This is a genomic window from Ensifer sp. ENS09 (assembly GCF_014852425.1).
Lineage (GTDB): Bacteria > Pseudomonadota > Alphaproteobacteria > Rhizobiales > Rhizobiaceae > Ensifer.
The window spans coordinates 284,165-341,835 of record NZ_JACVBP010000003.1 but is presented as its reverse complement, the minus strand read 5'-3'; the positions used below and the strand labels follow the sequence as shown (position 1 = coordinate 341,835).

Sequence of the window (57,671 nt, the reverse complement as noted above, 5' to 3'; positions counted from 1 at the left end):
GATCGCTACGGCGGCTACAGATGTGATCGCGCCATCTAGGTTCGACGACGACAGGTTAGCGACACTCTACCGAAAGTCGGATGGAAGCTTAACTGCATCCCCAGGGGATCTTGCTCAACCTGCCACGAAACGCAGATGACGGAAAATTCCGCACGGCTGGAGAACGGTAGACCGGACGCCGGCATCACCAAGGCTGGCTGCGGTGCTGGCTTGGGTTGGAATGAACTTCAGTGCCGCCTAATCTCGACAAGAGGGGAGGGGACTTGGGTCCGTCGGCAACTCGCCAGCAAGACACCATCCGAGAACGAAACCTGTGAACGACAGGGCCCTTGGGTAATTTCGGCGAGCGCCGCTTCCTGCTCAAGTAGAGCCGGCATCATCCCGCGGGTTTGGCGATGCTCCTCGCAGCACCCATCGCGAAACCGTTATACGGCAGCGGATCATCGCCGCTTCAGATGCGTCACCGCTTTGACAGCTTTCCCGCCTGGTCGCCTATTGATGTCACCCACCCGATGCTTGCGACGTCGCTTTCGTCGCAAGGCGGCGACCGCGCGTTGGAACTCTACCCTGCATTCCGCATCCCGCCGGCCCCGCGCAAGAGCGCCATCAACATCGGACCGAGCGAGAACTCACCGCGCCGCGCCTTCGAGGTCAGATCGCGGAGATAACCGCCCGCAGAATTGATGTGCCCAGCTCTTTCCAGCATGCAGGCAAGCGCCACCGCTGCATTTTCGGGTCCCATCACATCACAGGCATCCTGATAGGCACTCGGGCTGATGCCCAGCATCGAGCGAACGACCACGGCGGCCGCCATGAAGTCGCGCCAGTTCGATATCTCGCCGCTCTGCCCGTAAAGCCCGATCTCAGGGCAGGCCCGCAAAACCATCGCCAATGGGAACGCCTTAAGCGGCTCTGCGGTCAGTCGCTTTTCTCGCTCTGGCTTCGCCCCCAGCTCATTTCGAGAGCTAGGTTCAAGTTCACTAAGGGATTCGGTATTTGAATTCTGTATATGACGCTCAGAACGAGCATCATTGCTGCTCATATTTTGAGAATTTTGCTGATCTTCCAATTGATTGAGGATCTCAGCGCACAGCAGTTCCATTTCTTCGAGCAGCGCCTTGAGGTCATGGATGGATGGAGAGCGCGGCATACGCGCAACGAGGGCCAGGTAAACAGCCTCGATCTTCCCCCAATCGCCGCTCGCCCCCTCCTCTATAGCGGCAGAAATGAGCTTACGTGCGTCTCGGCGCCTGATCGTGAGGGCCTCCTTGGTGCGCCGAAAGAGCGTCCGTTCTGCTGCGACCTGTTGGGCCATTTGAGCAAGTTCCTCCGATCGCGCGAGCAGAGGCGCGAGATCGAAACCGAACGCGTCTTCGACTTCCCCCGACCTGTCCTTGCGAACGTAACGCTTGCCATTCGCGCTGTCCTTGCGAACGATAAGCCCGGCATCAACGAGTGCTGCCAGGTGGCGACGCAAAGTCGCGCCGGCGATGCCATGCGCACGAATTGAAAGCTGAGTATTCGACGGAAAGACGATCAGGGATTGACCCTGGCGAAGGTCGGTCTCGGGATAGAAGCTCAACAGCGCATCAAGGACGGCCAGTGCCCTGTCCTGCAGGCCGAGAAGCGGCCGCGCCTCACAGGCGTCACGAAAGACCTTCCACTTATCCGCCGACTTGTCCGGCGTGATCTCGACGGATGCTACTTGTCGCCTCACCAGCGCAAGCGTCATCGGCCGCCGCCCAAAGGGCGTCGTCACATTTCCACTCTGCATTTTCCCTCACCCTTCAGAAGGCAAAAGAAATCCGCTCACCAAATTAGGTGCCAAAGTCTCTTGACGGGGATTCGTGGAAATGCGATTCTCAGATTGTCCAGATATGAGAGAGGCTTCCACGACGGCAACGTTTGGGGGCCTTTTTCTTTTGCAGCAGTCCTTTCGTGTTCACGTATCCGATTGCATCTCCGACCGTTGTCAGAGGCCTTGATCCTTGCGGTCGCGAGAGAACCGCGCGACGAGCGCTGGCAGTTCCTCCCCGACGAATTTGACGAATTCCACACCGAGAGGCCCGTCGGCCGATATCCGCACCTCCTTGGCCGAAAGCTTCCAGGAACCCAGCTTGTTGCCGGAAGCATCGGACAAGTCCGTGCCGTCCTGGCGTATCGCGTTCGCGGGTTTTATGGTTTCGAAAGCACGCTGGAAGCGTTGATCGGACAACGGCGAAGCGTCGCGCACCTCAGACAGGATCTGTCGAGCGGCCGCAACGGATTCCGGATTGTCGGCGATTGTCTTGGCGAATTCGAGCCAGCGCGGCCGGCCAATCTTTGGCGCGCGACCGATGGCCTCGATCACGTCGGTCGGGACCACGCGGTAAACGCTGCGCATCTTGGCGAGCTCCGGGTCGTCGATCGACAGTGCCGCCTTTATGTCGCGCGGCTTGATACCGGCGTCGTCCATGCGCGAGGCGAACAAGGCGCGTTCGATCCAGGTGAGATCTTGCCGGCTCGCATTCTCAACGCCCTGAGCAACGACCAGGTCCAGATCCGATATTTCGACTTCGATCGCGCGAACGGGCTTGCCAAGCTGTTTTGCGGCAAGCCACCGCCGGTGGCCGTAAATGATCTGGTAGCGTCCCGCCGACGAGGGGTGTTTGCGAACCTGGACCGGAACCTTCTGTCCTTCTGCATCGATCGAGCGCTTGAACGCTTCGAAGTCGGCCCCGTCATCGTCCGGCAGCCTGTCCGGATAGGGGGAGGGATCGACCAGTGAAGGATCAAGCTCTCGGATCGCGCCGCCACCCGACTCGACCAGTGCTTTCAGCCGATCGCGCTCGGCCCGTATGTCGTCGATCGCTCGATGCGCGGCACCGACCACGCCGGCGCCGACCCGATTGGGAGCGGCAGGAGGAACGGGCGTCGTCGATTGCTCTTTCGCAGCAAGGTTGCTTTCCAGTTCGGCCGAAAGCAGGCCGAAGCTGGCGACGATCGATTTGCGGGCGTTCTTGCTCATTCACGTCCCCAGCTCGAGTTGATCAAACGAATGATGGCCTCGTTCACGCCATCGACAGCTTCACGGGCCCGCTTGTGCGTGTCGCGGCCGATCTGGCCCATTTCGAGCTCATAGATCGACCGTTTGGCCAGGCCCGCCGCCTCGACTGCCGTGCTTTCGATCGCGGTCGGCAGGAGCACGTCCGAGCCGAAGAGATGACGCAACATTGCCACGACCTGCGACTGAGGTGCGTCGTTCGGATCGTGCCGCGTCACGAGGTAACGAATGAAATCCTGGTCGAGCTGAGCACCGTTATCGTTCAACACGCCGATCAGGTCGCCCATCATCAAGAGGAACTGGCTCATCGATGCAACGTCGAGCATCGCCGGGTGAACGGTGATGATCATGCTCGTGGCGGCGTAAATCGCGCTCAGCGTCAGGAAGCCGAGGGAAGGAGGCGTATCCAGGAGGACGACGTCGTAGTCGTCTTCCACCTCGGAAAGTGCGAGTTTCAAGCGCTCGAAGAAGATGGCGCCGGAGCTCGATTTGCTTGCGAGCACACGCGGCGTCTCGTGCTCGTATTCCATGACTTCGAGGTTACCCGGTACGAGATCGACGCCTTCGAAGTAGGTCTTGCGGATGATGTCGCGGATCGGCCGGCGCTCGGCATCGTCGTAGCGAAGTGCCGCGTAAATCGTTTCGTTGGCGCCGACATCGAGTTCCGGCTGCGCGCCAAACAGTGCCGAGAGCGATGCCTGAGGATCGAGATCGAGCGCGAGTACGCGATAGCCATTGAGCGCCAGATAATGCGCAAGATGGACACATGTGGTCGTCTTGGCGCTACCGCCTTTGAAGTTGGCGATCGCAAGGACCTGAAGATGTTCGCCCGGGCGGCGGCGAGGCAGGAAGCGGAGCGCCTCGGAAGGCTTCTGCTTTGCAAACAGCTCCCGAAGCTCGTTGATCTGCGCGAGCGTGTAGACCCGGTGATTGTTCTCCAGGCGGCTTGGCTTGGGCCCGCGCCCCTCGGACGACATCAGCTTCAGCGTCGAATCCGGTATGGATGTCAGCTTCGAAACTTCGTTCGTCAGAAACGACCTCAAGGTCTTCTCGGACTTCGGCGGATACATGCGCGTTCGCAGTTGCTGCAACTGGCTCGACAAAAGACCGGCGTGCCGCAATATCTTGGCGGCAGCGTCTTCCTTGAGTTGAACGTCAGTTTCTGCAGGTCTAGCTATCGCCATTTTTCCCTCTTGGCGGCCGAAAGTCGGTTTACCGGCCATTGCCCGCCAAAGATAAAACACGATTCTCCCGGACCGTCCAGAACAATAGGGTTAACAAAGCCTCAAGGCTGATTGTGACGCTTACCCGACGAAACCCCATCAACCTATTGGATTCGTTCATCTTTCCTGGACGAGATGGGCTACCAGGCGATGAGTTTGCGCACACCTTTGTTCGCCCAGACCCACAACCGAGAGGCGATTGCGCGAGCATTGGGCCTAGACTCGTGAATCGGCACCGACCCGCCAGCCGCGAATCATCTGCTAACGTTCGGTTTACGCGCTAATGCCGATAGTCCGCCCAGTCAGTGCTTCATCATCCTTGGTTGACCCTGCATGTCCCCCTGCTGCGCGAAGGGTCGCCTTGAGCCAGGACAAAACTGCGCAGGCGATATGCGCCTGCACAGCCGACATCCGTTGGATTGTCGAGGCACTACGCCGGCTGGGCGACCATCTTTGATCGCTGCTTCCACATGGACAGCATCAGGACAACGACCAGGGAGGCCAAGCGTGACCAGCGAAGCGTTGTCGCGCGGCAGGTTCAATCCGCCCTTTTCGATGGGCTTGGTCAGAAAATCACCGAAGGCCGTGCCAAGGCTGTTTGAGAAGACGACCGCAATCCAGAATAGGGTCTCGGTATCCCGGCGGTTGACGTGCACGACATCAAGCTTGGCGTCCCGCAAATACCAAACACCGAGCGATATTGCGAGCCCGAGCGTCAGGATGATCGACCCCGAGAGGTAACCGAGGCCGAAGGACCGATCGATCATATCGGATATTTCCGTTCCGGCCGTGGTGGTCGCGACGATCGCCAGCCAGAACAGCGGCGAATAGAATTTCCGTGCGGAGATCGGCGCGACGAGGATGACCAGCAACGCTGCAAATGTGATGCCGAACCCAACATAATAGCCGAGATTGAGTGTCATGGAGATGAAGTCGCCTGCGGTCTCACCAAGGGTGGTGGCGAGGATCTTCATGATCCAAAAGGCCAGCGTCACTGCGGCGACCTTGGTAAGTGGCGCGGCCGTGGGCGTTTGCCGGAAAGCTCAGATGCGGTTTTTGAAACCATGATGCTTCCTATCGGGAAAAATGGTTGACCGTCTCGAAGTGGGGTGATCGGCGAGAGAGGTGATCGCCGGGACGCCGAGGTCTTCGCACCTGGATTGGATGCGACTGAACCCTCAGGCCCCGCGGTTCTCGGGCCGAGCCGGGCGGATGGCCTGCCGCGCCGGATATTGAGGACCGATTCTCACGGTGGCTTTACGCAGAACTTATGGATTCGTAAGGGAACGACGCCTGAGAAGCCCCATCACATTCAGCCGCCCGACAGGTGCCTCGCAACGCCCTGATGGCCTGTGCCATGGCGAGTGTGCAAACACGTCTTGGGGTGGCAGCGCATGTATTGAGAGGGAAGGGCGTACCGCAGCAGCGATGGCTGGCCAGACCGAGAAAGCCACTCGGGCGCGCGACGAGATAAATTGCGGCTCGGCAGCGCCCACCTGTGGCACCCGCGCCGCATCACAAGGGAGATCACGCGATCCCTTACTTCGACCGAGGTACCGCCCTGAAAACGCCAGCACTCGGCGACTAAGCGCATACCGATAACTATTAGACACCTGATGGAGGCTGGATGGATGTCTGGTCCCAGGCCACGGCCATGCGCTAGCCACTTGCGGCCCAACAGAGAGGGCGGACCTTTCGGCTGCAGCGAACGAGGGGAGCGCCGTCCCGGCGCGACCCCTCAGGCTCGACCAATGCCGAGGGCGTCTAGCTATGGACCGCGGCGACCAGGCGGCGGCAAGCGTCCACGAGGTTCGGCTCTTGAAGCAGGGCGCCGCCGATGAGGTACATGACGTCGTTGCCGTAGGCTTCGCGCATCTCGGGGACCCGCTCGAAGGTCATGCCGCCACCGGGAGCGGCGACGATCGCCTTCGGCCCGCCCATGTCGACCGCGCAGGCCCGGGCGATAGACAGGCATTCCTCTCGCGTGAAACCGAAGCGGCCTCCGAAGTTCGGATAGATCACCGCGTCCGCCCCCATCAGCCGATGCAGCGTGCCGAAGAAGGAGCGGTGCGAGAAGCCGCAATCGGAAGAGACCACATTTGCGCCCGAGAAGGCCGGGTGCGAAACGATCGGCAAGGTGAAATCGGGGTCGGCTGCAAGCGTGCGGACGACATCATAACCGGTCAAAGCCGGGGCCAGCATTACCGCACCGGCACCGGCTGCCTGCGCATCCTTCGCCCGGTCAAGCACGGCTGAAGCCGGCCCGGTGACATTCGGCACGAAGCTCGTGTTGCCACCGGTTTTGGCATTGGCCTCGCCGACGGCCGCGATGCAGGCCCTCAGGCGTTCGGAAAAAGGCGACGTCACCTGATCGACGAGACCATGGTCGTCCTTGACGAAGTGCATGCCGCCAAGCGCGAAATCGTGGGCACGGCGCGCAAGTTCGGATGTCGAAAGCCCGACGGGCTTGATCGCTGACATCAAAAGAGGGCTTTCGCCCACGCCTGCGCGGGCACGAAGCCCGGCAATACCGTGCTTCGGTCCTGCGCAAAGCGCAAGGATACCCGGCGAAAGACCGATATCCTCGACATTCAGGCCGGGCTTGATGGAGCTGTTGCCGAAGATGACGTTCAAGAGCTGCAAAAAGTCGCCGCCGACATCGTCGTCGGAATAGGAGATCGTGGCGAGAAAGCCCGGCCGGCCGGCCGGATCCGGCTTCAGGTCCTCCAGCTTGCCGAGGATCTCATCCTCGACATAGCCTTTGGGAACAGCGCTGCGCGGAATTTCGACGGTCTGCTCCAGCGCGATGTCGAGCGCGCGCGCCTTAGCCTCCTCGGCCTCAGCGGCGCGCACGTAGTAGGTGACGGTGAAACGCGGAGCCACTAGAGCGCCTCCGCCTTCTGGGCCGAATGAACGTGATCGATGCGGACCTCCGTCAGTTCGTCCTCGCCAATCTCGAGCGGCTTACCGACGAGATCTCCGATCGCGCCAACGAGCGCGCTCGCATCGAGCCCATACTTCTTCATGAGGTAGGGCTTGGACGCGCCATGGGCGAAGGTGTCGTTGAGGCCGAGCCGCTTCAGGCGGACGCCGAGGCCTTCTTCGGCCAGAATTTCCGCAACGAGCGAGCCGAGGCCACCGACGATGGTGTGGTTTTCCAGCGTGACGACCCCCTTCTTGCCACGCGCGGCCTTCAAGAGGCCGTCGCGATCGAAGGGTTTCAGGGTCGAGGCGTGCAGGTGGGTGATGCCGATGCCGCGTGCCTGAAGCGGTTGGGTGGCGCGCAGCGCTTCCTCGGTGCAGACGCCCGAGGAAACGACGAGTATGTCGTCGCCCTCGGACAGGACCCGCAGCTTGTTGAACGCGAAAGGCGTGGAGAAGAGACGCGGGACCTCGCCGCGAAGCACGCGCACATAGACGGGCCCGTCGATGCTGTCGGCCACGTCAAGCACGGTCTCCACCTCGGTCGCGTCACCGGTCTCGAGGATCGTCATGTTCGGCACGGCGCGCAAGACCGCAATGTCTTCGATCGCCTGATGGGTGATGCCGCCGGGCGTGGTGATACCGGGCAGGAAGCCCATCAGCCGCACCTTGCGATTGGAATAGGCAATCGAGTTGATCAGCTGGTCGTAGGGGCGGCGATAAAGGAAGACTGAGAAGGTGTGAATGAACGGCCGGTAGCCTTCCATCGCCAGCCCGCCGGCAAAGGACAGCATGTTCTGCTCGGCCATGCCGAGCGAGAGGAATTTCTGCGGATGCCGGTCGCGGAAACCATCGACCTCGCAGGACGAGGTCAGGTCGGCGGAAAGGCAGAGGACCTCGGGTCGCGCCGTGGCGAAGGTTTCGAATGCCTTGGCGTAGGGACGATTGACGATCTCGACCATGTTCAGGCCCCTTTCATTGCGTCGGCGTCGACGCCGAGTTCGGCCGCAAGTGCCGCCTGCATTTCAAGCCGCTCTTCCGCGCTCTTGAAACGCACGTAGTGAAGCCGCGGGAAACGTTTCTTGAGGAAGTCCATGCCCTGATAGGGTGAGGTGTTGGCGAGTATTACCAGCGGCTTGCCGGGTTCCGCGCTTCCGGCCGCGGCCCTCAGCGCGTCGAGATCATGACCGTCCACCGACCGGCAGGTGACGCCGAAGGCGCTGACGCGGGCTGCAAGATCACCAAGGTCGAGCACCGACGACATGGCGCCGTCGCATTGCTGGCGGTTCACGTCGACGACGACGCGGATGTTGTCGATGCCATGATAGCTCATCGCCGCAAGGCACTCCCAGGTCTGGCCTTCCTGGAATTCGCCATCCGACATGTAGACCCAGACCTTGCCCGGCTCCTTCTTCTGCAACCGCGCCCAGCCGACGCCCGAGGCCATGGAGAGACCCTGCGCCAGCGAGCCCGTGGTCACTTCCATGCCGGGGCTGTGCTCGGCGCCGATCATCTCGACCGAACCGCCATCCTTGTTGAAATGGTCGAGCGCGTGCTCGTCCATCCGGCCCATCTCGATCAGCGCCGAATAGATGACGAGCGCATAGTGGGCGGGCGAGATGAAGAAGCGGTCGAACGCCGGCCCGACCGGTCCGTGGTAGCCGGCGCCGGTGAAAGCGTCCGGATTGTGCGCCGAAGGAACACCGCGAAACGGCAGCGGCACCTTCGGCAAGGTCGGCTCGCCGAGCGTCAGAAGCTCGTTATAGAGCAGCGCCAGGCTCTCAGCGGCCGAGCAGGCCTGGCTGAGATAACCGCCATTGTTCTTCATCGTGTGGAAGAACACGCGCCGGCGGATGCCGAGCGCGATCTCTTCCGTTGAAACCCGGTTCGTGAGTGTCATCGTCTCAGCTCCGTTCTGGGAAAAGCGCCTTGAGGCCCTCGGGCGACGGCGTCGCGATGCCGCGCTCGGTGATCAGGCCGGTGATGAGGCGGGCGGGCGTGACGTCGAAGGCCGGATTGGCTGCGGGGCTGCCCTCCGGCGAGATGCGCACGCTGGCAATCGAGCCGTCGCTGGCGCGCCCCTGGACAAAGCTTACCTCGTCGGCGGTGCGCTCCTCGATCGGGATTTCCTTGATCCCGTCGCGCACCGTCCAGTCGATCGTCGGCGAGGGGAGGGCGACATAGAAGGGGACGCCGTTGTCGCGCGCGGCAAGCGCCTTCAGGTAGGTGCCGATCTTGTTGCAGACATCGCCGTTGGCGGTCGTCCGGTCCGTACCGACTATGACCATATCGACATCGCCGTGCTGCATCAGGTGCCCGCCGGCATTGTCGACGATCAGCGTGTGCGGCACGCCATGACCGTTCATTTCCCAGGCGGTGAGATAGGCGCCTTGATTGCGCGGGCGCGTTTCGTCGACATAGACATGCACCGGAATGCCTTCCTCGACAGCCATGTAGATGGGGGCGGTCGCCGTGCCGTAGTCGACGGTCGCAAGCCAACCGGCGTTGCAATGAGTGAGAATGCGCACGGGTTCACCCGGCACCTTCTTTGCAGCAATCTCGCGGATGACCTTCAGGCCGTTTGCGCCGATGGCGCGATTGAGTTCGACATCTTCGGCCGCGATCTCGGCGGCGCGATCATAGGCCGCCTTGGCCCGTTCGCCTTCCGGCAAGGGGCGCAGATGGTCGCGCATGGCGTTCAGAGCCCAGCGCAAGTTGATCGCGGTCGGGCGTGTTTCGTTGAGCTCCTCCCAGACGGCGTCGAGATGGGCGTTCGACGGATCCTTGGCCATCGCAATCGCAACACCGTAGGCGGCGGTGACGCCGATCAGTGGTGCGCCGCGCACCCACATGTCGCGGATGGCGACGGCGACATCGGCGACCGTCTTCAGTGTCACGACACGGAACTCATGCGGCAGCCAGCGTTGGTCGATGATGTCAACGGAACGGCCGTCCTCGTTGAGCCAGATCGTATGGTAGTGGCGTTCTCCGACTTTCACGCTGATGTCTCCTTCTGAAGGCGTTCCGCAAGCGCGCGGATGTCCTTGAGGCTGTGGATATGATGCCGGTTGACGGCAAGGTGACGCCCGAGCTTCAGCGCCCTGGTTTCACAGGCAGCGCGGCGATCGGGGTCGATAATGGTTTCGAAGTCGGCGTTGTGGGCGAGCCCCAGGATACGGCGGTGCATCTCGACGCCGGCAAAGCCCAGCATCTCGCGCCAAATCTCGTCGATGACGATGTCTAGCGCCTGCTCGGCACCGAACGGGTCGTTGCGCGCTTCAAAGAGGCTTGCCTGATAGAGAATACCGTTACGCTCGGTGCGCCAGAGATGGGCGAATTCGGTGCGGAAGGTTTCCCAGATGACTTCGACCGTATCGAGCAGATAGCTACGCATGCCATCGCGGGCACCGGTCCCGTTTTCGTGGCCGCTCTGCGAAAAATAGCTCATCCAGAAATTGGCAAGCAGCATGCCGACGTCGAAGCTGATCGGTCCGTAGAACGCGAACTCCGGGTCGATGACACGGGTCTCGTCGTCCGTCACCATCACTGAGCCGGTGTGCAGGTCGCCATGGCAAAGCGTCTCCGCCTTGGCGGAGAAAAGATGCTTCAGCCGTTGCGCTTCGACCTTGAGGTCGCGGTCGGCGCGAAGCTCGGCCACAATAGGATCGAGCTGCGGCGTGGTGTGCCGATTGAGCTCTGCCTCGAAATAGGGATCGGAGAACACCAGGTTTTCGGTGATGTCGCAAAGCTCGATATTGTCGGCGAAAAGCGCAAGGTCCGCCTTCTTCTCGCGCGTGGCCATGGAGAGGTCGGAGCCGCGAAAGAGCGTACGTGCGACGAAGAGGCCAAGGTCACACCCGATTTTCGGGAGCTGCCGCCCGTCGATCAGCGCGCGCCTCAAAATCACGTGCGGCGTCAGGAACTCCATGACGATGAGCGCCTGGGATTCGTCGAAGAAATAGATTTCGGGCACGAGTCCGGGATCGCGCGCTGCCTGACGCTTGAGGGCATGATATTCGAAATAGGAGCGCTTCAGCGGCAGCGGCCAGCTTTCGCCGACAAGGCGCACATAGGGCAGCGCCTGCTTGACGATGGCAGCACCCTTGTCTCCGGTGACGATGAAGACCAGGTTCAGGTTGCCGTCGCCGACTTCCTTGACGCTCCAGCGCGAAAAGTCCGGCCCGATCTTTTCTCTCAGGACGGCGTTGCCACCGAGTTTTTCCGGTAACGTCGCAGCGCTCAGCGCCTCGAAGACCTGCTTGTCCATATCGTTCTCCTCCAACGCATGGCGCGGGCCTCCACCGCTCGCAGCCATGCCGTGTGTGGTCACAACTAAGGCGACATTCTAGCAAATGTCAATGGCCTTGACATTTGACGGACGGCTATCCTAACCTGCCTTCATCGGGAGGAGAGAATGAGCGAACAGGCAGTGTTTCGCATTGAGGGCGTGCGCAAATCCTTTGGGCCGGTACCGGTTCTTCGAGGGGTGGATCTCGATCTCAAGGCTGGGGCGGTTACCGTTCTGATGGGCGCCAACGGCGCCGGCAAATCCACGCTCGTGCGGATCTTGAGCGGCGTCTACACGCGCGACGCCGGCACGATCACGCTCGCCGGCATGGCCTTCGAGCCGACGACCCCGGCCGAAGCGATCCGCGCCGGCGTCGTCACCGTGCATCAGAACATCAATGACGGGGTGGTCGCCGATCTCGACGTGGCCACCAATCTGACGCTCGATCGTTTGAACGGACGCGGTGCGCGGCTGTTCTTCAACCCGCGCAGGGTGCGGCGCGAGGCTGCCGCGGTCGCGTCGCGCATGGGGCTTGCGATCGATCTTGCCGCCAATATCAACGACTTGACGCTTGCCGACCGGCAGATGGTGGCGATCGCCCGTGCCATGGCGCACGAACCGAAGGTGCTGATCCTCGACGAGCCGACCTCGTCGCTGTCGAGCGCCGAGGCTGACCGCCTATTTGATCTCGTCGATCGGTTGAAGGCGCGCGGGGTCGCCATTCTCTATATTTCGCATCGCATGTCGGATATCCGTCGGCTGGCCGACAGCATCGTCGCCCTGCGTGACGGCCGCATCAGTGGCCGCTTCGAAGGGCCGGAACTGGACTATGAGGGCGCCGTCAACGCCATGCTCGGTCGCAAGGTCTCGGCAGGGGCCGTCGATCTTCGCGACGGCGGCGCTCCGGTCTTTGCCGTCCGCGGCCTGAAGCTATCGGAACAGGCGCGCCCTTTCGATTTCACCCTCCGCGACGGAGAAATCGTCGCCGTTACCGGGCTTGTGGGCGTCGGCAAGACGGCGCTCGCCGAGACCCTGTTTGGCGCGCGCACGCCGTTCGCCGGTGAGATGAAGCTCGACGGCGCGCGCTATGCGCCGGGAAGCACGGGCCGGGCGATCGCCCGCGGCGTATTTCTTGTCGCCAAGGACCGCGCCGAAAGCGGCATCGTGCCCGACTTCAACATCTACGAAAACATCAGCCTGCCGTTCCTTAGCCGGCTCTCGCGCTTCGGCATATCGAGCCGGCGGGCGGAAAAGACCAAGGCCCGCCAGCAGATCGCGGCGCTTGGCGTCGTCTGCCGCAGCGAGCGCGACGAGTTGCAGACACTTTCGGGCGGGAACCAGCAGAAGGTGATGGTCGGGCGCTGGCTTTCCGAGCCGTCGCGCCTGCTCATCCTGGACGAACCCTTCCAAGGCGTCGACATCGCCGCACGCCGCGACATCGGCGAAAAGCTGCGGGCCTCGGCCGCGGGCCGCGCCACGATCCTCTTCCTGACCGAACTCGACGAAGCCTTCGAAGTCGCCGACCGCATCCTCGTGATGTCGGAACAGACCATCGTCGGCGAGCACCGCAATGCCAACATCGATGTCGAGCGGCTCCTGTCGGAAATCGCCGGTCAATTCTATCAACAGGTCCATGCGTCATGAGCAGTGAACAGAGCAATTCCGCAGCACCGGTCGCGGTCCCTTCAAGCGCATCGGGAATTCGCGAGGCGGCGATCAAATACGGCTTCCTCGTGCTTCTCGCCGGGATGGTCCTCTATTTCTCGCTCGTGACCGGCGGCTTCGCCTCGCCGCAGAGCGCTGTCTTCATCCTGCAATCGGTGTCGATCACCGGCATCCTGGCGCTGGGCGTGACGGCCACGCTGGTCGTCGGCGGCTTCGATCTTTCGATCGGCTCAGTCGCGACCACGGCGATGATGGCCTCATCCTATGTGATGGTGGTGATGGGCGGCGACGCACTGACCGCAACACTCGTGTGCCTTGCCATCGGCGTGCTGGTCGGTTTCGTCAATGGCGTCATCATCGTCTATATGCGCGTGCCGGATCTGCTGGCGACGCTCGGCATGATGTTCCTTTTGCTCGGCCTCCAGCGCATCCCGACAGAGGGCCGGTCGATTGCAACCGGCATGACGCTTCCCGACGGTTCGGTCGCCGAAGGCACCTTCAGCCCGGCCTTCCTGGCGCTCGGCCGCCATCGCTTCGATTTCATCCTGCCCAATCTCGTGCCGGTTTCGGTCGTGGTGCTGATCGTGCTTGCGATCCTGATCTGGTTCTTCCTCGAATACACCCGCTTCGGCCGCATGATGTATGCCGTCGGCTCCAATGAGCGGGCAGCCGGCCTCGCCGGTGCGCCGGTCAATGCCTACAAGATTTCCGCCTACATCATCTCCGGCGTCTTCGCTTCGATCGGCGGCATCCTGCTTGCCGCCCGCCTTGGCCGCGGCGACATCGCTTCGGGCAACAACCTGCTGCTCGATGCGGTTGCCGCCGCGCTGATCGGTTTCGCCGTGCTCGGCGCCGCCAAACCGAACGCGTTCGGCACGGCGATCGGCGCGCTCTTCGTCGGCATCCTGCTCCAGGGCCTGACGATGATGAACGCACCCTATTACACCCAGGATTTCATCAAGGGCGCCGTACTTGTCGCTGCCCTGATCTTCACCTTTGCGCTCTCGAAAAGAGGCAAACGCTGACGGGGCTCCCTTCAGCGGAAAACAAAAAGTTCACCAGTGGAGGAGACTGACATGAACATGACTCGCAGAAGCCTGGGCCGTTTGACGCTCGGGTTGATGGGGGCCGCCGCCTTCGGCGTGCCGTCCTTTGCCGCCGACATGCCGAAGCCGTTCGACAAGGCCGGCGACGTCAAGATCGCGCTCGTGCGCTACCTTTCGACCGGCGACTTCTTCCAGTCCTATCTCGCCGGCGTCGAGGCGCAGTCCAAGGCGCTCGGCGTGCAGCTTCAGGTCTTCGATAGCCGCCAGGATGCAGCGCTGCAGGCCGACATGGTCGACCAAGCGATCGCACTTGGCGTACAGGGCATCATCATCCAGCACGGGCTGACGGAATCGATGAAGGAAGCCGCCCAACGCGCGGTCGACGCCGGCATCAAGGTCGTGGCCTTCGACGTCAACGTCGAAAACGAGAAGATCCCGCAGATCGAGCAGTCCGATCGCGACCTCGCGCGCCTCGCGCTCGAGCAGGCCGTCAAGGACAATGGCGAAAGCTTCAAGGCTGGCTACGTCTATGTCGCAGGCATTGCGCCGCTCGACCGCCGCGACGAGACCTGGAAGGAATTCAAGACCAAGTATTCCGGCATCGAGGAAGCCGCCCAGTTCGGAACCATGGACAACCCGATTGCCAACTCGGTCGCCAACCAGGCCCGCGCGGTGATCTCGGCCAAGCCCGACATTACCGTGATGTTCGCGCCCTATGACGAGTTCGCCAAGGGCGTGAAGATCGCCGTAGACGAAGCGGGCCTGTCGTCCAGCGTCAAGATCTACTCGGCCGACATTTCGACGTCTGACATCGCCGCCATGCGCGAATCAGGCTCGGCCTGGACGGCAACGGCCGCCACCAACCCGGCCGTCGTTGGCCAGGTCTCGGTCCGCTCGCTCGCCATGCTGCTTGCCGGCGAAGACCCGGGCCGCCAGGTCGTCGTACCGCCGACGCTGATCACCCAGAAGGACCTGAACGACCAGGACATCAAGAACATGGAAGAGCTCGGCGTGAAGCTGCCGCAGTTCGCCCATGCAGATGTTGCCATGCCCGCATGGATGCCGAAGCCTTAATCTCCCAAGGCGAAACGAAAGGGGCGGTCGATCAGACCGCCCCTTTTTTTGTCCTGATTACTCTAATTCGCTTTCCGCCTTTGGCGGCATCCAGGCTTCGATCGCCGTCTCGGGGTAGATCTGCACGGAGCCTGGCTCGAAATGGCTTTCGATCGCGTAGCCGAGGCTGGTCAGGTCTGTGCGATACCAGCCGACGATCTTGCCGCGCCATGAGGCGCGGCCTTTCTTGGCTGCATAGTCACCCATTTGAAACGCGGCATCTGCGGGCCATCGATCGACCATTTCGTCTCCATCCGAACAACTCTGGCGGGAGACTGCAGTGTGGCACGTTTTTACGCTTAGACGGAAGCGCTCAGCGCATCGCCGCTGCGATATTGCCGCCATCCACAGTCGTCACATCCGCGGTGGTTCGTTCTGCGAGCGCGTGGTGCACGAAGGCGCGCGCTACGTCCTCGGCCGTCACTTCGAGACCGAGCAGGTTTCCGCCCATGTAGTCCTTGACCGAAAGGCCGCGGGCGGCTGCGCGATTGGCGATCATCTCGTCGTTTAGCAGGCCCGAGCGGATGCGGTCGGCGTTGACGGCATTGACGCGGATATGATCAGTGCCGTGTTCGAGCGCATACTGACGCGACAGGAACAAGGTCGCTGCCTTCGGCAATCCGTAAGCGCCGAACTTGGCGCCCGGATTGACAGCCTGCTTGGAGGCGTTGAACAGCAGCACGCCGCCGGTCTTCTGCTCCTTCATGATGCGCACGGCATTCTGCGCTACCGTCTGATGGGCGAAGAAGTTGAGCTCGAAGCTGCGGCGCAGCAGGGCGTCGTCCATGGTCGCAATCGGGCTTTCCCAGGCGGCACCCGCATTGGAGACAACGATATCGACGCCGCCGAAGGTCGCGACCACCCGGTCGAAGGCGGCGCGCACCGAAGCGGGATCGGTGATGTCGCAGGCAATGCCAATCGCGTTGTTGCCGGCCGCCTTCGCCACTTCGCTTGCCTTGTCGCCGTCGAGATCCAGCACGACGGCATGGGCGCCCTCGGCGACGAAGGCCTTGACGATCGCCGCACCGATGGCGCCGGCGCCGCCGGTGACGAGCGCGACCTGACCGGTAAACGGCTTCGGCTTGGCGCCGGCGAGCTTCGCCTGTTCCAGCGACCAGTATTCGAGGTCGAAGAGATCCGGCCGGCTCACCGGCTCGAAACGGCCGACGGATTCGGCGTCGCGCGCAGCCTCGATCCACATCTCGCCGACATCGACGGCGATCGTCGCGTCCTTGTACGTACGGCCGTGGCCGAACATGCCAAGCCCCGGCACCAGCGTCAGGCGCGGCATGGGATCGAGCATGATGCGCTTGACGTCGTCGCGTGCGTCGTTGGTGTGGAAGTAACCGGTGTAGTCTGCAGCAAAGGCAGCGACGCGCGCGTCGATCACGGCCCGGTAGCCCGAGAGAGCATCTTTAGCCGGCGCCGGAAGCACCATCGGGCCGGTCTTGATGCGGATGGAAAGATCGGGCGTCGAAACGCCCCTGGCGGCCATCTCCTCAACCTGTTGCGCGTTGACGAAGTCGAGGATAGCGGGCGAAGTGCGGAACACGCTGACCATACGGTCAAAACGGCCCTCGCCCTTGTCGACAGCAACGGCACCGCGCAACATCGGCGCGATATCGGCTGGGCTTGCAAGCGCTGCGGGCAGGGCGGCCGGCGTGAACGGATTGTGCCCGTTGGCCTTCACATGCTCTTCGGCGAGCGTGACATAGTGGATCATCCGCTCATAAGCTTTCTTCGCAGTGTCGGCGAAGGTGAAGATCCCGTGCTTGTCGAGGATCAGCCCCTCGACCGTCGGATCCTGGTCGAACACGTCCGCCGCAGCCTTCGCCAGCGCGAAGCCCGGCATGATGTAGGGCACGAAACCCATTTTCCTGCCGAAGAGTTCGGCGCACATCTCCCGGCTCTTGGCCTGGTCGGCGATGGCAAGAATGGCGGTCGAATGGGTATGGTCGACGAACTTGTGCGGCAGGAAGGCATGCAGCAGCGCCTCCACCGACGGGTTCGGCGAGCCCGGATCGATGAGGTTGGCGCGCAGCAAAGTCACCATGTCCTCGTCCGACAGCCGTTCGAGCTTGCGGCTCTTCAGCAGCGGCGCGATCTTGACGGCGGGCAGGCCGGCGGGCTCGATCGTGCCCATGTCCCAACCACTGCCCTTGACGCAGAGCACGGCATGCGTGTCGCCGACAAGGTCGGTGATTTCGGTTTTCACCGAAGTGTTGCCGCCGCCATGCAGCACGAGCCGCGGCTCGCCGCCAAGCAGCCGCGTCGTATAGGTCCGCAGCGCCAGATCGCGGCCGATGCCCTTGGTTTGATAGCCCGCAACGACCTTCTCCGCCTCGTCATCGCGCCAGAGATTTTCCATAAGTTCAGCCTCCCGATAAACCGGCCCGGCCGGTATCGGCGGACCCAAATTCGAGGCTCAGGGGGCGCCTGAGCCGCTCTTGCCAAGCCCTTCACGGTTCCAGCGATCCAGGACCTTGCGTGCCATCGACTCGGTGATGACGAGATGCGAGACGAAGCCGCCCTTCAAGGCCGCCATCAGCGGCTCGAACTTGCTGTCCTCCTGGACGACCAGCATGCGCTTCTTGATCGTGCGGATGGATCCAAGATCGGCCGAAATGCAGCGGCGATTGTGCTCGCAATCCATCCATTGGCCGTCGCGGTCAATGAGCTGTCCGGCAATGACGCCGGCCGCGCCCTTTTCACCCATGGCATGCATGTCTGCAGCCGAGAGCGCCCCGCACTTGACAAGGTGGCTGTCATCCTCGATGCCGCCGACCGAATAGAGCGCCAGGCCGCAGTCGGAGATGGTGGCGAGCTGCTCCTTGATGACGGGTTCGCCGCGCAGCTCTTCGGCCAGCCGCTCGGAGGAAAGAACAAGCGGCGCATAGAAATTGATGCCTTCGGCATTCAGACGGCGCGCGATTTCCGTCGTGCATTGATCCGGGCGGTAGGAATAGGGCGCGCCGAGATTGCCACAGAGCTGCACGACCGTAACGCCGCGCAGGTCCGCAAAGGGCATGACGTCGGCGATATGATAGACGGTGCGGCCCCAGGCAACGCCGATCCGGTCGCCCTTGTTGATCAGTTCGAGAAAGACGGACGCCGCGACGACGGGCATTTCGGCAGCCGGGTCCATCGCCTGCCGGTCTTCCGGCACGAGCCATGCGGTCGTCAGCCCGGTGGCGTCTTCGAGCTCGCGGGCAAGCACGTCCTGCGAAAACAGTTCTGTCGACGTGGTGATCGTGACGATGCCCATCTCGCGCGCCTTGCGCAGATACATGGCGATCGAGGCGCGGGATATTTCCAGCCGCTGGGCCACTTCGTCCTGGCGCAGGCCGTGCGTATAATAGAGCCAGGCGGCCTTGTGAATGATCTGGTCTGTGGCTCGGATGGGCATTGGCGGAACCTTCGCAAGATGGATCTGACATATTTCATCTATACTGACAAAAGTCAACGTCATTGACGATTGTCGCCGTCTCGTCGGCGTGACAGCGGCCGCATCCCTCTTCTGAATGATGATCCTTAAAGCGCCACGCGGAGCCGCGAACGCCGCTGCCGCCAGCAGCCGGTTGCAAACGGAATCCATATGTGAACATACTATTCATATAAGGGTCTGAATGGCGACCGAGCGACATTGCGCTCGGAAGCCAGCCAACGGGCCCGCTATTGCCGACCTATTGCATCAGGGACTGACCAATGGATGACTTCATGCCCACCGTCGGGGTGTCCTCGACCCATCCCGCGGACATGCCGCAAGAGCACGCAGCACTTCCCGTGTGGAACGCGGAAAACTGGTTTTACGAGGATTGGCCGGTCGGCCAGCGTATAAGGTCCTTGCGGCGTACGATTGCCGAAGGTGACAGCCACCTCTTCAACACGCTGGTCGTCGATATCCATCCTTACGTGCAGGATCAGATGTTTGCAGAGCGGGAGGGCATCTTCGGCAGGCGTCTCGTTGCCGGCGCTTTCGTCTTCTCCGCGGGCCTCGGGCTGGTCGCCACCAACTGCGTCAACGCCTTTTCCTACGGCTACGACAAGCTGCGCTTCATCAAGCCGGTCTTCATCGGCGACACGATCTACACGATCCGCACCAACATGGACAAAACGCCCCGTTACAAGGAGCTCGGGCTTATCCGGGCCAGCTACCAGGTCTTCAAGGGCGAAGGGGAGCTGGTGCTCTACTGCGAGCACCTTCAGACCGTGAAATACAAGAACCCCGCCGACTTCGTCGGCAAGACCGAGAAGTAAGATACCGATGACCGAAACCAACGAATTGCCGCTCTCTGGCCTTGTCGTCGTCGACATGAGCCAGTTTCTCTCAGGTCCCTACTGCTCCTTGCGCCTCATGGATCTCGGCGCGCGCGTCATCAAGATCGAGCGCCCCGACGGTGGCGACCTGTCGCGCCGGCTTTATCTGAGCGACACCGAGATCGGCGGCGATTCCACCATCTTCCATGCGATCAACCGCGCCAAGGAAAGCCTCGCGATCGACCTCAAGAACGAGGATGACCTCGCGGCCCTGAAGACGCTGCTCGCCAAGGCGGACGTGCTGATCCAGAACTTCCGCCCCGGCGTCATCCAGCGCCTCGGCCTCGACTACGATGCGGTCAAGGCGATCAATCCGAAGATCGTTTATGCCTCGATCAGCGGCTATGGGGAGGAGGGACCCTGGGTGAAACGGCCGGGGCAGGATCTGCTCGCGCAATCGCGCTCTGGCGTCATGTGGCTGAACGGTGATGAGGGCCAGGGGCCGGTGCCCTTTGGCCTTGCGATCGGCGACATGCTTGCGGGTGCAGCGGCAGCGCAAGGCATTCTCGCAGCGCTCGTCCGCCGCGGCATTTCCGGCAAAGGCAGCCTGATCGAAACGAGCCTGCTGGAAGCACTCGTCGACTTCCAGTTCGAAGTGCTGACCACGCACTTGAATGACGGTCGCCGGCTGCCGGCCCGGTCCGGCTTCCGCAGTGCCCATGCCTATCTGTCGGCGCCTTACGGGGTCTACCCGGCCAGGGATGGCTATCTCGCCATCGCCATGACGCCGATCCCGAAGCTTGCCGATCTCCTGAAGATGCCCGAGCTCGACGCCTATCGCGACGATCCGGCCACCTGGTTCTCCGAACGGGACAAGATCAAGGCGCTGATCGCCAAGCGGATCGCGGAAAACACCATCGACCATTGGCTTGGCGTCCTTGAGCCAGCGGATATCTGGTGCGCCCGGGTCCTCAACTGGAACGAGCTGCTCGAAAGCGAAGGTTTCCAGGTGCTCGACATGTTGCAGACCGTGGTGCGCGAGGATGACGTTTCGATCCTGACGACACGGTCACCGCTCAGGGTCAACGGCAAGCGCGCCCAGGTGGACCGCGCAGCACCACGCATCGGCGAACACAGCACCTCGATCCGCAAGGAGTTCGGCCTGTGAGCACCAAATTGAAGGGCATGACCTGGAGCCACCCGCGCGGCCACGACCCCATGATCGCCTGTTCCCGGCTCTGGCAGGAACGCACCGGCATAACGGTGGAATGGGACAAGCGCTCGCTGCAGGATTTCGAGACCTACCCGGTCGAAGAGCTTGCGCGGGCCTATGATCTGATCGTCATCGATCATCCGCATGTCGGCCAGATTACCAAGGAAAGGTGCCTGGCGCCGCTTGATGTGGAAGGCCATCAAGAGGAGAGGGCAGCGCTTGAGGATGCGAGCGTTGGGCGCTCCTATCCGAGCTATACCTGGCAGGGCCGGCAATGGGCCTTCCCGATCGATGCGGCAACGCAAGTCCAGGCCTGGCGCCCGGACCTGACGGAACGCATGGAAAGCTGGAGCACCATGCTGGCGCTCGCGCGAAAGGGGAAGGTGGCGCTGCCGATGCGTGCACCGCATTCCCTGATGAGCTTCTACACGCTTGCCGGCAATCTCGGCTCTCCCTGCCGAAGTGACGGTACCGGGCCGCTGATCGAAACCGATGCCGGCGTCAACGCCTTCGAACGCTTGCGCGAGCTCACGGATCTGATCGATCCCGGCTGTTTCTCGATGGACCCGATTGCCGTGCTGGAGGCCATGAGCGATCCCGCCTCGAAAATTGTCTGTGCGCCGCTGATTTACGGCTATGTCAGCTACGCGATTGCGGGGTTCCGGCCGTCGCTCGTGACGTTCGGCGATATTCCGGCTGCCGGAACCAATGGCCCTGTCGGCTCGGCGCTCGGCGGGACCGGCATCGCGGTTTCGGCTTTTTCGCAAGCGCGCGAAGCAGCGATCGATTTCGCCTACTTCGTTGCGAGCGGCGACGTCCAGCGCGGCCCCTATGCCTCAGGCGGGGGGCAGCCAGGCCACGCGGCCGCCTGGGATGACGACGCCGTCAATGCGGCGACCTGCTATTTCTATCGTGCGACGCGCAAGACACTGGAGAGCGCCTGGGTTCGTCCGAGGCACGATGGCTACATGGCCTTCCAGCAGGCGGCATCCGATCGCATCAATGACGGCCTCCTGCGCAAGGAGGCAGCGCGAAAGGTCGTCGACGACCTCAATCGACTGTTTGCGGCGAGTTTTGTTGCAACCTGACTTCTGAGTTCCGGGACGCCCAGGCGTCCCGGACCAGATTATAGAAAGGTCTGTTCAGGCGAGCTTCCAGATCCGGCGCGCGTTGTCGGAAAGCAGCTTGCGCTTTTCCTCTGCGCTGCAGCCTTCCAGAAGCGCGTGGGTGGCGCCGACCCAGGTCGAAAGGTTGCCGCCGAGCGTGCAGACCGGCCAGTCGCTTCCCCAGACCACCCGGTCCCAGCCGAAAACACCAATCGTGTGCTCGACATAGGGGCGCAGTGTCTCGACCTGCCAGGCTTCATCCGCATAGGCGACGACACCGGAGATTTTTGCCGTGACATTTGGCCGGCGGGCTATCTCGCTCATGTGCTCGCGCCAGGGGTGCTCGGCGCCGGCGCGAATGTCGGGCACGCCGCAATGGTCGAGAATGAACTGGACGTCGGGCGCAAGATCGGCAAGCGCAATCGCCTTTTCGATCTGCTGCGGCAGGACGCAGAGGTCGAAGGTGAAGCGACGGCCGCCGAGCCGGCGGATGTTGTCGCGGAACGTCGCCCCTTCGGAAAGATCATCCGGCATCACATGCAGCACGCGGCGGAAGCCCTTGACCAGGCCGTTTGCTTCCTGGCGTTCCAGATAGGCCGCAAAGCCATCCTCTTCGGGCCGGCAGGCGGCAATCGCGCCCTTCAGCAGACTATCCGCCTGGCCTGCGAGCCGCGCGACCTCGGATGTCTCCTTCTCCATCTCCGAAGGATCGACATCGACCTCCATGTGCAGGCTGGCGGTAATGCCGAGCCGGCGCGCTTCGCGCTCGTAGGTGGCGTAGAGAAAGTCCTGGTCGAGGGCAGGCACGCCGGCGAGCCAGGGATAGGCAAGCCTCGACCTGTCGATGAGGTGAAGATGGGTGTCGATGATCAAGGCGCGGCTCCTCCGAACGCTTCTCACATAAGAATGATCTATTCAGATAAGAAGTACGATCGTTCTCAAGTGCCGTCAATCTGTTGTCGAGGCCACGTCCGAACCGGCCAATGTCGACAGTTGCTCGGCGGTTTTCAGCAAAAGGGCGATGCTTTCGGTGATATCAGGCGCCGAGGGCGCGTTGACGAGCGCGATATAGGGCACGGTCAGCGCCGCGATGCCGCGGCCATCAGGCCCCAGGATCGGTGCCGAGAGGTTATAGACGCCGGCTGTCTGCGCGCTTGCCATCATTTCATAGCCGCGCTCGCGGATCTGATCGAGGCGCGCGTAGAACTCCGGCCCGCGCGGGACCTCGTCTTTGCTCCTGCCATGTTCCGCGATCATCATCTCGCGCTCTTCGGCCGAGCGGAAGGCAAGCAGGATATGGCCGGATCCCGTATCGAAGAGGCTGATATGCGATCCGACCCGGATCGAAATGCCCCAATAATCAGGCGCTTCCTGCTGGGCGATGACGACGGCGGAGCCACGATCGAAGACGGCGAGATGGTTGGCCTGCTTCGAGCGCTGGGCCAGATCGCGCATCAACGGCGTGGCGTAGGAGGCAAGCCTGCGGACCGGCGCATGCAGCTGCGACAACCCGAACAGCTTCAATGTCAGCGAATAGCGATCTCCGTCGATGCGCGTGACATAGCCGCGCCGCACCAGCCGATCGAGCATGCGGTAGAACTCGTTCGGGCTGCGGTTCAGGCGCTTGGAAATCTCCGCCTGCGTCAGTCCGCCGTCGACGCTGGCGAGCAGCTCGAGAATGTCGAGCCCCTTATCAAGGGCCGGTGCGCGGTAGCGGTCTGACTCTTCGGTGTCCATGAAGCCTCCTTGGTGAATACTCATATCCATATACGCAGACGAAGGTGCCTACAAAGGAAAGTTCTCCCTTGACGCCTCATAAAAATGTTGTTTGTATATGAATTAGTTTCTCACAAATGAGAACATCACGTCAGGAAGAGGGCGTGAACACGGGAGGAGTGGACATGAAAAGGCTGCTTGCCGGCGTCTCCGCCGGCGTCGTTATGCTTGCCTGTGCAGGAGGAGCGGCGAATGCCGCAGAACTGCCCGGCAAGTTCGAAGGCGTCACGATCGACGCCAAGCTGATCGGCGGACAGCAATACGAAAAGCTCTATGAGCGGATCGGCGAATGGGAGAAGGCGACCGGCGCCAAGGTCAACATCCTGTCGAAGAAGAACCACTTCGAACTCGACAAGGAGATCAAGTCGGATATCGCGACCGGCGGCGTCAGCTGGTGCGTCGGCTCCAACCATTCCTCCTTCGCGCCGCAATACCCCGACATCTACACCGACTTGCTGCAGCTTTTGCCGCCGGAGGAGATCGCCAAGTTCGTGCCGGCGCTGATCGACGCTTCGACGCTCGACGGCAAGCTGGTGATGCTGCCGCGCGCCCAGTTCGACGTCTCGGCTCTCTACTACCAGAAGAGCCTCTACCAGGACGAAGCCAAGAAGGCCGCCTTCAAGGCGAAATATGGGTATGATCTCGCGCCGCCGGACACCTGGGCCCAGGTCAGCGACCAGGCCGAGTTCTTCGCCGCCCCGCCAAATTTCTACGGTACGCAGTTTGCCGGCAAGGAAGAGGCCATCAACGGTCGCTTCTATGAAATGCTCGTCGCCGAAGGTGGCGAATATCTCGACAAGGACGGCCGCCCGGCTTTCAACTCCGAAGCCGGTGTCCGTGCGCTCGACTGGTTCGTCAAGCTCTACAAGGACAAGGCCGTACCGCCGGGAACGACCAACTATCTCTGGGACGACCTCGGCCAGGGCTTTGCCTCGGGCTCGATCGCTCTCAATCTCGACTGGCCTGGCTGGGCGAGCTTCTTCAACGACCCGAAGTCCTCCAAGGTTGCCGGCAATGTCGGCGTGAAGGTCCAGCCGGCCGGCTCTTCCGGCAAGCGCACCGGCTGGTCGGGCCATCATGGCTTCTCGGTCACCGAGGATTGCGCCAACAAGGAAGCGGCTGCTTCGCTCGTCTGGTGGCTGACCAACGAGGATAGCCAGAAGCTGGAATCGGCTGCCGGCCCGTTGCCGACCCGGACTGCCGTCTGGGAATACAACATCAAGCAAGCTGAGGGCGACGCCTACAAGACCGAAGTTCTTCAGGCTTTCCAGGAAGCAGCAAAGCATGCCTTCCCGGTTCCGAAGACGGCCGAATGGATCGAAATCTCCAACGCCGTCTATCCCGAGCTACAGGCCGCCATCCTCGGCGACAAGACGTCGAAGGAAGCGCTTGATGCCGCCGCCCAGAAGGCGACCGGCATTGTCGAAGACGCGGGCAAGCTCTGATCGATAACAACGAGGCGGCGCCGATGCCTTGAAGGCGCCGGCGCCGCCTCAGCCATTTCATGCAATCCTCAGGACTGCCCGATGAAGCTCAAGAAATTGTCAGCACCGGCCCTGCTTCTGCTTCCGGCCTTTGTCGTGCTCGCGGCGGTGATCGTGTTGCCGCTCCTCTTTTCCTTCTATTCGAGCTTCACGCCGTTCCGCTTGACCAAACCGGAGACGCTGTGGGTCTTCGTCGGCCTGCGCAATTACGCAACCGTGCTCGGCAACGCCGAATTCTGGGTCGCGTTCGGCCGCACCGTGCTGCTGCTGACGGTGGCGCTCAACGCCGAAATGCTGCTCGGTCTCGGGCTGGCGCTGCTCGTCAACAAGGCCACCCATGGCCAGCGCCTGCTGCGCACCATGATGATGTTTCCGATGATGTTTTCGCCCGTGCTCGTCGGCTTCCAGTTCAAGTTCCTGTTCAACGACAATATCGGCTTCGTCAACAATGCGCTGCAGTCGCTGGGACTGACGGATCAGGCGATCCCCTGGCTAATCGACGGCAATCTCGCACTGCTTTCGATCATCATCGCCGAAGTCTGGTCCTCGACCGCGGTCTTTGCGATCCTGATCCTGGCCGGCCTGCTTGCCATGCCGAAGGATCCGGTGGAGGCGGCCCATGTCGACGGCTGTACGCCGTGGCAGACCTTCCGCTATGTCACCTGGCCCTACCTCATGCCGTTTGCCTTCATCGCCATGACGATCCGGTCGCTCGACGTCGCGCGCGCCTATGACATCGTCAAGATCATGACCGATGGCGGCCCAGCCAAGCGCACGGAGCTGCTGTGGACGCTCGTCGGCCGCACGGCCTACGCCGATGCTCGCATGGGGCTCGCCAACGCCATGGCCTATGTGGCGATCCTGCTGTCGATCGTCTTCACCGTCTATTTCTTCCGCAAGCTCGCCGCGGCGCGCCAGCAGATCGGAGCCGAGTGGTAATGGATATCAACGCTTCGCACCGCCTGCGCCGCCGCCTGCTGAAGACGGTGCACCTGATCGGCCTGTTCCTCGCAATGGCCGTGATCTGCCTGCCCGGCCTCTGGATCGTGCTGTCGTCGCTGCGCCCGACCGTCGAGATCATGGCGAAACCGCCGGTCTGGATCCCCGAGAGCATTTCGCTCGATGCCTATCGCGCCATGTTTTCGGGCGCAGGCCAGGGCGGCGTTCCCGTCTGGGACTATTTCCGCAACTCGTTGATCATCTCGGTGACCTCGACGGTGATTGCGCTCGCGATCGGCATGGCCGGCGGCTACGCCTTCGCCCGCTATCGCTTCAAGGCGAAGTCGGCGATCTTCCTCGGCTTCATGCTGACGCGCGCGGTGCCCGGTATCGCGCTCTCGCTCCCGCTCTTCATGCTTTACGCCCGCACCGGGATCATCGACACCCACTTCTCGCTGATCCTGACCTACGTGGCGCTCAACGTGCCCTTCACCATCTGGCTGATCGACGGCTTCTTTCGCCAGGTGCCGAAGGATCTCGCCGAGGCCGCCCAGATCGACGGCTGCACGCCCTGGCAGGCTTTCTGGCAGGTGGAGTTTCCGCTCGCTGGTCCCGGCATCGCATCTGCCGGCATCTTCGCGTTCCTGACCTCCTGGAACGAATATGCGCTTGCCTCGCAGATCACCCGCTCGGTCAATTCCAAGACCCTACCGGTCGGGCTGCTCGACTACACTGCCGAATTCACCATCGACTGGCGCGGCATGTGTGCGCTCGCCGTCGTGATGATCATCCCGGCGCTGACCCTTACCTTCATCATTCAGAAGCACCTCGTTTCGGGCCTCACCTTCGGCGCGGTGAAAGGATAATCGTTCATGGCTCCTGTCACACTCAGGAAACTGGTCAAGCGCTACGGCGCGCTCGAGGTCGTCCACGGCATCGACCTCGAAGTGAAAGACCGCGAGTTCATCGCGCTCGTCGGCCCGTCCGGCTGCGGCAAGTCGACGACGCTGCGCATGATCGCCGGCCTCGAAGACGTCAGCGACGGCGCGATTGAAATCGGCGGAAAGAAGGTCAACGACCTGCCGCCGCGGGCGCGCAATATCTCCATGGTCTTCCAGTCCTATGCGCTCTATCCGCATATGACGGTCGCTGAAAACATGGGCTTTTCGCTGAAGATCGCAGGGCGCTCGGCCGATGAGATCAAGACGCGGGTCGACGAAGCGGCAGCCATCCTCGATCTCAGCCATCTGCTCGAACGCCGCCCGTCGCAGCTTTCCGGCGGCCAGCGCCAGCGTGTTGCCATGGGCCGCGCCATCGTGCGCCAGCCAGATGTCTTCCTGTTCGATGAGCCGCTGTCGAACCTCGACGCCAAGCTCAGGACGCAAGTCCGCACCGAGATCAAGAAGCTGCATGCCCGCATGCAGGCAACGATGATCTACGTCACCCACGACCAGGTCGAGGCGATGACGCTTTCTGATCGCATTGTCATCATGCGCGACGGCTATATCGAGCAGGTGGGCACGCCCGAAGAGGTGTTCCAGCGTCCTGCCACCAAGTTCGTCGCCGGCTTCATCGGCTCGCCGCCGATGAACATGGACGAGGCGATCGTCGACGACGGTACGCTGGTGTTTGCAAGCGGCGCGCGGCTGCCGATCCCGCCGCGCTTTGTGAGCGCGTTGCGTCCGGGCCAAAAAGTCACCTTCGGCCTCCGCCCCGACGATATCTATCCGAGTGGTCACGGCCTGCATGCCGGCGATGCGTCAGCCGTGCACGAGGTCGAACTGCCGGTGTCGATCACCGAACCGCTCGGCAACGAGACGCTCGTCTTCATTCATTTCAACGGCCGCGATTGGGTCTCGCGCATGCTCAATCCGCGCCCACTTGGCCCGGGCGAGAAAGTGCGCATGAGCTTCGACCTGTCGCGCGCCCATCTCTTCGACATAGATACCGGCAAGGCTCTGGAAGGCTGACATGGCAAGAATCGAGAAAATTGAACTGCGCATGGTCGATCTGCCGCCGAAGGTGAAGCGGACCGATGCGATCCAGAGCTTCGTCAGCCAGGAAACCCCGATCGTCACCATCACCGACAGCGATGGAGCGACAGGCACCGGTTACAGCTACACGATCGGCACCGGCGGCTCCTCGGTGATGCGGCTGCTCTCCGATCACCTCGTTCCGATCCTGATCGGCGAGGATGCCGATTGCATCGAGGCGATCTGGCACAAGATGGAGTTTGCCACGCACGCAACGACCATCGGTGCGATTACGGCGCTGGCGCTTGCCGCCGTCGATACGGCGCTCTGGGACCTGCGGGCCAAAAAGCAGAAGCTGCCGCTCTGGAAGCTCGCCGGCGGCGCAAAGGAAAGCTGCCCCCTCTACACCACCGAGGGCGGCTGGCTGCACATCGAAAAGGAGGCGCTGGTCGAAGACGCGCTTGCCGCCAAGGCCAAGGGTTTTTCCGGTTCGAAGGTGAAGATCGGCAAGCCACACGGTTCGCAGGACTACGATCGTCTGTCGGCGATGCGCAAGGCGCTCGGCGACGGCTTCGAAATCATGACCGACTGCAATCAGGGTTTCACCGTCGACGAGGCGATCCGCCGCGCGTCGCGGCTGAAGGAACTCGACCTTGCCTGGATCGAGGAGCCGCTGCCGGCCGACGATCTCGACGGCCACATAAGGCTGACGCGCTCGACGCCGACGCCGATTGCAGTTGGCGAATCCCTGTATTCGATCCGCCACTTCCGCGAATACATGCAGAAGGGCGCCTGCTCGATCGTCCAGGTGGACGTTGCCCGCATCGGCGGCATCACGCCCTGGCTGAAGGTCGCGCATGCGGCAGAAGCCTTCGACATCCCGGTCTGCCCGCACTTCCTGATGGAGCTGCATGTCAGCCTCGTCTGCGCCGTGCCCAACGGCAAATATGTCGAGTACATCCCGCAGCTCGACGACCTGACGACCAAGGGCATGGAGATCCGCGACGGCCGTGCCCTAGCGCCGTCCGAGCCAGGCGTCGGGATTTCCTGGGACTGGGATGCCGTGCGCGCCCGCTCGATCGACGAGTTTACCCGCGAGTTTCGTGGCTAGGAGGCATTCGAGATGCAACGGATGGGAATGGTGATCGGCCTCGAAGCCGCGAAGGTTGCCGAATACAAGGCCCTGCACGCCGCCGTCTGGCCGGAGATCCTCGCACTAATTTCCGAGTGTAACGTCACCAACTACTCGATCTTCCTCAAGGAGCCGGAAAACCTGCTCTTCGGCTATTGGGAGTATGTCGGCTCGGATTTTAAGGCGGACATGGCGAAGATGGCGGCACACCCGAAGAACCAGGAATGGTGGTCGGTCTGCATGCCCTGCCAGAAGCCGCTTGAGACGCGGCAAGAAGGTGAGTGGTGGGCGATGATGGAAGAGGTCTTCCATCACGACGGTAAGGTCAACAGCAATGGCTGACAACTTCGATCCGGCCACGCTCAGGCAGTGGTGGCCGAAACCGGAAAAGCCCCGGCCGATCGTGATCTTCGGCGCCGGCAGCATCGTCGACGACGCCCATCTGCCGGCCTATCGCCAGGCCGGTTTCCCGGTTGCCGGCCTCTATGACCCCGACCGGGAGAAGGCCGCGAAGCTTGCCGACGCCTGGGGTATTCCCGCCTTCGAACGGGAAGAGAATGCGCTTGCCGTCGCCGATGCGATCTTCGATCTGGCAACCCCGCCGGCGGCCCATGCCAGCATCCTTGCGAAGCTTCCGGTCGGCGCCGCTGCCCTCATCCAGAAGCCGATGGGCTCGGATCTCAAAGCTGCGACTGCCATCCTCGAAATCTGCCGCACGCGCAAGCTCAAGGCTGCCGTCAATTTCCAGCTTCGCTTCGCGCCGATGATGCTTGCGCTGAAGGATGCCATCGCCAAGGGCTACCTCGGCGAGGTCGTCGATTTCGACGCCTGGCTGGCGCTGGCCACACCCTGGGGCCTGTGGCCTTTCCTCAAAGGCCTGCCGCGCATCGAGATCGCCATGCACTCGATCCACTACCTGGATCTCCTGCGCGGCCTGCTCGGCAACCCTCAAGGCGTTCACGCCAAGACGATCGGCCATCCGAACCACGAGGTCGCGCAGACGCGGACGGCTGCGATCCTCGACTATGGTGATCGCGTACGCTGCGTGCTCTCGGTCAATCACGACCATGATTTCGGCCGCAAGTTCCAGGCCTGCGAGTTCCGCATCTCGGGCACGTCGGGTGCTGCCTATGTGAAGCTCGGCGTCAATCTCGACTACCCCAAGGGCGAGCCGGACGAGCTTTGGATCCGACCGATCGATGGCAGCGAGTGGGCTTCCGTGCCGCTCGAAGGTGCGTGGTTCCCCGACGCCTTCGTCAACCGCATGGCCAACCTGCAGCGCTTTGCGACAGGCGAGGACCAGGAACTGATCGGCTCGGTCGAGGACGCCTGGCAGACGATGGCCTTGGTCGAGGCCGCCTATCAATCGAGTGCCACGCCGGCAACGGCGATCGCACCGCTCCCGGGACGCTGAGATGTCAGAGCAGATCATCCATTTCGAAGACTATGAACTCGGCCACGAGCGGCTGACGACGGGCCGGACGATCACCGAGACCGACTTTGTCGTCCATGCAGGCCATACCGGCGATTTCTTTCCGCACCATATGGACGCGGAGTTCGCCAAGACCCTTCCGGGCGGCCAGCGCATCGCCCACGGCACCATGATCTTTTCAATTGGCGTCGGCCTTACGGCGTCGCTGATCAATCCGGTTGCCTTTTCCTACGGCTATGATCGTCTGCGCTTCGTGCGTCCGGTTCATATCGGCGATACGATCCGCACCCGCGTCACGATTTCCGCCAAGGAGGACGATCCGAAGCGGCCGAAGGCGGGGCGCGTCGTGGAACGGTGTGAAGTTATCAACCAGCGTGGCGAGGTCGTTCTCGCCGCCGACCATATCCTGGTCGTCGAACGCAAAGCATGAGGGATCGAGAATGACAGCGGATCTTAAAGGCAAGGTCGTCCTGATTACGGCTGCTGCCCAAGGCATCGGCCGCGCTTCGGCTTTGGCCTTCGCAAAGGCCGGCGCGAAAGTACATGCGACGGATATCAATGCGGATGCGCTTGCCGCGCTCGCCAAGGAAGCCGTTGTCGAAACGCACCGGCTGGACGTTCTGGACACGCAAGCCGTCGAAGCGCTGATCGCCAAGATCGGCGCCGTCGATGTCCTCTTCAACTGCGCCGGTTTCGTGCATGCCGGCTCGATCCTGGAGATGAAGGACTCCGACCTGGAGTTCGCCCTCGACCTCAACGTCAAGGCGATGATCCGCACCATCCGCGCCGTGTTGCCGGCGATGCTTCAGCGCAAGGACGGCGCCATCATCAACATGGCTTCGGTCGCTTCCAGCATCAAGGGTGTGCCGAACCGGTTTGCCTATGGCGTCACCAAGGCGGCCGTCATCGGTCTCACCAAGGCCGTTGCCGCCGACTATGTCTCTGAGGGTATTCGCTGCAACGCGATTTGCCCGGGCACTGTCGAAAGCCCGTCGCTGCAGGAGCGCATGCGCGCACAGGGGGACTATGAAACGGCGCGCGCCGCATTTATCGCCCGCCAGCCGATGGGGCGCCTCGGTACGCCGGAAGAGATTGCCGACCTTGCCGTCCATCTCGCGGGCGCCACCTATACGACCGGCCAGGCCTATGCCATCGATGGCGGCTGGACCATCTGACAACACAGGAAGCAGACACATGAAACTTCTTCGTTACGGCCTTCCGGGCCAGGAAAAGCCGGGCATCCTCGATGCGAACGGCACCTTGCGCGATCTCTCGGGCCACGTCGCCGATTTCTCCGGTGCCGCACTCGACCCGGACAAACTCGCCGAACTCAAGGCGCTCGATCTCGCCGGCCTTCCGGCTGTCGACGGCAACCAGCGGCTCGGCCCTTGCGTGGCCGGTACCGGCAAGTTCATCTGCATCGGCCTCAACTATTCCGACCATGCCGCCGAGACAGGCGCCACGGTTCCCTCCGAACCGATCATCTTCATGAAGGCCACCTCGGCGATCGTCGGTCCCAATGACGACCTGATCATCCCGCGCGGCTCGGAAAAGACCGACTGGGAAGTGGAACTCGGCGTCGTCATCGGCCGCAAGGCCAAGTACGTCACCGAAGCCGAAGCCCTCGATTACGTCGCCGGCTATTGCACCGTGCACGACGTCTCCGAACGCGCCTTCCAGATCGAGCGCCAGGGCCAGTGGACCAAGGGCAAGTCCTGCGACACCTTCGGCCCGACGGGCCCGTGGTTGGTGACCAAGGACGAGGTGCCGGATCCGCAGAACCTGCCGATGTGGCTGAAGGTCAACGGCGAGACCATGCAGAACGGCTCGTCGAAGACCATGGTCTATGGCGTTGCCTATCTCGTTTCGTACCTGTCGCAGTTCATGTCGCTGCAGCCGGGCGACATCATCTCCACCGGCACACCGCCCGGCGTCGGCATGGGCATGAAGCCGCCGCGTTACCTCAAGGCCGGCGACGTCGTCGAACTCGGCATCGAGGGCCTCGGCAGCCAGAAGCAGTCCGTGCGCGCGGACGATTGATCATAAGACTGGAGTGACCATGACCCGCATTACTGATCTGCGCGTCTTCGACCTGCGCTTTCCGACCTCGCAGAGCCTCGACGGTTCCGACGCGATGAACCCGGACCCGGACTATTCCGCGGCCTATGTCATCCTCGACACCGATCGCGAGGAACTTGCGGGCCATGGTCTCACCTTCACCATCGGCCGCGGCAACGACATCTGCTGCATGGCGATCAAGGCCATGCGGCATCTGATCGTCGGCCAGGATACTTCAGACATTCTCGCCCATCCCGGCCGCTTCTGGCGGCACCTGACCAGCGACAGTCAGTTGCGCTGGATCGGCCCGGAAAAGGGTGCGATGCACCTGGCAACCGGCGCCGTCGTCAATGCCGTCTGGGACCTGCTTGCCAAGGAAGCAGGAAAACCCGTGTGGCGGCTTGTCGCCGAGATGTCGCCGGAAGAGATCGCCGACATCGTCGACTACCGCTACATGACGGATGTTTTGACCCGCGACGACGCGGTCGCGATCCTCAGGAAAGCCGAGCCCGGCAAGGCCGCGCGCATCGCGACGCTCGAGCAGGAGGGTTACGCCTGCTACACGACATCGGCCGGCTGGCTCGGTTATGACGACGACAAGCTCCGACGGCTCGCCCAGGAGGCGATCGACGAAGGCTTCAACCATATCAAGATGAAGGTCGGGCGCGATCTTGCCGACGACATCCGGCGACTGACGATCGCGCGCGAGGTGATCGGCCCGGATCGTTATCTGATGATCGACGCCAACCAGGTCTGGGAGGTCGGGGAGGCGATCGACTGGATCAAGCAACTCGCTTTCGCCAAACCCTTCTTCATCGAGGAGCCAACGAGCCCCGACGATGTCGCCGGTCACCGCAAGATCCGCGAAGCGATTGAACCGGTGAAGGTCGCAACGGGCGAGATGTGCCAGAACCGCATCATGTTCAAGCAGTTCATCGCCGAGGGCGCGATCGACATCGTCCAGATCGACTCGTGCCGCATGGGCGGCCTCAACGAGGTTTTGGCGGTGCTGCTTGTTGCGGCAAAATATGAACTGCCGGTCTGGCCGCATGCCGGTGGCGTGGGCTTGTGCGAATATGTCCAGCATCTGTCGATGATCGACTATCTGGCGGTTTCCGGCACGAAGGATGGTCGCGTCATCGAATATGTCGACCATCTGCATGAACACTTCCTCGACCCCTGCGTGATCGAGAATGCCGCCTACATGCCGCCGCAACGGCCGGGTTTCTCGATCGAGATGAAACCGCAGTCGATCGCAGACTACACGTTCGCCGGCTAACAAAGGCTCCGATTTCGAAAGCCGGAACGGTACCTGCCGCTCCGGCTTTTGCTTCTCTGCGAAAAGTTCGGCGGTGCGCCTGTTGGCCCCTTATCCATTTCGGCCAGGGTCGTGACAGATCACCAAAATGAATCGATCACCCGTTATCGATTCAAAACTCTCGTTGGACCTATGCGCGCCGATCGCCGAATCTTCGCGCATGACGATCGTTCAACCGTATCAGATCCATGTCGAGCGAAGGGACGCGGCCAGAAACATGGCGCGCTACTACTCCATGCAGATCTCCATGTCCCTATTGGGCGAGGCCTGCCTGACGCGACGCTGGGGGCGGATCGGAAGTCACGGTCAGATGATGGTGCACCATTTTGCGCAGGAAGAGGACGCGGTCAAACTCTTCCTCGACCTGGCCCGGAGCAAGCGGCAACGCGGCTATCGTCCACGCACATGATCCGGGACGGTGCGTGACCTCACCGTGGCTTGAAGTCGACCAGAAGTGATTTAAGTTCGATTTCACGAACGCGGCGCGCCGCTTCATCGGGGCTTACCCAGGCGAGCGAACGCTCGCCTTTCTCCTTGTATTTTTCCGCCAGCTTGGTGACTTCGATCTGGAAGATATCGACCACACAGGGCACCACGTCGCCGTCATCGAGCATCTTTAAGTAGGTATAGCTGCCGACCGGCTTCTTGCGGACTTTTCCGCGCACACCGGCTTCCTGAAGGGCTTCGACCGCCGCGGCCTCGTGCAGTTCCTTCTGCTTCATCGGCCAGCCCTTTGGAATGAGCCAGCGGCCGCTGTCGCGCGACGTCACCAGAAGGATCTCGATCGCCCCGTCAGGCGCGAAGCGATAGCAAAGTGCTGCGCATTGCTGGCGAAACGAACCCGAAAACAGTTTCTCGGGAGAGGCAGCCAGCTTCTGCAACAGTGTCTTCGGTTTTGGTGGTTTCGGCGCCTTTGACTTTTTGATCGCTCTCAAGCTCCTCGATACTTGGCGCCAATTGGCGGACATCTAGGACATCCGCCCGTTAGGTCAAAGGACAAAATGGAAAGAAACGTTCAGGCAAGAGCCTCATGCCTTGGCTGATATTGCGCTCAACTCTTCAAGGTCGAGATCCCGTTCCAGTTCGTGCAGCGTCTCATCGTCGATTTCGCCGGCGCGATGAAGCCGGATGAGTTCGCGCCGCCCGGTCGCGACCGCTTCGAGCACAACATCGAAATGGGCGTGCAGGATCGGCGTGTAATGCTCCGTGCGTGCGGCATAGTCGACGATCGAAACCGCGCGGCGCTGATAGCGGTCGAGTAATTGCGGATGGATGAGATTGCCCGCCGTGTCATAGGCGCGGCTTTGAATCGTGACGAGCTGCGCCTGGGCCATCGCCGCCTCGGCCTGGCTTAAGGTGAGGGGCGCCTTTTCCGACGAAGGCTCGACGAGCTTCGCCCAGGCAATCACCCGCCCGAGCGTCGTTCCCTGGATCAGCACCGTTCCGAGGATCACGGCAAAGGAGGTCACCAGGATGAAGTCCCGGCCGGGGAAGCCCTCGGGCACGCTCAGCGCAAGCGCGAGCGTCACCACGCCGCGGACACCGGCCCAGGAAAGCACGGTCGCACCGCGTGCGCCGACCGGCGTATAACGTTTAAGCCCCAGCCGGTTGCCGAGCCAGATTGCGAAGTCGGACCCGAACACCCAGAGGAAGCGGGCGACGGTGAGCGCGATCAGGACCATGAGGATGGGCCATCCCAGGGTCGCAGCGACGGTCTCGAACCCGCCGCCACGCTCGACCACGCCGCGAAGCGACAGGCCGATCAGGATGAAGACCGCGGCCTCCATCAGGAAGACGATGACGGCCCAGAAGGCGGAGCCGCGCATACGGGTGGCGGCCGAAAGCACGGTATGCTGATGCCAGCTGGCGACGAGGCCGGTGGTGACCGTCGCGATCACGCCGGAAACATGCAGGAACTCACCGAGCAGATAGGACGTCCAGGACAAAAGGGCCGTGGCGGCGATGATCAGGTACTCATCCCCAAGACGGCGGGCAAGCAGGACCCAGGCCGTACCGATGACGACGCCGACGAGGGCGCCGCCGATCGCCAGCAGGAAGAAGTTTCCGACCGCCTCGCTGGCACTGAAAGCGCCTGTGATGCCGGCGGCGATCGCAAAGCGGAACAACACTAGGCCGCTTGCGTCGTTGAGCAGGCTTTCGCCCTCGAGCAGGATCTGCAGCCGTCTCGGCAACTTCACGCGCTGCAGCACGGCCCGTGCCGAGACGGCGTCGGGCGGCGAGACTATTGCCCCGAGTGCGGCGCATGCGGCCCAAGGCAGGGAGGGGAAGATGAGGTGGGTCACGACGGCAACGACGGCCGCGGTAAAAAACACTGCGCCGATCGCTAGCGAGGCGATGCCGATCAGGTGACGGCGCAGACGGCCGAGCGCGATCGTCCAGGCGCCATCGAGGAGCAGCGGCGGCAGGAAGATGACGAGCACCAGTTCCGGATCGACCGCGATGGCCGGCAGCCCCGGCACGAAGGCGAGCATCGCGCCACCGCTAAGAAGCGCCACCGACGGCGGCAGGCCGAGCCGATGCGCGACGTAGTGCAGCGCGATGATCGCGACAAACATGCCGATCACCAGTTCGAACAGATGTGTCGGTTCCACCGGTCCCCCGCTCAATGACGCGGCCCATTACAGAACACGTCTTTTCGAAACGCAATTGCAACAGTGGCGTGGAGCGTGCCGGAGGTGAAGACCGCAGAAAAGAAAAAAGGGCCAGCGGAAGACCGCGGCCCATAAAGGTGTGAAGGTCAAAAACCTCCAGAGGGGAACAGCTGCTGCGGCGGACTGGGAGGAGACCCGCCATGTGCATCAGCTGTGTGCTTTATGCCTGATTTTTGACCAGCTGGAAAACATTTATTGTGCAATGCAGCTATGCATAAACGGAAGACGTGCAGCGCGGTCGTCAGCCTGAACTGCCAAACGGCGCCAAAAGAGCTTTCCGTGGGGGAGGGGACGCCGCCAAGAACATCCGTCCCGGCAGGCAATCGGGACCGGCACACGTGCCGGCCCCGATGAGATAGTTGCTACACTAACGGTCGTGAGCTTGACCGCACAGCCATTCTACGACCGCTTTTACGATCGAACAGCGGACGGCAGGACTTCGAGCACTGTCCGCCCCCGGTCCACAGGTTGTTCACAGGCAAGGGAGGGGCTAACGCCTTGAAACGCTGTTCCGTTTTCCGAACTGTGACTAACTGCCCCTGGAAAGAACGCACCGCCTCAGGTCAGCGACACCTCGCGGGTTTCCGCATCGATCAACGCAGCGGCGATCGCCGCCACAAGCAGCAAGCCGGCAAAGGTGCCGATCGCCAGGCCGAAGCCCTTCGCCACCAGCAAGCCGATGAGCGATGGCGCAAGCAGGCCGCCCAGCCGGGCCATGCCGCCGGCCGCCCCCATGCCGGTCGCGCGCAAGGCGGTCGGATAGAGTTCCGGCGTGTAGGCATAGAGTGCACCCCAGGTGCCGAGCAGCGCAAAGCTCATGATCAGCAATGCGGCAGCAACGACCGAGGCCGCGTCCGCGACGACGAACAACAGGCAACTGAGGGCAGACAACAAGCAAAAGCCGACCAGCGTCGGTCGCCGTCCCCACGTCTCGACGCCGTAGGCGGCAAGCGCATAGCCCGGGATCTGGGCCAGAGCGATGAGAACGAGGAAACCGTAGCCCCGCACGAAGCCGAAGCCTTCGCCGGCTAGCCGCGGCGGCATCCAGGTAAAGACGCCGTAATAGGAGACCGAGATGAGGAACCAGACCGAAAGGATCAGGAGGCTGCGCCGACGCAAGTCCTTCGAAAAGATGCCGACAGCGGCGGTCGCCGCGGGCAGGGCGATCGAAACGGTCGGCTCGAGTTGGGGCCGACCGTTGACTGCCAGCATGCGATCGACGATCGCCCTGGCCGCCTCCGCCTTGCCCGTTCGCAACAGGTAAAGCGGCGATTCCGGCACGAGGAAGCGAAGTCCGACGCCAATGACTGCCGGAATGGCCGTGACGGCGAAGATATAGCGCCATCCGTCCGCAAGGCCGGCAAGAGAGATAAGCCATGCCGCCAAAGCGACGATCAGCGTGCCGACTGCCCAGAAGCCTTCGAGCATCACCAGCCATCGCCCGCGGCTGCGCACGGGCAGGAACTCCGACATCATCGCATAATCGACGGGAAGTGTGCCGCCGACAGCAGCGCCAGTGAGGAAGCGCAGGACAAGCAGGACTGCGAAATTCGGCGCAAAGATCGACAGGATGCCGAAGACCGCGTCGCAGGCAACGGTTACGATCAGGACCCGCCGGCGACCGATCCGGTCGGCAAGCCTGCCGAAGCCGACGGCGCCGATCAGCATGCCCAGGAAAAACAGCGTGCCCGTCTGCAGCGCCTGGGGAACCGTCAGGCCGAATGTCGCGGCAATGGAAGCGGCGGTGAACCCGACGGCGAGTACCTGCATGGCATCGGCCGTCCAGACCAGGCCGAATATGCCCATCAGTCGCCGCTGATAGGGGCCCGTGCCCGCCCGGTCGAGCGCTTCCTGTATCGTGATCGTCGTCATTCGACCCTGCCTTGAGATTCGACGCGTGGACACTACGTCGACGGCGCCTGCTTGGATATTGCAGAAATGCCGCAGATGCCCACCTGAGTTCGGCCGCGACGAGCGATCAACCTTCCGGGCGCCTGCCTGGCACGGACCGGCATTTTCGACTTGCATGGAATGCACACGCGTGCAAATATGCACGCGTGTGCAATGGAGTTTCGCCGATGAACGATCACAAGCCGCGCTATTCGAACGACCTTTCCGGACGGGCCCTGTTGTGTCGGGATGTCATCCGCTCTGCCGGCGCCCTGGTACTCGACGGTTTCAAGGCAAGCGCCGAGCGCGGTTATTCCTTAAAAGGCCCGCAGGATTTCCTGACGGAAACCGATGCGGCTTCCGAGGCCCATATTCGCGCCGCGATTGCCACCCATTTTCCAGCCGATGCGTTCCTGGGCGAGGAAGGCGGCGGCACCATTGCCGATCGCGTCTGGGTCGTCGACCCCGTCGACGGAACGGCGAATTTTGCGCGCGGGATCCCGCACTTCTGCATCTCCATAACCTATGTCGAGCACGGGCGCGCAGAGATCGGCGCAATCTACAATCCGGCCCACGACGAACTTTATTTCTGCCGGCGGGGAGACGGTGCAACGCTCAACGGCAAGGTCATCAAGGTCTCGTCGACGGCGACCTTCGATGCCGCTTCGGTCGAAATGGGCTGGTCGCGGCGGGTACCGGACGAGACCTATCTGGAGACGATGCGACAGATGCTGGAGAAGGGCGCCAATGTGCGGCGCGGCGCTTCGGGAGCTCTCGCGCTCGCCTATGTCGCCGATGGTCGGTCGGATGCCTATGTCGAACTGCACATGAACTCGTGGGATTGCCTTGCCGGACTGTTGCTCGTTGCCGAGGCGGGCGGCACTGTGTGTCCCTTCATGGAGATCGGCAGCCTGCTCGACGGCGGGCCGGTGCTTGCATCGACACCGGCGATCGCCAGCGGCGTGAGTGTGGCTTCAGGCATCCCAGTGCGGGAAAGCGAACAAGCCGCCGAGCTCCAGCTGGCCTGAAACGGCGATAGCCTGACGACGCCTTCCACCCGTTCGCATAGGAAAGAGGAAATCCAATGGACGCACCGGTCTATACCCGGCCCGCTATCAGCCTGATCGCCAGAGAACTCGGACCGCACAGCGCCGATCTCTATATCGGCGGCAGTGATGGCGCGCGTGACCTCGACCTGCTCAAGCGTCACGGGATCTCCATTGTCGTCAATTGCGCGATCAACCTGGACATCAACCTCGTGCGCGAAGAAGAGGTCAGCATCAATGATGATCTTTGTGCAAGCGGCTATGCGGCCGTCCGCTATTACAAGCTCGGCATGATCGACGGTGATGGCAGCCCCGACACGATGATGCTCGGTGCCTATTACATTCTCGACGGCGCACTGCGCCAGACGATGCCGAAGCGCGCAACCTATCCCTTTGCCGATGGCGGAAACATCCTCGTCAATTGCCGCGGCGGACGCAGCCGCTCCGTATCGCTGGTGGCGCTGTTCCTGCACAAACAGCAGCCGCATCGGTTTCCGACACTCGACGCGGCCGTCGCCCATATCCGCGAGCATCGAGAACTGCGGCCGGATGAATGGTTCGAGACGCCGAAGCCGATGCTCTATGAAGCAGCGCGCCGCGCTTCGGCCTGGATCGATCTCGTCGAAGCCTCCCGCCTGGAGGCGAAAGCCGATGTCTGAATTGCCGAAGATCGCCATCATCGCCGACGCGCATTTCCATGATCTTGAAAGCGACTTCGAATTCCCTGGGATAGAGATCGACGGCGATAAACTGGCGGTCAGAAGCTGGACCGACACGCGGGAATCCACCCGCGTCTTCAACGAAAGCGCCAAAGCGCTGGACGAGGCCTTGGCGGAGGTCGCGAGCCGCGGCATCCGTCACGTCGTCCTTTTGGGCGACTACACGGACGACGGGCAAAGACAGACAACGGCGCGCCTGCGCACCATTCTTGATGGGCACGAGAGCACCCATGGCACGCGCTTTTATGCGCTTCCGGGCAACCACGACATCTTCGGGCCCAAGGGGCGACACCACACCAAACAATTTCTTGATCGGAACGACGTGAGGGTCCTCGTCACGAGCGACGAAGGAAAGGCAGCCCCCGGCAGCCACGCAACGCCGCGCATGTATTGCGAGGGATATCCGACGGGCCTTGCCCCCGTGGCTACCCATGGGTACTTCCGACGGCCGGACTATCTTCATTGGGAAACCCCGTTCGGGGCGTCTGACCGCGTCGAGGATCGGCTCTATCCGGTCTCGTCTCCGGACGGCCGGAATTGCTACAGGCTGATGGATGCCTCCTATCTGGTCGAGCCCGAGCCGGGTCTCTGGTTGCTGATGATCGACGCCAACGTCTTCGAACCACGCGACGGCCTGTTTGAGGAGGGCGATGAAGCCGCTTTCGTCGACAGCACCGGCGCGGGCTGGAACGCGCTTATCAGGTTGAAGCCATTCATCATCGACTGGATTGCCGACGTGTCCGCGCGCGCAACGAAGCTCGGAAAAACGCTGCTCGCATTCTCGCATTATCCGGTGCTCGATCCCTTCGATGGCGCAACCGGAGCCGAAAGCCTTCTTTTCGGCGAGACCAACATCGCCCGCCGGACGCCGCAGCAGGCGGTCGCAGATGCACTGATCACCGCCGGCATGACGCTGCATTTTAGCGGGCACCTGCATGTCGAAGGCGTAACGCGCCGCACGCGCGGAGGCCACTCGCTCATCAATGTCGCCGTTCCTTCGCTCGTGGCCTTTCCGCCGGCCTTCAAGATCGTCGAACCGTCTCGATCGACGTCGTCCATTGAGACCGTTGAACTGTCACACATGACCGTCGATCAGCGCGTGCTGCGCGCCTATCGTCGCGAGGTGGCGCGCGCCGGCGATGATGCGGATCCAGCCTTTGCCGCAGCGGACTATGGCTCCTTCCTGAAGGCACACAAGCGCGCCCTGGTCCAGCATCGCTATTTTCCGAAGGAATGGCCCGTGGATGTCGTCCACGAGATATCCGGGCTGTCGGTCGCTACCGTCTGCCAGCGGCTGATTGACGCCGGTGAAATGACGTGCGCTTCCGGGCAGGTATCGATCGCTATCCCTGAGGACACCGCCAGCCTCGACATGATCGAGGTGATCGCCGATTGGTACTGCCTGCGCCAAGCCGGCGCGCTGGCGCTCGACAAGATAGCTCAGCCGCGCCGCGCGCTTTATCGCCTGCTCGCCAAGCACTTTGGCCGTGGGCCCGCGACCGGATGGGACGGATCGACATCAGGCTTCCTCGCGATCTTCTTCGGGGCCTTCGACGCCTTCCTCGATCGTGCCGAAGCGGGAAGCCGGCGCATCCGCATCGAAAGCAATTCCGACACCGAAGAGGCTGCCTGACATGGACCAGTCGCTCTCCACGGCCACTTCCTCCGCGCCGCCGGCGACCTTCATCGAGTTGCGGGAATCTTGCCGTCTGGGCCGACGCCACCTGAAGGGTGGCCGTCTGGAAGTGGCCAAGTTCGTGCTTGCCAATCCGTACGACGTCGCCTTTGCCAGCGCACGGGAAGTCGCCGTGCGCAGTGGCGTCTCGACGACGACGGTCATGCGGCTCGTCAGCGACCTCGGCTTTGACACCTATGCTTCCTTTCAGCAGCTCTTTCGAGCGGAGTTGCTGCGCGGCCGGCAGTAAGCAGCATTGGGGAGGGGGCCATGAGCACTGCAATCGTCAGCATCAACCTCTTCGGCGCCGTGGCGCTCCTCCTGTTCGGCCTTGGCCAGGTTCGCGACGGCATGCAACGCGCGTTTGGCGGGCGTCTGAAAGCCGGACTGACGGCCGGGACGCGTGACGGACTTCGTTCGTTTTCAAGTGGCCTCATTGCAACCGTCGCTCTCCAGAGTTCCACCGCTACCGCTCTCATGGTCGCGTCCTTCGTCGAGCGTGATCTCGTCGTGCCGCGCATGGCGCAGATCGTGCTTCTCGGCGCGAACGTCGGCACGGCGATGACGGCCTGGATCGTCGCTCTAGGGCTCGGCTGGCTCTCGCCGCTCTTGCTGCTTTGCGGCTTCGTTGTCGGTCGCGGCAGCTCAAACGCACGCAAGGGATCAGGTGCCGCCCTCGTTGGCATCGGGCTGATGTTGCTGTCGCTACATCTGATTGGCGGCGCGACCGAGCCGTTGCGAACCTCTGCCGCCCTTTCTGCCTTTTTCGGGATGCTCGACAACGCCTGGCCGGTGGCGCTCGTCATTTCGGCAGCACTTGCAGCCCTTGCGTCATCGAGCTTGGCCGTCGTTATGCTGATCCTGTCGCTTGCGACCTCTGCCAGCCTTTCGACGGGCCTGCTCATCGCGCTCGTCCTCGGCGCCAATCTCGGCGGTGCTGTACCTCCGGTTCTCGCCACCTTCAAGGCTGCGGCGAGCGCCAGGCGGGTTGCGCTTGGCAACCTGATCGTGCGGGCCGTTGGCTGCCTGGCTGCTCTGGCGCTCGCCGGATACGTCGCCCCACTTATCGACCGGTTGCCTGTCTCACGCGGCAATCTGCCGGTCGATGTGCATCTCGCCTTCAATCTCGCGCTGGCGCTTCTGGCTGCTCCGCTTGCTCGGCCACTATCGCGTCTCACCATGCGCCTGCTGCCGGACGAGCCGAAGGCGACGGATGGCCCGCTTTTCCTGGAACAGAACGATCTCGGCACGCCGGTCGCAGCGCTTGCCGGCGCAAGCCGCGAAGTTCTGGGCGTCGGCGACCTGGTGGAGCGCATGCTGGTCGAAGCAAACGATGCCCTGCAACAGACGGATCCTTCCAGGCTTGCTGCGATCAGCACGCTCGAAGGACGCGTGGATCGCGTGCAACACGAGATCAAGGTCTATGTTTCGCGTGTCGGCCAGTGCGAAATCGCCGAGGAACAGCGCCGCCGCGCCATGGACATCGTCGACTATGCCATCAACCTCGAGCATATCGGCGACATCATCGAGAAGGGACTTCTTGCCGAACTTGCAAAGAAGATCGCCCGCGGCCTGGCTTTCTCCTCCGATGGGCACCAGGAGCTGTCGCGCCTCTTCGCCGTCACGATCAACAATCTGCGCATGGCCCAGGCCGTGTTTGCCACACGCGACAACGCGATGGCACGGCGCCTGGTGGAAGCCAAGGAAGATGTCCGCAGATTGGAGCGGCAGTCGGCTGAGCGGCACCTGCAGCGCCTGCGCGATGGCCGCGCCGAAAGCATCGAAACCAGTTCGCTTCATCTCGACATGCTGCGCGACCTCAAGCGCATCAACGCGCATATCGCAACCGTCGCGCACCCCATTCTTGATCAGAGCGGGCTATTGATCGACAGCCGCATCCGGCAGGCGGCCTCCTAAGTGTTCCGGCCTAGCGTCGGGCGGTCTTGCGCTCAACCATCGTAACGGGAACGACCTGAAGTCGCGTTTCCATCTCGTCTGCTTCCAGCGCTTCGAGAACATGCTCCGTCAGGGCGGAAAAGGACTGCGCAACCGTGGTGAGCTCGTAACTCTTCCACCCGGCCTGCGGAATATCGTCGAAGCCGACGACGGAAAGGTCGGCCGGCACGCGACGGTGCATTTCGGTGCGGGCCGCGTCGAGAAAGCCGAGAGCCAAGAGATCGGTCACGCAAAACGCGCCGTCGATCGTCTCGTCGACGAGCACTTCGCAGCCGGCCTGGTAACCGCTTTCATAACTCGTCGTTCCGCCCGACCAGGCGACCACTTCGACGCCGGCGGTCGCCATCTTCTTTTGGAAGGCAGTGGTGCGGCGAACCTGCGCCGGGGTCTGGCTGCCGCTCGAAATCACCGCAACCTTCTTGCAGCGCGCTTCGATCAGGCGCAGCGCGGCAAGATCCGCACCGCGGGAATCGTCGCTCAACACCATGCTGGTGTCGGTGCGGTCGATTTTCTGGTTGATCAGGATCAGGCGCACACCGTTGGCAATGCACTGGTCGACAATCGATTCCGGCGGCTCTCCGGAAAGGACGATAATCGCCTGCGCCCGGAACTCGAACAGCAGCTCGATCAGCGGTGCGATATCCTTTCGCGCATCCGCGGCATTCAGCAACAGGCACTGCAGACCGCGACGCAACAGGCCGATGCTCAAGAGATCGAGCTGTTTTGCATGAAAGGGCGCACTGAGATTGGCGCCGACAACTCCAATAAGATTGGAGCGATCGTTGTTCAGCCCCTGCGCCAGCCGGTTGACCCGGTAACCGAGTTCCCGGGCGGCCTTGAGAACCTTGCGGCGCACAGCCTGGGAAACGCTGGCTCCGGGCGTAAAGGTTCGCGAGACCGCCGAGCGTGAGACGCCCGCGCGTTTTGCAACCTCTTCGGCCGTCACAAAGCCCCTTGCCATGCCTTTCTCCTGCAGAATCAGATGCTTTCCATCAGGGCCACAAAAGCAGGTCCATTCCAACGAAAAAGTTCGAGCTTACACGCTCAGTGAACCAATCGATGAGGCTTGCGAACGGGCGCTTTCGCTCCATGCATGTCGGCTCTTCAGCCCTGCTGGAACCATTCGCCCGACCCCGATGATCACGCGTTCGCAACATAGTGCATTATGGTCACAAAATATAGCTTAAAAACAATATGTTATGCCATTGCTCACGTGTGCATTTTTTTGTTGACAACAGCGCCCCGTCATTGGATCATACATTCCATAGACGGAGCCGAATTGGAATATTTGTTCTGTCTATGTTCGTGGTGATGGCGGCGCGGTTGAGGAGCTTGCGCCGACGTCTTGCAGGCGCCTGTGCCTGCCCTGCGAACGGGGAGGAGTGAGTACCCGAAAGCCGCTGCCTTTCGCGTCATTGAGCGGCTTCATGCGTATGTCAGCGCCACGCCCTGGTGCTGATTTCTGTTCCCCGTTGACAGATTGAGAGTTCCGGCCGGCATCGATGCCGGGGCAGGCAGCGCATGTTGAGTTCCAAGGGGAAGAGCATGGCCTTATTGAGTGAAACAACCAAGGCGGCAACATTGCCCGACAGCGCGATGGCGCCCACGGCATGGCAACGCTGGCGTTATCGGATGAAGGTCGCCTCCCGGGAGCCGACGACGCTGATTGGCGTCCTGACGGCGCTTCTCTTTACCTATCTCATCGTCGTGCCGATCATCTCGATCGTGCTTGATTCTGTGCGCGTCCAATTCGGCCACGAGCGGCGGCTCGGCAAGGACTTCGGCGAGCTTACGCTCTATTACCTCGATCGTGCCTTCCTGTCGCCGGTCTCGGTCGACCTCTTCTGGCGGCCGCTCTTCAACACGCTATCGGTGGCGATCGGAGCAATCAGCCTGTCACTGGTTATCGGCACGGTGCTCGCCTGGTTGATCAGCCGGACAGACATGTTCGGACGGCGCTGGTTCGCAACGGCATTGATCGTGCCCTACATGCTACCGGCCTGGACCTTTGCGCTTGCCTGGACGACGCTCTTCAAGAACCGCACGGTCGGCGGCCAGCCGGGCTGGTTCGAGGCGATGGGGCTGACGCCGCCCGACTGGGTCGCCTATGGCCGCTTCCCGATCATCATCATCCTGGCGCTGCACTATACGCCGTTCGTGATCCTGCTGTTCGGCTCGGCGCTCCGCCGCTTCGACAGCCAGCTCGAAGACTCCGCCCGCATCCTTGGAGCCAAGCGCTACCAGGTGGCGATGCAGATCATCCTGCCGCTGATGCGTCCTGCACTTCTGTCCTCGATGGTGCTGATCTTCGCCAAGTGCCTCGGCGAGTTCGGCGTGCCCTATGTGCTCGGCCTGCCGGTCAAATTCGAGGTACTGTCCACCTCGCTCTTCCGCAGCATCGCGTCGCGCCAGACCGGCGTAGCCGGTGTCGTCGCGGCGTCAATCATGCTGATCGGCATCATCACCCTGATGATCGATGCGCGGCTGGTGCGCGAAGCCCGGCGCTTTGTCACCGTCGGCTCCAAGGGTTCGATGAACCGCCTAAGCCGCCTCGGAAAGTACCGTCTGCCAGCGACCGGTTTTGCAGCGCTCATCTTTCTCTTGAGCGTCGGCCTGCCGCTGCTGACCCTGTTTCTCTCCACCATCATGAAGCTGCCGGCGCAGTTCACGCTCGACAACTTCACGCTCGACTACTGGATCGGCCGTGATCTCCACACGGTGGCGCTGCAGACCGGAGTACTCTTGAGCCCTGATCTATGGGCGGCTGCCAAAAACACCTTGATGATCGTCGGCCTTGCGTCCTTGACCTCGGGCATTCTCGGACTGCTCGTCGGCTATGTGGTTATCCGGACGCCGGTGAAGGCCCTGTCGGTCTATCTTCGCCAAGTCACCTTCCTCCCCTATCTGGTGCCGGGCATCGCCTTTGCCGCCGCCTATTTGTCGCTTTTCGCCGTGCCACGCGGGCCGATGCCGGCCCTCTATGGCACCGTCACCATCCTCGTGCTGGCGCTCATCGCCGACCAGATGCCCTATGCCTCGCGCGCCGGCATCTCGGCCATGACGCAGCTTGGCAAGGATCCGGAAGAAGCAGCCCAGATCTCCGGCGCCGGCTGGTTCCGCCGGATGATGCTGATCGTCATTCCGATCCAGAAGGGTTCGCTGGTGACAGGCGTGCTGCTGCCCTTCATCTCGGGCATCAAGGGCCTGAGCCTCTTCGTCATCCTCGCCGTGCCGAGCACCGATGTTCTGACCACCTATTCGCTTCGGCTCGTCGACTACCACTACACCCAGGCGGCAAACGCGGTCGTGCTGATCATCGCGGCGATCGCCTATCTCGGAACCCTGGCAGCCCAGAAGCTGACCAAGACCAATCTCGCAGAAGGACTCGGAAGCTGATGCCCACCATCAATCTCAGCGGCGCCCAGAAGAACTACGGCGTCAATTCCGCCAATGCCGTCTCCAACCTCGATCTCGAAATCCGCGACGGCGAGTTCATGTGCCTTCTCGGCCCCTCCGGCTGCGGCAAGACCACGACGCTGCGCATGATCGCCGGCCTCGAAAACCTCTCGGACGGCGAGATCCGGATCGGGGAGCGGGTGGTCGACTCGGTCAGGGCAGGCGTGTTCATCCCACCGGAAAAGCGCGAGATGGGGCTGGTATTCCAGAGCTACGCGCTCTGGCCGCACCTGACGATTGAACGCAACACCGACTTCGGCCTCAGGCTGCGCAAACTGCCGAAGGAAGAGCGCGAAAAGCGCGTCAAGAAGGTGATGCAGGCGCTCGACATCGCCAAGTACCGCGACCGCTACCCGTCGCAGCTTTCGGGCGGCCAGCAGCAGCGCGTGGCGCTTGCCCGCATGCTGGCGGTCAATCCAGGCGTGCTTCTGCTCGACGAACCACTGTCGAACCTCGACGCCCGGCTGCGGCTTGAAATGCGTGCAGAGCTCAAGCGTATCCACAATGAGTTCAAGACGACCATCGTCTTCGTCACCCACGACCAGTGGGAGGCAATGACGCTGGCAACGACGATCGCTGTCATGAACGAGGGCACGCTGCAGCAGATGGGCACGCCCAACGATATCTACGATCGCCCGGCCAATCGCTTCGTCGCGGAATTCGTCGGCAGCCCGCCGATCAACATCCTGACCTTCGGATCGGCCGCGGCCTCTGCGCTGTCGCGCGCAGCCGAAGCCTATCTTGGCACGCGCCACCCGTCGCTGCGCGGCATCGGTTCGATCGGCATCCGGCCGGAAGCCATCGGCTATTCGGTCAAGACCGACGATGTGCCCGCCGGCAGCTTCTCCGGCGAAATGACGGTGACAGGCGTCCTGCCGACGGGCGGCAGCTGGATCCTGGAGCTCAGGAACGAGAGCGACACGCTGTTCTTGACGACCAACGCCCTGCCGCGCGTCGAGACCGGCGCGAGGGTTTCGTTCTTTGCGCCGCCTGAGGCGCTGCACGTCTTTAACAAGGACGGCCAGCGGATCGCCGAAGCCGACGCGCTGCTGCGCAAGAACACGCTGAACTGAGGCGCTTTAGTGCGACACGACAAACCGAAAACATAATCTGAGGGAGGAACAGACGATGGAATTTCTAAGGACTGAAAGGACGTACCGGACAATCAGGCGCGCGCTGCTGGCAACGACCGTCGTCGCCTTCACTGGGCCGGCGCTGGCGCAAGAGCCGTTCGACCTGAACGCGCTGATCGAGGCTGCGCGCAAGGAACCGCCGATCAGCGTCTATGACAGCACCGGCAAGATCGTCGAAATGGCCAAGGCCTTCGCGGAGAAATATGGCGTCGGCGCCGAGGGCTCCAAGGTCAAGGCGACGGCCCAGCTGGAGATGATCATTCGCGAGGCCCGCGCCAACAACATCCAGGGCGACGTCTCGATCATCAGCGACGCGCCGGCCGCCATGGCGCAGCTGATCCCGCAGGGCTTTGCCGAAAGCTGGCTGCCGCCGGATCTCGCAGCCAACATCCCCACTGAGTATCAGGACCCGCTGACCGTCGTTACCAGCGCCAACGTCTGGGCCTACAACACCGAGCTGTTCGACAAGTGCCCCGTAAACAACATCTGGCAGCTGACGGGCCCTGAGTGGAAGGGCAAGGTCGCCATGCAGGATCCGCTTGGCAAGCCGTCCTATGTCGACTGGTTCAACCAGATGGCCAAGCACGGCGACGCCCAGGTAGCCGCCGCCTACAAGGCGCTCTACGGCAAGGATCTTGAGACCGATGACGGCAGCGCAACGGCCGCCTGGGTCAAGGCGCTCGCCGCCAATGCTCCCTTGCTGACGGACGCCGATGCGGCAGCCGCCGATGCCGTTGGCGCGCCGGGCCAATCGCAACCCTTCATGGGGCTGATGAGTTCGGCTAAATTCCGCGACAATGCCGAAAAGGGCATGAAGCTCGGCCTTTGCAAGGACCTGAAACCCTGGCTCGGCTGGATGTATCCGGGCGTCGGGTTGATCACCAAGGGCACCAACAGCCCGAATGCCTCGAAGCTCTTCATCCACTATGTGATGACCGCCGAAGGCATTGCGCCGCAGGCAGAAGACGGAAAAATGTCGACGAACAAGGACGTTTCGCTGCCCGCCGACGAGCCGTCGGGCATCGGCGCCGTTCTCGATCAGGTCATGCCCTACCAGATGGCAACGAGCCTCGACGACTGGGACGCACGCGAGACCTGGCAGGACCTCTGGCGGCTCAGCTACCAGAAGTAATCGCCTGAAGATATGAAACGGTCTCCTTGGGAGGGGAAGCCATGAGCAAAAACAAGGTTTTGATCATGGGGGCGGCGTTTGCCGCCCTTACGGCCGCATTCACCGTCGAGGCCAGCGCCGAAGAGGCGTTCGATCTCAATGCGCTGGTGGAGGCGGCCAAGAAAGAAAAGCCGATCAATGTCTATGACAGCACCGGCAAGATCGTCGAGATGGCCGAGGCCTTCACCGCCAAATACGGCGTGAAAGCAACCGGCGTCAAAGTCTCGGCCAACAGCCAGTTGGAGATGATCATCCGTGAAGCCCAGGCCGGCAACGTCCAGGGCGATGTCGCCCTGATCACCGACGCGCCGGCGGCACTCGCCCAGCTTCTGCCGCAGGGTTTCGTCGAGAGCTATCTGCCCGGCGATATGAAGTCGAAGATACCGGCCGCCTTCCAGAACCCGCTGGCGATTTCGACCAATGCCAATGTCTGGGCCTACAACACCGAGGCCTATGACAAATGCCCGGTCGGCAACATCTGGGAGCTGACCGAGGCAAAGTGGAAAGGCAAGATCGCACTCGTCGATCCCCTGACCAAGAGCACCTACACCGACTGGTTCAACCAGCTGGAAAAGCATGCCGATGCCAAGGTGAAGGAGGCTTACAAGGTCCACTTCGGCAAGGATCTCGAAACCACTGAAAAAAGTGCGGCGGCCGCCTGGATCAAGGCTCTGGCACAAAACGGCCCGCTTGTTACGGACGGCGACGATCCGGTTGCCGAAGCTGTCGGCGCGGCCGGCCAGAAAGAGCCCTTCTTCGGGCTCCTGAGCTCCGCCAAGTTTCGCGACAACGAAGGCAAGGGCTACAAGCTCGGGCTCTGCACGGAACTTACCCCCTGGGTCGGCTGGACCTACACCAAGCTCGGCCTGATCGCCTCGAAATCGGCGAGCCCGAATGCCGCGAAGCTCTTCATTCACTATGTGCTGACGGAAGAGGGCATCGCGCCGCAGATGAAGGACGGCAAGCTGCCGACCAATGTCGACATCAAGATGCCTGAAGACGAGCCGTCGGGGATCATGGAGGTAGCGGATCGCCTCTTTCCCTATGACGCCGCCACCGGACTTGACGATTTCGACCGGCGCGAGGAGTGGCAGGATTTCTGGCGTGTGAACTACAGCAAGTAAAAGCCCGGCCGGCGCGGCCTCACGAGGACAGGTCGCGCCGGCCGTTTCGCTATGAACAGGAAGAGAGCATGACCGACGCCAATCCCGCCACGAGCCGCAGCCAATGCGATAGAGACACAATGCGCGACCGCTCGCGGCGACTGATGACGATCGCCGAAGGGGCGGCCCGTTCGGCCGCCGGCCCCTTGCTTGCCGCCTTTCGCTCGGAAATGGCCGTCGACTACAAGCGCGATCTCCACGACGTCGTGACGATCTACGACAGGCAAGCCGAGGCATGCATCCGCGACTACATCTTCGCGCACGAGCCGAACTCGGCCATGCTTGGCGAAGAGGGCGGCCAGGTCGGCGAGGGCGAGATCCAATGGTATGTCGATCCGATCGACGGGACCGCCAACTTCGCGCGAGGACTTGCCTTCTGGTGCATATCGATCGCGGCGGTCGAAGGCGCATCGGTCGTGGCCGGGGTCGTCTACGACCCGGTGGCCGATCTGCTGTTTTCGAGCGACCTTGAACGCGCCTATCTCAATGGAAAGGTGATTGCCTCGAAAGCCATTGGTGAGGAAAGCCGAGCAACGCTGATCACCGGCTACCCGGTTTCGCGCGACTTTCGCCTCGATGGCCGCCACGAGGCACTTGCCCGCCTCGGCGATCTGGTCGAGACCTTCTCGACCGTGCGCCGTCCCGGAAGTGCGGCTTTGAGCATAGCCCATGTGGCGGCCGGTTTCGTCGATGCCGCCGCCGGTTTCGGTGTCAACGCCTGGGATGTGGCAGCAGCGACTTTAATCCTGAAGAACGCAGGCGGGCGTTATGCGCCGCTGTCGCTTGGCAAAGTGCCTGAAGGGTCCGCCGACTACCTTTGCCCGGGCTATGTCGCCTATGGCCGCGGCGGCGATTATCCGACCTTGAACCGGGTCGCCGCCGAAATCTCGGCCGGCCGCAGCGCGAAAGCGCCGTCGCCATGAAAGCACACGAGGAAACCATGCTCGACAATCTCACAGACGCCCCCGCTACCGGCCAGACCAGCAGCGAATTGCCAAGGCTCAGTCTCATCTATCCGAGGCATCCGACCTATGGCGTCGACATCTTCATTTCCGGGAAGGAAGGTGCGAGCGACCTCGATCTCCTGCGCAAGAGTGGGATCACGACGGTCGTCAATTGCGCGGTCAATCTGGATTTCAATTTCGTCGACCAGCCAAAGCTCGTCTCGGATCACCGCAACAGCATCCATGGCCCGGGGGAAATCCGCTATTACAAGATCGGGCTCATCGACGGCGACGGGAACCCGGACACGCAAATGCTGGCCGCACACTATATCCTGCGAGCAGCCCTAGAGCAGATCCTGCCCGAAAAGCCGTCCTATCCCAGACGCGAGCGTGGCGGCGTCCTCGTCAACTGCCGCGGCGGCCGCTCGCGCTCCGTCGTCGTCGTGTCGCTGTTTCTGCATTTGACGCTGCCTGACCAATTCCCGACATTGGAGCGCGCCATCGTGTTCGTCCGCGAGAAACGCGATATCCCTAAGGACGAGTGGTACAAGGCGCCGAAGCCGGTCCTCGCGGCCTCGGCCGAGCGAGCCGCGGGATGGGCCCGTGCGATTGAGAGCGGGAAGGCCTGAGCGGGGAACGTAGTTCGGAGACCATCCGCAACATAGGCCAACGGAAGCCGGTGCTCAAAGCCGACAAGGATGTCAACCTGTCGACGCAAACCGGCCGCCGCTGCATTCTCGGCGTTCCCTGGTTGCGGCCAATCGACTCCTGCGCAAGCTGACGCTATCGAAGCCCAAGCGAAGGCAAAATGACTTCGTTGGGCAGCGCGCCGTGACACGTGCGGCCGGCGCCATCGCCGGCGCCGGCAGATCGTGATTGCGTGGAATGAAAGGCTCTACTGCTTGGGCATCACACCCTTGTTCGCGAGCCATGTTTCGAAGGTGCCGGGACACCCTTCGCTGGTCCATCGTCCCCGATAGGAAAAGCCGGGTGCTGCGCGCGCCGCCCCGACGAAGCCGTCATAAACGCTTCTGTCGGCCCCGCCCATTTTGAATGCTTTACCGGGATGTTTCCTCTTTGCTTTTGAGAATTTCATCGTCCGCCCCTTACGCAGTACAACCATGAAGCCGCAAGCGTCGCACAGCGCACGGTCCAGTCAAGGATTAGGCAGATGCGCAAAAGGGGTTAGTGCTTAGCGCCGATATCAAAAGATCGACAACCTGTGAGTGAGGATCGCGAGCGCGCCGCCCGTCAATCACACGCAAGTCGCTCTGAACCGACGATCGCGGCAAATGGCCGATTTTGCCCGCGCACGACGCGCAAAGAGCAAAATCTCGTCGAAACCCCTCACCTCGTACCTGTATCAGCGCCCTGACGCGTGCCTGAGAGGCTGCATACCGTTAACTCGGCTCGAAATTAAACGATTGGCAAGGCTCCCTGCACGATGAGGCAGATACTCTCCATCTAGTTGCAAAGAAACTGCCATGAACATACTGAACCTGCCACTGATCAGGCGTTGCGCCTCGGCCCTGCTGAAATGTCGGTCCGGGAACTTCGGCCTCTTGGCAGCGCTTGTCGCTATCCCCCTCATTGCCGCCCTTGGCGTTGCGATCGATTTCGCAGCCGCGGTCAACCGCAAGGCCGCGATGCAAAGCGCTGCCGATGCCGCGGCACTTGCAGGAGCAGCAGCAAGCGCCGGTTCGGAACAGGAGATCGCGGCTGGGTTTCTCGGCGCCCATCTAAGCAGCAACGAAAAGCAGGATCTGAAGGAGCCTGCCAGCTGGGACCATCAGGTCACCGTCGAGCGTGACACGGTGGCGGTGGCCGTCAATGAGGACTACGAAACCGCCATCATGCATATGTTCGGCTTCCGGACGGTTCCGATCTCGGTCGCCGCAAAAGCCGCCCGAGGATCCGGCAGCTCGGCCTGCATCCTGATCCTCGATCCGAGCAGGGCCGATGCGCTGAAGATTATCAATTCGAACTCGGTCACCAGCGAATGCGGCTTCCAGGTGAACTCGTCTCATTCGCAACGTGCGTTCTACGCCGAAAACCAGGGGAAGTTCGCAGCACCGCTGATCGCCGTCACCGGCCAGTCGAAACTCTCCGGCCGGTTGATTTCGCCGCCGCCTGTCGACGGATCTCCCGTCGTGCCGGACCCCCTGGCCGGCATGCCCGAACCGGTATCGCCGAACGCCCCCTGTACTTCCCAAAGCCTGAAGACGATCAACAGCCAGGGCAAGTCGTCGCTCGAGCCAGGCGTCTATTGCGGTGGGTTGACCGTGAACTCCACGGACGAGTTGACGCTGAAGCCTGGCATCTACGCGTTCCGCCGTGGCGCCTTGACCTTGAACACATCGGCCAAGGTCGTCGGCAAGGATGTGCTTTTCTACTTCGAAGACGCGCAATCGCCGTTCTTTCTGAACGGCGCGGCGATCCTGCAGGTATCGGCACCGACCAGCGGCACGCATGCCGGCATCCTGATGTTCCAGGGCCGGCAGGCGAAGGACAGCAACGTCCAGTTCCGCATCAACACGTCTGCCGGAAGCTTCTATAATGGGGCGATCTACTTGCCTCATGCCGTGATCGACTGGAACGTCAGCGGCAGCCTCAATTCGGAATCGAAATTCACCGCGCTGATTACCAGGGTTCTGAACCTCTACGTGTCAGGAACAGCCTTCTTCAAGAAGCCGGCGGAAGATGGCAAAGATTTCGTTCCGAACGGCTTCGGCGGGGGAGGCGGCGTGCGGCTGGTGGAATAGCGTCGCCCGGCCGCCGGCGTTAGATCGGTGGCGCCCTCGCAATCGGCGCGAATGAGCAAAAGGTGGAAACGCACATTCCACCTTTTCTCGGCGAGCGAAACCAAAACCAGCCTCCGAAATTGTGCGCCACGGTGACTCCGTTCCCGTTCGTTTTCGCATTGCCAAACATGGCTAAGACCGAAATGCTCGGCGGCGACGCAACGAAAGGCGGCTCGCTTCGTGCAGGGCCCCAGATGGATGGATATGGCTGAACGACGATACGGCGAAGCGCCGCCCAAGACCGACAGCACGATCGCGAGCGCCGACTGGTATGGTCGCCAGATCGAGCGGGAGCGGTACGACAACACGCTGTTCGTCGACCTCGACCTGACAGAGGCGCAAACCGTCGGCGTGGTGTTTCACGAATGCACCTTCCGGCGCGCCCGGTTCAACGCCTCATCACACCAGGCGAGCGCCTTCGTGAATTGCACGTTCGTCTCCTGCAAGTTCTTCGACAGCCGCTTTAAGGAGTGCAAGTTCGTCGGCAGCATGTTCGACGCCTGCGAGTTCGACCAGATGCAGGTGACCGGCGGCGACTGGTCCTTTACCGGCTTGCCAGGTGCCGCACTCGGCCGGGCATCCTTTAAGGAAACGCGACTGCGGGAAGCGGACCTGACCGGCGCCTCCTGCAAAGGCCGCTCGCTCAGGGACGTCGATCTCTCCGGCGCCTGGCTGCATGGGGCCGATTTCACCACATGTGACCTCAGGGGCAGCGACCTCACCGCCTTCGATCCCGAAAACGTCCTCCTCAAGGACGCCATCATCACGATCGACCAGACGATCGTCATCGCCGAAGCATTGGGCCTCGACGTCAGGCGAAAGTGAGAGTCGCACCTGTGTGTGACCACCTGCTCACCGGTTGCGGCTTCGCTTCGGCGGCCTTCCGCCTTCCATCTCGGCTTGAACGTAAATGCCATCGTACTGTCAACGGCGCACAGCAAGCTGGTCACGGTGGCGCAAGGGCAAGATCGGGTCGAGGGTGTCGAATTCTTCGGCACGATGAGAATCACTCCGGCCGCAAGGTCGCGGTTCGGCAAAACGATCTGTGGCGCTAGCGGCTCTGAGCCCCTGCCGCCTTGGCCAAGCGAGGTGGAATACCTGGTCCGCTTGCCGCATTTTTGAGGCAAGCCAAGCCTGCTCATCACCCGGCAGAAATCGCGTCAAAACGCTGAAAAGCCAGGCGGAAGGATCGATCGTTCCAGGCTGCTCAGGGGCTGGAATGGAAGCCGCTGCCGTTCCGCTCCGCTCACGGTTTGAATTGTAACGACACTTAATGTCACTTCCCACTTGCCGCCAATCAGTGCAGTGGTTCATCACGTAGTTTTTTTGGTTGCTCCGCGACCCAGCCTTGTGAGAACCGGCAATATGAAAAAACCGACCCCTCTGACGCACTTCCCGCGGACGAACATTTTCCGTGCAGGCGATGTTTTCGTTCTGTTTGGTGAGCTGTTCGATCGGGGCTATGCCACGCATCTGGTTGACCAAGCCAAGAAGGCCGGCATGGAAATTGTCGGGATCACGGTTGGCAGACGAGACGAAGCCAATGTCCTGCGGCCCCTGAACGCCGAGGAACTTGCGGCGGCCGAAGCCCGGCTCGGCGGCAAGATCATCAACGTGCCGATCATGGCCGGCTTCGATCTTGACGCGCCTGAAGGCGAGCCCACTCCAACCGACCTTCTCGCGAAGATGACGCTCGAGACCTGGGAAGACGAGAAGCTCGACTGGTCGCACATCGAGAAATGCCGTGACGCCGGCGTCGAGCGCTTCAAGAACGCCCTTTCTGAGGTCATGAGTGTCCTCGACGGCATGATCGCTGATGGCAAGAATGTCTTCTTCGCACATACCATGGCCGGCGGCATCCCGAAGGCCAAGGTGTTCATGGTCATCGCCAATCGCGTCTACAAGGGACGTGGCGCGCGGCACATGTCGTCGCAAACGCTCCTCGACAGCGATTTGGGCAAGCTCATCCTGCAGAATTTCGACGAAGTATCGGCCAACACGTTCCGACACCTAATCGACCTGAGTGCAGCCATCCGGGCGCGCATCGAGGCTTCCGGAGGCCAGGTGCGTTATTCGGCATTCGGCTATCACGGCACGGGTATTCTCGTCGCCAACGAGTATCGCTGGCAGACCTACACCAACTACACCCAAGGCTACGCCAAGATGCGCCTTGAGCGCATCGCCGAGGATGCCTGGAACAACGGCATCAAGGCGACGGTCTACAATTGCCCTGAAATCCGCACCAATTCGTCCGACGTGTTTGCCGGTATCGAGTTGCCCCTCATTCCGCTTCTGCTCGCGCTGAAAAAAGAGGGCGGGGGCGAATGGGTCGCCAAGCAATGGCAGGCCTGCCAGGATCTCCTGGCAGATGGCTTCACCGTCGAGGACGTCTTGCAGAAGATTTCCGATATGCAGACGAGCGAAGTGATGCGGCCGTTCTACGACTTTTCGTCCTGGCCGATGCCCAACAACCCGGGTCAGTCCGACCTGACGATCGGGACCTCGAGCGAGATCACGGCGATGCACAGGGATGGCAAGACGCTGATCTCCGATCTCCTGAGCCGTCTGGTCGTCGAGGCTGTTGGGCAGCTCATCTTTGGTGAGAGCTCGGCGCCATCGGCTCCTGTTCTGTGGCTCAACCACGATATCGTCGCGCGCACGCTGATCCAGAACAAAGGGTCAGCTAACGACGCTCTCGAAGCGGCCTGAGCGCGACGAAGCGGGCGGCCATCTGCATCTCTTCTTAAGTCGTATTCGGTTGCGCGTCTGATCAGGCGCGCAACGCTATCGCTGTCCGTGACATCAGGTAGTATTGGCGGTGTCGGTCGTCAGTTGAGCCCGACGACGCGCGACGATTGCAACCGCTTGGCCAGCGCCTTGGGCGCCCCTCGGCGTCCAGGGCAACCAGCGTCTTACATGCCAGCCGATCCAATTTAGCGAGCGCTTCGGTCTTCGTCGTGGCGGCTGCGGCCACTTCTCTCGTAAATATTGGCAGTTAAGAAGTAGGGTGCGCTGAGAGTCAGAATGTGCGCCTTTGTCTCGATATCGTGATCGTTC

Annotated in this window: 51 protein-coding genes; 32 read left to right on the top strand and 19 right to left on the bottom strand. The window is 62.1% G+C overall.

The annotated features are described in order from the left end of the window. Positions 1-562: 562 nt before the first annotated feature. From repC to mtnK, 9 genes are all read right to left on the bottom strand, one after another. Entirely contained in the window at positions 563-1,774 is a 1,212-nt protein-coding gene (repC, locus tag IB267_RS16610; protein ID WP_192448596.1) for a plasmid replication protein RepC, read from the bottom strand. A gap of 198 nt (positions 1,775-1,972) precedes the next feature. Further along, positions 1,973-3,007, bottom strand: coding sequence for a plasmid partitioning protein RepB (repB, locus tag IB267_RS16605; protein ID WP_192448595.1), 1,035 nt, complete (start codon positions 3,005-3,007; stop codon positions 1,973-1,975). Then, positions 3,004-4,227 (bottom strand): plasmid partitioning protein RepA, encoded by a 1,224-nt coding sequence (gene repA, locus IB267_RS16600; protein ID WP_043619426.1) that lies wholly within the window; start codon positions 4,225-4,227, stop codon positions 3,004-3,006. Before repA ends, repB begins: the two co-directional genes overlap by 4 nt. Before the next feature lie 341 nt (positions 4,228-4,568). Beyond that, positions 4,569-5,261 (bottom strand): hypothetical protein, encoded by a 693-nt coding sequence (locus tag IB267_RS16595; RefSeq protein ID WP_371742551.1) that lies wholly within the window; start codon positions 5,259-5,261, stop codon positions 4,569-4,571. Positions 5,262-6,030: 769 nt separating this feature from the next. Then, positions 6,031-7,149 carry a RuBisCO large subunit C-terminal-like domain-containing protein gene (locus tag IB267_RS33325; RefSeq protein WP_192448594.1) on the bottom strand — a complete coding sequence of 373 codons (1,119 nt, stop codon included), beginning with the start codon at positions 7,147-7,149 and terminating at the stop codon, positions 6,031-6,033. Then, positions 7,149-8,150 (bottom strand): transketolase family protein, encoded by a 1,002-nt coding sequence (locus IB267_RS16585; protein WP_192448593.1) that lies wholly within the window; start codon positions 8,148-8,150, stop codon positions 7,149-7,151. Before IB267_RS16585 ends, IB267_RS33325 begins: the two co-directional genes overlap by 1 nt. A 2-nt stretch (positions 8,151-8,152) precedes the next feature. Continuing rightward, the gene (locus IB267_RS16580; protein ID WP_192448592.1) at positions 8,153-9,088 is read right to left on the bottom strand and encodes a transketolase; all 936 of its coding nucleotides are present in this window, start codon (positions 9,086-9,088) and stop codon (positions 8,153-8,155) included. Between the two features lie 4 nt (positions 9,089-9,092). Next, positions 9,093-10,187 (bottom strand): S-methyl-5-thioribose-1-phosphate isomerase, encoded by a 1,095-nt coding sequence (mtnA, locus tag IB267_RS16575; RefSeq protein WP_192448591.1) that lies wholly within the window; start codon positions 10,185-10,187, stop codon positions 9,093-9,095. After that, positions 10,184-11,455, bottom strand: coding sequence for an S-methyl-5-thioribose kinase (gene mtnK, locus IB267_RS16570; RefSeq protein WP_192448590.1), 1,272 nt, complete (start codon positions 11,453-11,455; stop codon positions 10,184-10,186). The genes mtnA and mtnK overlap by 4 nt, the downstream gene beginning before the upstream one ends. Positions 11,456-11,602: 147 nt before the next feature. Here mtnK and IB267_RS16565 point away from each other — a divergent pair, with 147 nt between their 5' ends. From IB267_RS16565 to IB267_RS16555, 3 genes are read left to right on the top strand one after another with little or no spacing between them, the layout of a single operon-like run. Then, positions 11,603-13,120, top strand: a complete 1,518-nt coding sequence (locus IB267_RS16565) for a sugar ABC transporter ATP-binding protein (RefSeq protein WP_192448589.1) — start codon at positions 11,603-11,605, stop codon at positions 13,118-13,120. After that, positions 13,117-14,166, top strand: a complete 1,050-nt coding sequence (locus tag IB267_RS16560; RefSeq protein WP_052201864.1) for an ABC transporter permease — start codon at positions 13,117-13,119, stop codon at positions 14,164-14,166. Before IB267_RS16565 ends, IB267_RS16560 begins: the two co-directional genes overlap by 4 nt. Positions 14,167-14,217: 51 nt before the next feature. Beyond that, the gene (locus IB267_RS16555) at positions 14,218-15,261 is read left to right on the top strand and encodes a substrate-binding domain-containing protein (RefSeq protein WP_192448588.1); all 1,044 of its coding nucleotides are present in this window, start codon (positions 14,218-14,220) and stop codon (positions 15,259-15,261) included. Positions 15,262-15,318: 57 nt separating this feature from the next. On the opposite strand, the gene IB267_RS16550 is transcribed toward IB267_RS16555, so the two are convergent. From IB267_RS16550 to IB267_RS16540, 3 genes are all read right to left on the bottom strand, one after another. Further along, on the bottom strand, positions 15,319-15,543 hold the full coding sequence (locus tag IB267_RS16550) for a DfrB family trimethoprim-resistant dihydrofolate reductase (RefSeq protein ID WP_192448587.1): 225 nt from the start codon (positions 15,541-15,543) through the stop codon (positions 15,319-15,321). A gap of 70 nt (positions 15,544-15,613) precedes the next feature. Continuing rightward, positions 15,614-17,668, bottom strand: a complete 2,055-nt coding sequence (locus IB267_RS16545; protein ID WP_192448586.1) for a bifunctional aldolase/short-chain dehydrogenase — start codon at positions 17,666-17,668, stop codon at positions 15,614-15,616. Between the two features lie 57 nt (positions 17,669-17,725). Next, a complete protein-coding gene (locus tag IB267_RS16540) occupies positions 17,726-18,706 on the bottom strand; it encodes a sugar-binding transcriptional regulator (protein WP_192448585.1) in 981 nt (326 codons plus the stop codon). A gap of 299 nt (positions 18,707-19,005) precedes the next feature. Between IB267_RS16540 and IB267_RS16535 the strand changes: the two genes are divergently transcribed. The 3 genes from IB267_RS16535 to IB267_RS16525 are packed head-to-tail and all read left to right on the top strand — an operon-like array spanning position 19,006 to position 21,858. Then, positions 19,006-19,557, top strand: a complete 552-nt coding sequence (locus IB267_RS16535) for a MaoC family dehydratase (protein WP_043619395.1) — start codon at positions 19,006-19,008, stop codon at positions 19,555-19,557. Between the two features lie 7 nt (positions 19,558-19,564). Next, on the top strand, positions 19,565-20,725 hold the full coding sequence (locus IB267_RS16530; protein WP_192448584.1) for a CaiB/BaiF CoA-transferase family protein: 1,161 nt from the start codon (positions 19,565-19,567) through the stop codon (positions 20,723-20,725). Next, positions 20,722-21,858, top strand: coding sequence for an extracellular solute-binding protein (locus IB267_RS16525; protein ID WP_192448583.1), 1,137 nt, complete (start codon positions 20,722-20,724; stop codon positions 21,856-21,858). The genes IB267_RS16530 and IB267_RS16525 overlap by 4 nt, the downstream gene beginning before the upstream one ends. 54 nt (positions 21,859-21,912) lie before the next feature. On the opposite strand, the gene IB267_RS16520 is transcribed toward IB267_RS16525, so the two are convergent. Beyond that, on the bottom strand, positions 21,913-22,749 hold the full coding sequence (locus IB267_RS16520; protein ID WP_192448582.1) for an amidohydrolase: 837 nt from the start codon (positions 22,747-22,749) through the stop codon (positions 21,913-21,915). 75 nt (positions 22,750-22,824) lie between these two features. Then, positions 22,825-23,613, bottom strand: a complete 789-nt coding sequence (locus IB267_RS16515; protein ID WP_192448581.1) for an IclR family transcriptional regulator — start codon at positions 23,611-23,613, stop codon at positions 22,825-22,827. Between the two features lie 164 nt (positions 23,614-23,777). Between IB267_RS16515 and IB267_RS16510 the strand changes: the two genes are divergently transcribed. The 12 genes from IB267_RS16510 (at position 23,778) to IB267_RS16455 (ending at position 34,397) form a co-directional block, all read left to right on the top strand. Then, positions 23,778-25,097 (top strand): sugar ABC transporter substrate-binding protein, encoded by a 1,320-nt coding sequence (locus IB267_RS16510; protein WP_192448580.1) that lies wholly within the window; start codon positions 23,778-23,780, stop codon positions 25,095-25,097. Between the two features lie 81 nt (positions 25,098-25,178). Next, positions 25,179-26,075: a carbohydrate ABC transporter permease gene (locus IB267_RS16505; RefSeq protein WP_034796432.1), complete on the top strand. Its 897-nt coding sequence runs from the start codon at positions 25,179-25,181 to the stop codon at positions 26,073-26,075. Then, positions 26,075-26,941 (top strand): carbohydrate ABC transporter permease, encoded by an 867-nt coding sequence (locus tag IB267_RS16500; RefSeq protein ID WP_043619379.1) that lies wholly within the window; start codon positions 26,075-26,077, stop codon positions 26,939-26,941. Before IB267_RS16505 ends, IB267_RS16500 begins: the two co-directional genes overlap by 1 nt. A 6-nt stretch (positions 26,942-26,947) precedes the next feature. Further along, positions 26,948-28,045, top strand: a complete 1,098-nt coding sequence (locus IB267_RS16495) for an ABC transporter ATP-binding protein (RefSeq protein WP_192448579.1) — start codon at positions 26,948-26,950, stop codon at positions 28,043-28,045. Position 28,046: 1 nt separating this feature from the next. After that, complete coding sequence (locus IB267_RS16490; protein WP_192448578.1) at positions 28,047-29,159, top strand: mandelate racemase/muconate lactonizing enzyme family protein; 1,113 nt, start codon at positions 28,047-28,049, stop codon at positions 29,157-29,159. A 12-nt stretch (positions 29,160-29,171) separates the two neighbouring features. Beyond that, positions 29,172-29,522 carry an L-rhamnose mutarotase gene (locus IB267_RS16485; RefSeq protein WP_192448577.1) on the top strand — a complete coding sequence of 117 codons (351 nt, stop codon included), beginning with the start codon at positions 29,172-29,174 and terminating at the stop codon, positions 29,520-29,522. Further along, positions 29,515-30,594, top strand: coding sequence for a Gfo/Idh/MocA family protein (locus IB267_RS16480; RefSeq protein ID WP_192448576.1), 1,080 nt, complete (start codon positions 29,515-29,517; stop codon positions 30,592-30,594). The genes IB267_RS16485 and IB267_RS16480 overlap by 8 nt, the downstream gene beginning before the upstream one ends. Position 30,595: 1 nt before the next feature. Then, positions 30,596-31,042, top strand: coding sequence for a MaoC/PaaZ C-terminal domain-containing protein (locus IB267_RS16475; RefSeq protein WP_043619367.1), 447 nt, complete (start codon positions 30,596-30,598; stop codon positions 31,040-31,042). Positions 31,043-31,052: 10 nt separating this feature from the next. Beyond that, the gene (locus IB267_RS16470; protein ID WP_192448575.1) at positions 31,053-31,787 is read left to right on the top strand and encodes an SDR family oxidoreductase; all 735 of its coding nucleotides are present in this window, start codon (positions 31,053-31,055) and stop codon (positions 31,785-31,787) included. Between the two features lie 19 nt (positions 31,788-31,806). After that, positions 31,807-32,652, top strand: a complete 846-nt coding sequence (locus IB267_RS16465; RefSeq protein ID WP_192448574.1) for a fumarylacetoacetate hydrolase family protein — start codon at positions 31,807-31,809, stop codon at positions 32,650-32,652. 19 nt (positions 32,653-32,671) lie between these two features. Continuing rightward, positions 32,672-33,949: an L-fuconate dehydratase gene (locus IB267_RS16460; RefSeq protein WP_192448573.1), complete on the top strand. Its 1,278-nt coding sequence runs from the start codon at positions 32,672-32,674 to the stop codon at positions 33,947-33,949. 199 nt (positions 33,950-34,148) lie between these two features. After that, the gene (locus tag IB267_RS16455) at positions 34,149-34,397 is read left to right on the top strand and encodes a WGR domain-containing protein (protein ID WP_371742550.1); all 249 of its coding nucleotides are present in this window, start codon (positions 34,149-34,151) and stop codon (positions 34,395-34,397) included. A gap of 19 nt (positions 34,398-34,416) precedes the next feature. On the opposite strand, the gene IB267_RS16450 is transcribed toward IB267_RS16455, so the two are convergent. The 3 genes from IB267_RS16450 to IB267_RS16440 all read right to left on the bottom strand — a co-directional run bounded on the left by IB267_RS16450 (position 34,417) and on the right by IB267_RS16440 (position 38,532). Continuing rightward, complete coding sequence (locus tag IB267_RS16450; protein ID WP_192448571.1) at positions 34,417-34,923, bottom strand: NUDIX hydrolase; 507 nt, start codon at positions 34,921-34,923, stop codon at positions 34,417-34,419. A 93-nt stretch (positions 34,924-35,016) separates the two neighbouring features. Continuing rightward, the gene (locus IB267_RS16445; protein WP_192448570.1) at positions 35,017-36,600 is read right to left on the bottom strand and encodes a Na+/H+ antiporter; all 1,584 of its coding nucleotides are present in this window, start codon (positions 36,598-36,600) and stop codon (positions 35,017-35,019) included. Between the two features lie 618 nt (positions 36,601-37,218). Next, positions 37,219-38,532 carry an MFS transporter gene (locus IB267_RS16440; RefSeq protein ID WP_192448569.1) on the bottom strand — a complete coding sequence of 438 codons (1,314 nt, stop codon included), beginning with the start codon at positions 38,530-38,532 and terminating at the stop codon, positions 37,219-37,221. Between the two features lie 206 nt (positions 38,533-38,738). Here IB267_RS16440 and IB267_RS16435 point away from each other — a divergent pair, with 206 nt between their 5' ends. Genes IB267_RS16435 through IB267_RS16415 form a run of 5 tightly spaced genes read left to right on the top strand, consistent with a single transcriptional unit; the run spans position 38,739 to position 43,907 of the window. After that, entirely contained in the window at positions 38,739-39,578 is an 840-nt protein-coding gene (locus IB267_RS16435; RefSeq protein WP_192448568.1) for an inositol monophosphatase, read from the top strand. 56 nt (positions 39,579-39,634) lie between these two features. Next, positions 39,635-40,255 carry a dual specificity protein phosphatase gene (locus IB267_RS16430; RefSeq protein WP_192448567.1) on the top strand — a complete coding sequence of 207 codons (621 nt, stop codon included), beginning with the start codon at positions 39,635-39,637 and terminating at the stop codon, positions 40,253-40,255. Next, positions 40,248-41,948, top strand: a complete 1,701-nt coding sequence (locus IB267_RS16425; RefSeq protein ID WP_192448566.1) for a metallophosphoesterase — start codon at positions 40,248-40,250, stop codon at positions 41,946-41,948. Before IB267_RS16430 ends, IB267_RS16425 begins: the two co-directional genes overlap by 8 nt. Before the next feature lies 1 nt (position 41,949). Then, positions 41,950-42,240: a MurR/RpiR family transcriptional regulator gene (locus tag IB267_RS16420; protein ID WP_192448565.1), complete on the top strand. Its 291-nt coding sequence runs from the start codon at positions 41,950-41,952 to the stop codon at positions 42,238-42,240. Positions 42,241-42,260: 20 nt separating this feature from the next. After that, entirely contained in the window at positions 42,261-43,907 is a 1,647-nt protein-coding gene (locus IB267_RS16415) for a Na/Pi cotransporter family protein (protein ID WP_192448564.1), read from the top strand. Positions 43,908-43,917: 10 nt separating this feature from the next. Here IB267_RS16415 and IB267_RS16410 read toward each other — a convergent pair whose 3' ends face one another. Beyond that, positions 43,918-44,907, bottom strand: a complete 990-nt coding sequence (locus IB267_RS16410) for a LacI family DNA-binding transcriptional regulator (RefSeq protein WP_192448563.1) — start codon at positions 44,905-44,907, stop codon at positions 43,918-43,920. A 584-nt stretch (positions 44,908-45,491) separates the two neighbouring features. Here IB267_RS16410 and IB267_RS16405 point away from each other — a divergent pair. The 6 genes from IB267_RS16405 to IB267_RS16380 all read left to right on the top strand — a co-directional run bounded on the left by IB267_RS16405 (position 45,492) and on the right by IB267_RS16380 (position 52,442). Then, complete coding sequence (locus tag IB267_RS16405; RefSeq protein ID WP_192448562.1) at positions 45,492-47,342, top strand: iron ABC transporter permease; 1,851 nt, start codon at positions 45,492-45,494, stop codon at positions 47,340-47,342. Beyond that, entirely contained in the window at positions 47,342-48,475 is a 1,134-nt protein-coding gene (locus IB267_RS16400; RefSeq protein WP_192448561.1) for an ABC transporter ATP-binding protein, read from the top strand. The genes IB267_RS16405 and IB267_RS16400 overlap by 1 nt, the downstream gene beginning before the upstream one ends. A gap of 55 nt (positions 48,476-48,530) precedes the next feature. Further along, positions 48,531-49,667, top strand: a complete 1,137-nt coding sequence (locus IB267_RS16395) for an ABC transporter substrate-binding protein (RefSeq protein ID WP_192448560.1) — start codon at positions 48,531-48,533, stop codon at positions 49,665-49,667. Positions 49,668-49,732: 65 nt separating this feature from the next. After that, positions 49,733-50,830, top strand: a complete 1,098-nt coding sequence (locus IB267_RS16390) for an ABC transporter substrate-binding protein (protein ID WP_246810741.1) — start codon at positions 49,733-49,735, stop codon at positions 50,828-50,830. Positions 50,831-50,949: 119 nt separating this feature from the next. After that, positions 50,950-51,792, top strand: coding sequence for an inositol monophosphatase family protein (locus IB267_RS16385; RefSeq protein WP_246810740.1), 843 nt, complete (start codon positions 50,950-50,952; stop codon positions 51,790-51,792). A gap of 17 nt (positions 51,793-51,809) precedes the next feature. After that, positions 51,810-52,442, top strand: a complete 633-nt coding sequence (locus IB267_RS16380) for a dual specificity protein phosphatase (RefSeq protein ID WP_192449241.1) — start codon at positions 51,810-51,812, stop codon at positions 52,440-52,442. 266 nt (positions 52,443-52,708) lie between these two features. On the opposite strand, the gene IB267_RS16375 is transcribed toward IB267_RS16380, so the two are convergent. Further along, a complete protein-coding gene (locus IB267_RS16375) occupies positions 52,709-52,909 on the bottom strand; it encodes a hypothetical protein (protein WP_192448557.1) in 201 nt (66 codons plus the stop codon). Positions 52,910-53,297: 388 nt separating this feature from the next. Here IB267_RS16375 and IB267_RS16370 point away from each other — a divergent pair, with 388 nt between their 5' ends. The 3 genes from IB267_RS16370 (at position 53,298) to IB267_RS16360 (ending at position 57,323) form a co-directional block, all read left to right on the top strand. Next, positions 53,298-54,575 carry a pilus assembly protein TadG-related protein gene (locus IB267_RS16370; protein ID WP_192448556.1) on the top strand — a complete coding sequence of 426 codons (1,278 nt, stop codon included), beginning with the start codon at positions 53,298-53,300 and terminating at the stop codon, positions 54,573-54,575. Positions 54,576-54,818: 243 nt separating this feature from the next. Next, entirely contained in the window at positions 54,819-55,439 is a 621-nt protein-coding gene (locus IB267_RS16365) for a pentapeptide repeat-containing protein (RefSeq protein ID WP_192448555.1), read from the top strand. A gap of 540 nt (positions 55,440-55,979) precedes the next feature. Further along, entirely contained in the window at positions 55,980-57,323 is a 1,344-nt protein-coding gene (locus tag IB267_RS16360; protein WP_192448554.1) for a hypothetical protein, read from the top strand. The last annotated feature ends 348 nt before the right edge of the window (positions 57,324-57,671 follow it).

Excerpts from the sequence above, each read along its gene's own strand:
- repC (WP_192448596.1), bottom strand. The coding sequence starts at position 1,774 with ATGCAGAGTGGAAATGTGACGACGCCCTTTGGGCGGCGGCCGATGACG.
- repB (WP_192448595.1), bottom strand. The coding sequence starts at position 3,007 with ATGAGCAAGAACGCCCGCAAATCGATCGTCGCCAGCTTCGGCCTGCTT.
- repA (WP_043619426.1), bottom strand. The coding sequence starts at position 4,227 with ATGGCGATAGCTAGACCTGCAGAAACTGACGTTCAACTCAAGGAAGAC.
- IB267_RS16585 (WP_192448593.1), bottom strand. The coding sequence starts at position 8,150 with ATGGTCGAGATCGTCAATCGTCCCTACGCCAAGGCATTCGAAACCTTC.
- IB267_RS16580 (WP_192448592.1), bottom strand. The coding sequence starts at position 9,088 with ATGACACTCACGAACCGGGTTTCAACGGAAGAGATCGCGCTCGGCATC.
- mtnK (WP_192448590.1), bottom strand. The coding sequence starts at position 11,455 with ATGGACAAGCAGGTCTTCGAGGCGCTGAGCGCTGCGACGTTACCGGAA.
- IB267_RS16565 (WP_192448589.1), top strand. The coding sequence starts at position 11,603 with ATGAGCGAACAGGCAGTGTTTCGCATTGAGGGCGTGCGCAAATCCTTT.
- IB267_RS16560 (WP_052201864.1), top strand. The coding sequence starts at position 13,117 with ATGAGCAGTGAACAGAGCAATTCCGCAGCACCGGTCGCGGTCCCTTCA.
- IB267_RS16555 (WP_192448588.1), top strand. The coding sequence starts at position 14,218 with ATGAACATGACTCGCAGAAGCCTGGGCCGTTTGACGCTCGGGTTGATG.
- IB267_RS16550 (WP_192448587.1), bottom strand. The coding sequence starts at position 15,543 with ATGGTCGATCGATGGCCCGCAGATGCCGCGTTTCAAATGGGTGACTAT.
- IB267_RS16545 (WP_192448586.1), bottom strand. The coding sequence starts at position 17,668 with ATGGAAAATCTCTGGCGCGATGACGAGGCGGAGAAGGTCGTTGCGGGC.
- IB267_RS16540 (WP_192448585.1), bottom strand. The coding sequence starts at position 18,706 with ATGCCCATCCGAGCCACAGACCAGATCATTCACAAGGCCGCCTGGCTC.
- IB267_RS16535 (WP_043619395.1), top strand. The coding sequence starts at position 19,006 with ATGGATGACTTCATGCCCACCGTCGGGGTGTCCTCGACCCATCCCGCG.
- IB267_RS16530 (WP_192448584.1), top strand. The coding sequence starts at position 19,565 with ATGACCGAAACCAACGAATTGCCGCTCTCTGGCCTTGTCGTCGTCGAC.
- IB267_RS16515 (WP_192448581.1), bottom strand. The coding sequence starts at position 23,613 with ATGGACACCGAAGAGTCAGACCGCTACCGCGCACCGGCCCTTGATAAG.
- IB267_RS16510 (WP_192448580.1), top strand. The coding sequence starts at position 23,778 with ATGAAAAGGCTGCTTGCCGGCGTCTCCGCCGGCGTCGTTATGCTTGCC.
- IB267_RS16505 (WP_034796432.1), top strand. The coding sequence starts at position 25,179 with ATGAAGCTCAAGAAATTGTCAGCACCGGCCCTGCTTCTGCTTCCGGCC.
- IB267_RS16500 (WP_043619379.1), top strand. The coding sequence starts at position 26,075 with ATGGATATCAACGCTTCGCACCGCCTGCGCCGCCGCCTGCTGAAGACG.
- IB267_RS16495 (WP_192448579.1), top strand. The coding sequence starts at position 26,948 with ATGGCTCCTGTCACACTCAGGAAACTGGTCAAGCGCTACGGCGCGCTC.
- IB267_RS16490 (WP_192448578.1), top strand. The coding sequence starts at position 28,047 with ATGGCAAGAATCGAGAAAATTGAACTGCGCATGGTCGATCTGCCGCCG.
- IB267_RS16485 (WP_192448577.1), top strand. The coding sequence starts at position 29,172 with ATGCAACGGATGGGAATGGTGATCGGCCTCGAAGCCGCGAAGGTTGCC.
- IB267_RS16480 (WP_192448576.1), top strand. The coding sequence starts at position 29,515 with ATGGCTGACAACTTCGATCCGGCCACGCTCAGGCAGTGGTGGCCGAAA.
- IB267_RS16475 (WP_043619367.1), top strand. The coding sequence starts at position 30,596 with ATGTCAGAGCAGATCATCCATTTCGAAGACTATGAACTCGGCCACGAG.
- IB267_RS16470 (WP_192448575.1), top strand. The coding sequence starts at position 31,053 with ATGACAGCGGATCTTAAAGGCAAGGTCGTCCTGATTACGGCTGCTGCC.
- IB267_RS16465 (WP_192448574.1), top strand. The coding sequence starts at position 31,807 with ATGAAACTTCTTCGTTACGGCCTTCCGGGCCAGGAAAAGCCGGGCATC.
- IB267_RS16460 (WP_192448573.1), top strand. The coding sequence starts at position 32,672 with ATGACCCGCATTACTGATCTGCGCGTCTTCGACCTGCGCTTTCCGACC.
- IB267_RS16455 (WP_371742550.1), top strand. The coding sequence starts at position 34,149 with ATGACGATCGTTCAACCGTATCAGATCCATGTCGAGCGAAGGGACGCG.
- IB267_RS16440 (WP_192448569.1), bottom strand. The coding sequence starts at position 38,532 with ATGACGACGATCACGATACAGGAAGCGCTCGACCGGGCGGGCACGGGC.
- IB267_RS16435 (WP_192448568.1), top strand. The coding sequence starts at position 38,739 with ATGAACGATCACAAGCCGCGCTATTCGAACGACCTTTCCGGACGGGCC.
- IB267_RS16430 (WP_192448567.1), top strand. The coding sequence starts at position 39,635 with ATGGACGCACCGGTCTATACCCGGCCCGCTATCAGCCTGATCGCCAGA.
- IB267_RS16425 (WP_192448566.1), top strand. The coding sequence starts at position 40,248 with ATGTCTGAATTGCCGAAGATCGCCATCATCGCCGACGCGCATTTCCAT.
- IB267_RS16420 (WP_192448565.1), top strand. The coding sequence starts at position 41,950 with ATGGACCAGTCGCTCTCCACGGCCACTTCCTCCGCGCCGCCGGCGACC.
- IB267_RS16415 (WP_192448564.1), top strand. The coding sequence starts at position 42,261 with ATGAGCACTGCAATCGTCAGCATCAACCTCTTCGGCGCCGTGGCGCTC.
- IB267_RS16410 (WP_192448563.1), bottom strand. The coding sequence starts at position 44,907 with ATGGCAAGGGGCTTTGTGACGGCCGAAGAGGTTGCAAAACGCGCGGGC.
- IB267_RS16405 (WP_192448562.1), top strand. The coding sequence starts at position 45,492 with ATGGCCTTATTGAGTGAAACAACCAAGGCGGCAACATTGCCCGACAGC.
- IB267_RS16400 (WP_192448561.1), top strand. The coding sequence starts at position 47,342 with ATGCCCACCATCAATCTCAGCGGCGCCCAGAAGAACTACGGCGTCAAT.
- IB267_RS16395 (WP_192448560.1), top strand. The coding sequence starts at position 48,531 with ATGGAATTTCTAAGGACTGAAAGGACGTACCGGACAATCAGGCGCGCG.
- IB267_RS16390 (WP_246810741.1), top strand. The coding sequence starts at position 49,733 with ATGGGGGCGGCGTTTGCCGCCCTTACGGCCGCATTCACCGTCGAGGCC.
- IB267_RS16385 (WP_246810740.1), top strand. The coding sequence starts at position 50,950 with ATGCGCGACCGCTCGCGGCGACTGATGACGATCGCCGAAGGGGCGGCC.
- IB267_RS16380 (WP_192449241.1), top strand. The coding sequence starts at position 51,810 with ATGCTCGACAATCTCACAGACGCCCCCGCTACCGGCCAGACCAGCAGC.
- IB267_RS16375 (WP_192448557.1), bottom strand. The coding sequence starts at position 52,909 with ATGAAATTCTCAAAAGCAAAGAGGAAACATCCCGGTAAAGCATTCAAA.
- IB267_RS16370 (WP_192448556.1), top strand. The coding sequence starts at position 53,298 with ATGAACATACTGAACCTGCCACTGATCAGGCGTTGCGCCTCGGCCCTG.
- IB267_RS16365 (WP_192448555.1), top strand. The coding sequence starts at position 54,819 with ATGGCTGAACGACGATACGGCGAAGCGCCGCCCAAGACCGACAGCACG.
- IB267_RS16360 (WP_192448554.1), top strand. The coding sequence starts at position 55,980 with ATGAAAAAACCGACCCCTCTGACGCACTTCCCGCGGACGAACATTTTC.